At 73.5% G+C, this 55,896-nt stretch carries 50 protein-coding genes and 1 pseudogene (1 of these 51 only partly in view); 15 read left to right on the top strand and 36 right to left on the bottom strand.

All coding sequences use genetic code 11. The annotated features are described in order from the left end of the window. From secD to ruvC, 5 genes are all read right to left on the bottom strand, one after another. Positions 1-1,508 carry the 5' portion of a protein translocase subunit SecD gene (gene secD, locus EV384_RS15975; RefSeq protein WP_207232337.1) on the bottom strand. Its footprint begins 442 nt before the window's first position, so only the first 1,508 of its 1,950 coding nucleotides appear in the window; its start codon is at positions 1,506-1,508; its stop codon lies beyond the left edge, outside the window. A gap of 220 nt (positions 1,509-1,728) precedes the next feature. Further along, a complete protein-coding gene (gene yajC, locus EV384_RS15970; RefSeq protein ID WP_423202899.1) occupies positions 1,729-2,022 on the bottom strand; it encodes a preprotein translocase subunit YajC in 294 nt (97 codons plus the stop codon). Positions 2,023-2,215: 193 nt separating this feature from the next. Then, positions 2,216-3,280, bottom strand: coding sequence for a Holliday junction branch migration DNA helicase RuvB (gene ruvB, locus EV384_RS15965; protein WP_130334245.1), 1,065 nt, complete (start codon positions 3,278-3,280; stop codon positions 2,216-2,218). A 58-nt stretch (positions 3,281-3,338) separates the two neighbouring features. After that, on the bottom strand, positions 3,339-3,941 hold the full coding sequence (gene ruvA / locus EV384_RS15960) for a Holliday junction branch migration protein RuvA (RefSeq protein ID WP_130334243.1): 603 nt from the start codon (positions 3,939-3,941) through the stop codon (positions 3,339-3,341). Further along, entirely contained in the window at positions 3,938-4,465 is a 528-nt protein-coding gene (gene ruvC, locus EV384_RS15955; protein ID WP_130334241.1) for a crossover junction endodeoxyribonuclease RuvC, read from the bottom strand. Before ruvC ends, ruvA begins: the two co-directional genes overlap by 4 nt. Positions 4,466-4,639: 174 nt before the next feature. Between ruvC and EV384_RS15950 the strand changes: the two genes are divergently transcribed. Next, positions 4,640-5,422, top strand: a complete 783-nt coding sequence (locus tag EV384_RS15950; RefSeq protein WP_130334239.1) for a 3-hydroxybutyrate dehydrogenase — start codon at positions 4,640-4,642, stop codon at positions 5,420-5,422. Positions 5,423-5,436: 14 nt separating this feature from the next. Beyond that, the gene (locus EV384_RS15945) at positions 5,437-7,356 is read left to right on the top strand and encodes a helix-turn-helix domain-containing protein (protein ID WP_130334237.1); all 1,920 of its coding nucleotides are present in this window, start codon (positions 5,437-5,439) and stop codon (positions 7,354-7,356) included. 93 nt (positions 7,357-7,449) lie between these two features. Here EV384_RS15945 and EV384_RS15940 read toward each other — a convergent pair whose 3' ends face one another. From EV384_RS15940 to EV384_RS15930, 3 genes are all read right to left on the bottom strand, one after another. Continuing rightward, positions 7,450-8,058 carry a TetR/AcrR family transcriptional regulator gene (locus EV384_RS15940; protein WP_130334235.1) on the bottom strand — a complete coding sequence of 203 codons (609 nt, stop codon included), beginning with the start codon at positions 8,056-8,058 and terminating at the stop codon, positions 7,450-7,452. An 11-nt stretch (positions 8,059-8,069) separates the two neighbouring features. Continuing rightward, complete coding sequence (locus tag EV384_RS15935) at positions 8,070-9,638, bottom strand: MFS transporter (RefSeq protein ID WP_130334233.1); 1,569 nt, start codon at positions 9,636-9,638, stop codon at positions 8,070-8,072. Positions 9,639-9,759: 121 nt separating this feature from the next. Then, positions 9,760-10,821, bottom strand: a complete 1,062-nt coding sequence (locus EV384_RS15930) for an FAD-dependent monooxygenase (protein WP_130334231.1) — start codon at positions 10,819-10,821, stop codon at positions 9,760-9,762. Between the two features lie 55 nt (positions 10,822-10,876). On the opposite strand from EV384_RS15930, the gene EV384_RS15925 reads away from it, so the two are divergent. Continuing rightward, positions 10,877-11,434 carry a TetR/AcrR family transcriptional regulator gene (locus tag EV384_RS15925; RefSeq protein WP_130334229.1) on the top strand — a complete coding sequence of 186 codons (558 nt, stop codon included), beginning with the start codon at positions 10,877-10,879 and terminating at the stop codon, positions 11,432-11,434. Between the two features lie 127 nt (positions 11,435-11,561). Here EV384_RS15925 and EV384_RS15920 read toward each other — a convergent pair whose 3' ends face one another. From EV384_RS15920 to EV384_RS15895, 6 genes are all read right to left on the bottom strand, one after another. Beyond that, the gene (locus tag EV384_RS15920; RefSeq protein WP_130334227.1) at positions 11,562-12,578 is read right to left on the bottom strand and encodes a branched-chain amino acid ABC transporter permease; all 1,017 of its coding nucleotides are present in this window, start codon (positions 12,576-12,578) and stop codon (positions 11,562-11,564) included. Then, positions 12,575-13,456, bottom strand: coding sequence for a branched-chain amino acid ABC transporter permease (locus EV384_RS15915; protein ID WP_130334225.1), 882 nt, complete (start codon positions 13,454-13,456; stop codon positions 12,575-12,577). The genes EV384_RS15920 and EV384_RS15915 overlap by 4 nt, the downstream gene beginning before the upstream one ends. A gap of 7 nt (positions 13,457-13,463) precedes the next feature. Next, positions 13,464-14,720: an ABC transporter substrate-binding protein gene (locus EV384_RS15910; RefSeq protein ID WP_130334224.1), complete on the bottom strand. Its 1,257-nt coding sequence runs from the start codon at positions 14,718-14,720 to the stop codon at positions 13,464-13,466. Between the two features lie 45 nt (positions 14,721-14,765). Continuing rightward, positions 14,766-15,458 (bottom strand): ABC transporter ATP-binding protein, encoded by a 693-nt coding sequence (locus EV384_RS15905; RefSeq protein ID WP_130334222.1) that lies wholly within the window; start codon positions 15,456-15,458, stop codon positions 14,766-14,768. After that, entirely contained in the window at positions 15,445-16,206 is a 762-nt protein-coding gene (locus EV384_RS15900; RefSeq protein ID WP_130334220.1) for an ABC transporter ATP-binding protein, read from the bottom strand. Before EV384_RS15900 ends, EV384_RS15905 begins: the two co-directional genes overlap by 14 nt. A 337-nt stretch (positions 16,207-16,543) precedes the next feature. Then, positions 16,544-17,743 (bottom strand): FAD-dependent monooxygenase, encoded by a 1,200-nt coding sequence (locus tag EV384_RS15895; protein WP_130334218.1) that lies wholly within the window; start codon positions 17,741-17,743, stop codon positions 16,544-16,546. 189 nt (positions 17,744-17,932) lie between these two features. Here EV384_RS15895 and EV384_RS15890 point away from each other — a divergent pair, with 189 nt between their 5' ends. Continuing rightward, positions 17,933-18,880, top strand: a complete 948-nt coding sequence (locus EV384_RS15890) for a TetR/AcrR family transcriptional regulator C-terminal domain-containing protein (protein WP_130334216.1) — start codon at positions 17,933-17,935, stop codon at positions 18,878-18,880. On the opposite strand, the gene EV384_RS15885 is transcribed toward EV384_RS15890, so the two are convergent. Genes EV384_RS15885 through EV384_RS15875 form a run of 3 tightly spaced genes read right to left on the bottom strand, consistent with a single transcriptional unit; the run spans position 18,864 to position 22,090 of the window. Then, on the bottom strand, positions 18,864-19,940 hold the full coding sequence (locus EV384_RS15885; RefSeq protein WP_207232336.1) for an alcohol dehydrogenase catalytic domain-containing protein: 1,077 nt from the start codon (positions 19,938-19,940) through the stop codon (positions 18,864-18,866). The genes EV384_RS15890 and EV384_RS15885 overlap by 17 nt on opposite strands. Further along, on the bottom strand, positions 19,937-21,379 hold the full coding sequence (locus EV384_RS15880; RefSeq protein WP_130334214.1) for an aldehyde dehydrogenase family protein: 1,443 nt from the start codon (positions 21,377-21,379) through the stop codon (positions 19,937-19,939). The genes EV384_RS15885 and EV384_RS15880 overlap by 4 nt, the downstream gene beginning before the upstream one ends. Before the next feature lie 45 nt (positions 21,380-21,424). After that, the gene (locus tag EV384_RS15875) at positions 21,425-22,090 is read right to left on the bottom strand and encodes a TetR/AcrR family transcriptional regulator (RefSeq protein ID WP_130334212.1); all 666 of its coding nucleotides are present in this window, start codon (positions 22,088-22,090) and stop codon (positions 21,425-21,427) included. A 169-nt stretch (positions 22,091-22,259) separates the two neighbouring features. Here EV384_RS15875 and EV384_RS15870 point away from each other — a divergent pair, with 169 nt between their 5' ends. Then, positions 22,260-23,432: an acyl-CoA dehydrogenase family protein gene (locus tag EV384_RS15870; protein WP_130334210.1), complete on the top strand. Its 1,173-nt coding sequence runs from the start codon at positions 22,260-22,262 to the stop codon at positions 23,430-23,432. 39 nt (positions 23,433-23,471) lie between these two features. On the opposite strand, the gene EV384_RS15865 is transcribed toward EV384_RS15870, so the two are convergent. Next, positions 23,472-24,509, bottom strand: a complete 1,038-nt coding sequence (locus EV384_RS15865) for an aminotransferase class V-fold PLP-dependent enzyme (protein WP_130334208.1) — start codon at positions 24,507-24,509, stop codon at positions 23,472-23,474. 272 nt (positions 24,510-24,781) lie between these two features. On the opposite strand from EV384_RS15865, the gene EV384_RS15860 reads away from it, so the two are divergent. Next, a complete protein-coding gene (locus tag EV384_RS15860; protein WP_130334206.1) occupies positions 24,782-25,123 on the top strand; it encodes an NIPSNAP family protein in 342 nt (113 codons plus the stop codon). A 114-nt stretch (positions 25,124-25,237) separates the two neighbouring features. Here the strand turns inward: EV384_RS15860 and EV384_RS15855 are convergent, their stop codons facing one another. Then, a complete protein-coding gene (locus tag EV384_RS15855; protein WP_130334204.1) occupies positions 25,238-26,632 on the bottom strand; it encodes a cation:dicarboxylate symporter family transporter in 1,395 nt (464 codons plus the stop codon). A gap of 138 nt (positions 26,633-26,770) precedes the next feature. Here EV384_RS15855 and EV384_RS15850 point away from each other — a divergent pair, with 138 nt between their 5' ends. Beyond that, positions 26,771-28,357, top strand: a complete 1,587-nt coding sequence (locus EV384_RS15850) for an ATP-binding protein (protein WP_130334202.1) — start codon at positions 26,771-26,773, stop codon at positions 28,355-28,357. Continuing rightward, positions 28,354-29,037 carry a response regulator gene (locus EV384_RS15845; protein ID WP_130334200.1) on the top strand — a complete coding sequence of 228 codons (684 nt, stop codon included), beginning with the start codon at positions 28,354-28,356 and terminating at the stop codon, positions 29,035-29,037. The genes EV384_RS15850 and EV384_RS15845 overlap by 4 nt, the downstream gene beginning before the upstream one ends. Positions 29,038-29,095: 58 nt before the next feature. Here EV384_RS15845 and EV384_RS15840 read toward each other — a convergent pair whose 3' ends face one another. Next, the gene (locus EV384_RS15840; RefSeq protein ID WP_130334198.1) at positions 29,096-30,274 is read right to left on the bottom strand and encodes a YncE family protein; all 1,179 of its coding nucleotides are present in this window, start codon (positions 30,272-30,274) and stop codon (positions 29,096-29,098) included. Positions 30,275-30,343: 69 nt separating this feature from the next. Beyond that, entirely contained in the window at positions 30,344-33,877 is a 3,534-nt protein-coding gene (gene dnaE / locus EV384_RS15835) for a DNA polymerase III subunit alpha (protein ID WP_130334196.1), read from the bottom strand. 235 nt (positions 33,878-34,112) lie between these two features. On the opposite strand from dnaE, the gene EV384_RS15830 reads away from it, so the two are divergent. Next, positions 34,113-34,685, top strand: a complete 573-nt coding sequence (locus tag EV384_RS15830) for an RNA polymerase sigma factor (protein WP_130334194.1) — start codon at positions 34,113-34,115, stop codon at positions 34,683-34,685. On the opposite strand, the gene EV384_RS15825 is transcribed toward EV384_RS15830, so the two are convergent. From EV384_RS15825 to pgsA, 7 genes are all read right to left on the bottom strand, one after another. After that, on the bottom strand, positions 34,588-35,340 hold the full coding sequence (locus EV384_RS15825; protein ID WP_130334192.1) for a YebC/PmpR family DNA-binding transcriptional regulator: 753 nt from the start codon (positions 35,338-35,340) through the stop codon (positions 34,588-34,590). The genes EV384_RS15830 and EV384_RS15825 overlap by 98 nt on opposite strands. A 216-nt stretch (positions 35,341-35,556) precedes the next feature. Next, on the bottom strand, positions 35,557-36,162 hold the full coding sequence (pdxT, locus tag EV384_RS15820; protein ID WP_130334190.1) for a pyridoxal 5'-phosphate synthase glutaminase subunit PdxT: 606 nt from the start codon (positions 36,160-36,162) through the stop codon (positions 35,557-35,559). Positions 36,163-36,167: 5 nt separating this feature from the next. Then, positions 36,168-37,085, bottom strand: coding sequence for a pyridoxal 5'-phosphate synthase lyase subunit PdxS (pdxS, locus tag EV384_RS15815; protein WP_130334188.1), 918 nt, complete (start codon positions 37,083-37,085; stop codon positions 36,168-36,170). Positions 37,086-37,237: 152 nt separating this feature from the next. Beyond that, a complete protein-coding gene (locus EV384_RS15810) occupies positions 37,238-37,741 on the bottom strand; it encodes a hypothetical protein (protein ID WP_130334186.1) in 504 nt (167 codons plus the stop codon). Positions 37,742-37,822: 81 nt separating this feature from the next. Continuing rightward, complete coding sequence (locus EV384_RS15805; protein ID WP_130334185.1) at positions 37,823-38,983, bottom strand: glycosyltransferase family 4 protein; 1,161 nt, start codon at positions 38,981-38,983, stop codon at positions 37,823-37,825. A gap of 13 nt (positions 38,984-38,996) precedes the next feature. Beyond that, positions 38,997-39,935 carry a phosphatidylinositol mannoside acyltransferase gene (locus EV384_RS15800; protein ID WP_130334183.1) on the bottom strand — a complete coding sequence of 313 codons (939 nt, stop codon included), beginning with the start codon at positions 39,933-39,935 and terminating at the stop codon, positions 38,997-38,999. Then, positions 39,932-40,552: a phosphatidylinositol phosphate synthase gene (pgsA, locus tag EV384_RS15795; protein ID WP_130334181.1), complete on the bottom strand. Its 621-nt coding sequence runs from the start codon at positions 40,550-40,552 to the stop codon at positions 39,932-39,934. Before pgsA ends, EV384_RS15800 begins: the two co-directional genes overlap by 4 nt. A 252-nt stretch (positions 40,553-40,804) precedes the next feature. Between pgsA and EV384_RS15790 the strand changes: the two genes are divergently transcribed. Further along, a complete protein-coding gene (locus tag EV384_RS15790; protein ID WP_130334179.1) occupies positions 40,805-42,967 on the top strand; it encodes an elongation factor G-like protein EF-G2 in 2,163 nt (720 codons plus the stop codon). Positions 42,968-43,030: 63 nt separating this feature from the next. On the opposite strand, the gene EV384_RS15785 is transcribed toward EV384_RS15790, so the two are convergent. Beyond that, entirely contained in the window at positions 43,031-43,258 is a 228-nt protein-coding gene (locus EV384_RS15785; RefSeq protein ID WP_242624082.1) for a Rossmann-fold NAD(P)-binding domain-containing protein, read from the bottom strand. On the opposite strand from EV384_RS15785, the pseudogene EV384_RS15780 reads away from it, so the two are divergent. Further along, positions 43,197-43,445, top strand: a pseudogene (locus EV384_RS15780) (MmyB family transcriptional regulator); the annotation flags it as partial. The gene EV384_RS15785 and the pseudogene EV384_RS15780 sit on opposite strands and share 62 nt — an antisense overlap. A 49-nt stretch (positions 43,446-43,494) precedes the next feature. On the opposite strand, the gene EV384_RS15775 reads toward EV384_RS15780, so the two are convergent. From EV384_RS15775 to thrS, 4 genes are all read right to left on the bottom strand, one after another. Beyond that, positions 43,495-44,553 (bottom strand): aldo/keto reductase, encoded by a 1,059-nt coding sequence (locus EV384_RS15775; protein WP_130334177.1) that lies wholly within the window; start codon positions 44,551-44,553, stop codon positions 43,495-43,497. A 125-nt stretch (positions 44,554-44,678) separates the two neighbouring features. Then, positions 44,679-45,311, bottom strand: coding sequence for a CG0192-related protein (locus tag EV384_RS15770; RefSeq protein ID WP_130334175.1), 633 nt, complete (start codon positions 45,309-45,311; stop codon positions 44,679-44,681). 56 nt (positions 45,312-45,367) lie between these two features. Further along, a complete protein-coding gene (locus tag EV384_RS15765) occupies positions 45,368-45,925 on the bottom strand; it encodes an HIT family protein (RefSeq protein WP_242624081.1) in 558 nt (185 codons plus the stop codon). Between the two features lie 141 nt (positions 45,926-46,066). After that, entirely contained in the window at positions 46,067-48,073 is a 2,007-nt protein-coding gene (thrS, locus tag EV384_RS15760) for a threonine--tRNA ligase (RefSeq protein ID WP_130334173.1), read from the bottom strand. Between the two features lie 216 nt (positions 48,074-48,289). Here thrS and EV384_RS15755 point away from each other — a divergent pair, with 216 nt between their 5' ends. Further along, a complete protein-coding gene (locus EV384_RS15755) occupies positions 48,290-49,228 on the top strand; it encodes a DUF1775 domain-containing protein (protein ID WP_130334171.1) in 939 nt (312 codons plus the stop codon). 177 nt (positions 49,229-49,405) lie between these two features. Here the strand turns inward: EV384_RS15755 and EV384_RS15750 are convergent, their stop codons facing one another. After that, the gene (locus tag EV384_RS15750) at positions 49,406-50,323 is read right to left on the bottom strand and encodes an ADP-ribosylglycohydrolase family protein (RefSeq protein ID WP_130334169.1); all 918 of its coding nucleotides are present in this window, start codon (positions 50,321-50,323) and stop codon (positions 49,406-49,408) included. Positions 50,324-50,396: 73 nt separating this feature from the next. On the opposite strand from EV384_RS15750, the gene EV384_RS15745 reads away from it, so the two are divergent. Beyond that, positions 50,397-51,086 (top strand): response regulator transcription factor, encoded by a 690-nt coding sequence (locus EV384_RS15745; protein WP_130334167.1) that lies wholly within the window; start codon positions 50,397-50,399, stop codon positions 51,084-51,086. Positions 51,087-51,115: 29 nt separating this feature from the next. Continuing rightward, on the top strand, positions 51,116-52,507 hold the full coding sequence (locus tag EV384_RS15740; protein ID WP_130334165.1) for a HAMP domain-containing sensor histidine kinase: 1,392 nt from the start codon (positions 51,116-51,118) through the stop codon (positions 52,505-52,507). 486 nt (positions 52,508-52,993) lie between these two features. Here the strand turns inward: EV384_RS15740 and EV384_RS15735 are convergent, their stop codons facing one another. Together EV384_RS15735 and EV384_RS15730 are read right to left on the bottom strand one after the other, a co-directional pair. Continuing rightward, on the bottom strand, positions 52,994-54,019 hold the full coding sequence (locus EV384_RS15735) for an adenosine deaminase (protein ID WP_130334163.1): 1,026 nt from the start codon (positions 54,017-54,019) through the stop codon (positions 52,994-52,996). Beyond that, a complete protein-coding gene (locus EV384_RS15730) occupies positions 54,016-54,810 on the bottom strand; it encodes a trans-aconitate 2-methyltransferase (protein ID WP_130334161.1) in 795 nt (264 codons plus the stop codon). The genes EV384_RS15735 and EV384_RS15730 overlap by 4 nt, the downstream gene beginning before the upstream one ends. 85 nt (positions 54,811-54,895) lie before the next feature. Between EV384_RS15730 and EV384_RS15725 the strand changes: the two genes are divergently transcribed. Then, positions 54,896-55,879, top strand: a complete 984-nt coding sequence (locus tag EV384_RS15725; protein ID WP_130334159.1) for an aldo/keto reductase — start codon at positions 54,896-54,898, stop codon at positions 55,877-55,879. The last annotated feature ends 17 nt before the right edge of the window (positions 55,880-55,896 follow it).

Raw genomic sequence — 55,896 nt, 5'->3', positions numbered from 1 at the left:
AGCACCACCAGCGAGCCGAAGACCAGCAGCGCCGAGAGCACCAGGCTCAGGAAGATCACCGAACCGAGCAGCCGGTAGTAGAAGAACGAGTAGATGATGACCAGCAGCATGCCGATGCCGGCGGCGAGCAGACCGGCCCGCAGCTGGCTGTCGCCGAGCGTGGCGGTGACGTTCTGCTGCTCCTGCGGCACGAAGGTCACCGGCAGCGCGCCGTAGCGCAGCTGGCTGGCGAGCGCGTTCGCGGCCTTGTTGTCGAAGTTGCCGGTGATCTGGGAGTCACCGGTCAGCACGCCCTGGATCTCCGGCGAGGAGACGATCTGGTTGTCCAGGACGACGGCGACCCGGCACTTGCCGTCCTGACCGATCGCGGTCTGGTCGCAGGCCTGGCCCTCGTTGTTGAACGCCTCGCGGGTCAGGTTGGTCCAGTGTTCCTGGCCCTTGCCGGTGAACTGGAGGCTGACCACCCAGGAGCTGGTCTGGTCGAGCTGAGCGGAGGCGTCCTTGACGTCGGTGCCGACCACCTTGGCCACGTCGAGCAGGTACTTCCCGCCGGTCTCGCAGGCGACGGCCTGCTGCTTCTCGTCCTTGATCGACGCCGGCGGCCGCTTGTCGAGCTGGGCGCAGGTGATGGTCGGGACGTTGAACTGCATGTCCACCGGCAGCACCGCGATCTCCTGCGGGGAGAGCGCGCCGAACGGCTTGAGCTTCTCGGCCAGCGCCGGGTCGGCGGAGACGTCGGCCGGAGCCTTCAGGCCGCTGGCGGCGGCCCAGGCGGGCGGCCCGACCTTCTGCTCGACGGCCTTGCGCTGCTGCTCGACGCTCTGCGGCACCGGCTCGGCGGTGGCGCTCGGCGACGGCGCGGCGGCGCTCGGCGAGGCCGACGGGGTCGGCGCGGCGGCGCTGGCGCTCGGCGTCGGGGCCATGCCGCCCTGCCCGCCGGCGCTCGGCGAGGCGGTGGCCTTCGCGCCGCTGGCCGACGGCTTCGGGGCGGCGCTGCCGGACGGCTTCGGGGCGGCGCTGCCGGACGGCTTCGGCGTCGCGCTGCCGGACGGGGCCGGGGTCGCGCTGGCGCTCGGGGCCGGGGCCGGGGCGACGGTCGCGCCGCTGCCGTCGGTCGCCTTGAGCACCTTGCGGAAGCGCAGCTCGGCGGCGCTGCCGACGTCGGTCAGGTCCCGGTTCTCACCGGGCAGGGAGATGACGATGTTGCGGTTGCCCTCGGTGACCACCTCGGCCTCGGCCACGCCGTACGCGTTGACCCGGTTCTCGATGATCTGGCGCGCCTCTTCGAGGTTGGCGGCCGTCGGTGGCTTGCCGTCCACGCTGTTGGTGGCCTCGAGCGTCAGCCGGGTGCCGCCGATCAGGTCCAGGCCGAGCCGCGGCTCCAGCCGGTCCTTCCAGCCACCACTGGCGCCGCCCGAGAAGAACACCAAAAGATAGAGGACGACGAAGACGAGCCCGAGAACGGCGAGCTGCCGTCCGGGGCGCATCTGTCCCTGAGGTGGTGCCACGGCTGTCCTGTCTCCCTGTACGGTCGCGTCGCCGGCGCAGCGGCGACGAAAGTCGGACCGGAGGTGTCCGGCCGACTGCTCTGGCGGGTCGACGCCGCCGACCGACACGCCTCCGGGTCACGACGCGGCGGCGTCGGGGGGAGTTCCGCGTGTCGGCGTCGGGCGCCGACCCAACTATCCACTTGTCGGGATGAATCCGCTGCCCCTTCGGGGCGGTCGGTCACTCCTTGACGGCGTCGGCTTCCTCGGCCACCGGCTCGGTCTCCTCGGGGCGCTCGGCCCGGGTGACCACGCGGGCGATGGCCGGGCGGGCGTACCGGGTCTGCACGCCCGGGGCGACCTCGAGCAGGACGGTGTCGTCGTCCACCTCGGTCACCGTGCCGTAGAGACCGCCGATGGTGACCACCTCGTCGCCCGCGGAGAGAGCGGACTGCATCTGCTCGGCCTCGCGCCGGCGCTTCTGCTGGGGGCGGATCATCATGAAGTACATGACGCCGAAGAGCAGAGCGATCATGAGGATCGGCGTCAGACCGCCCGCTCCCCCGCCACTCGCTGCTGCGTTAAGCACGGTTGTCGACCTTCCCATTGGCCTCCGACCGGCACGAGGGGCGCCGGAGCGGAGGCGGAATCTCACGTCCTGTACAGACCGCGGCGAAGTCTAATCCCTGCACCTGAGAAGACCGAATGCGGCACAGATCACGTTCGGATCACGGCTGTTCGGGCTGTGCGGAGAACAGATCGGGCACGGTAGGGGCATCCGTGCCAAATGTACCATTCGGCGGTGTACGCCCCAGATGCCGCCAGGCGGCCTCCGTCGCGACCCGGCCCCGCGGGGTACGCGCCAGCAGGCCCGCCCGGACCAGGAACGGCTCGCAGACCTCCTCGACGGTGTCCGGCTGCTCCCCCACCGCGACCGCGAGGGTGGAGAGCCCGACCGGGCCGCCCCGGAACGAGTCGACCAGCGCGGTCAGCACCGCCCGGTCCAGCCGGTCCAGGCCCAGCGCGTCGACGTCGTACACGGTCAGGGCGGCCCGCGCGGTCTCCAGGTTGACCACGCCGTCGGCCCGGACCTCGGCGAAGTCCCGCACCCGGCGCAGCAGCCGGTTGGCGATCCGGGGGGTGCCCCGGGACCGGCCGGCGATCTCGGCCGCGCCCTCCTCGGTGATCGGCACGCCGAGGATCCGCGCGGAACGGTGCAGCAGCGTCTCCAGGTCGGCCGGGGCGTAGAAGTCGAGGTGGGCGACGAAGCCGAAGCGGTCCCGCATCGGCCCGGTGAGCAGGCCGGACCGGGTGGTCGCGCCGACCAGGGTGAACGGCTCGACGTCGAGCGGGATGGCGGTGGCTCCCGGGCCCTTGCCGACCACCACGTCGACCCGGAAGTCCTCCATCGCGCTGTAGAGCAGCTCCTCGGCCGGCTTGGCGATCCGGTGGATCTCGTCGATGAAGAGCACGTCGCCCTCGGCGAGGCTGGTCAGGATGGCCGCCAGGTCGCCGGAGCGCTCGATCGCCGGGCCGCTGGTCACCCGGATGCCGGCGCCCAGCTCGGCGGCGACGATGTTGGCCAGACTGGTCTTACCGAGGCCCGGAGGCCCGGACAGCAGGATGTGATCCGGCGGGGAGCCGCGCCGCATCGCGCCCTGCAGCAGCAGGTCGAGCTGGTCCCGGACCCTGTCCTGCGCGATGAACTCGGAGAGGCGCTTCGGCCGGACGCTGGCCTCCGCGTCGAGTTCGGCGTCGCTGACGTACGCCGAGACCAGGTTCTCCCCCGTCATGAGCTTTCCTTCATTCGCGACTGCGGGGCTCGCAGAGCCGGCTCACTCCTCGCGCTCATCACCGCGTCCGGCCCAGGAGGCGGATGGCCTGCTTGAGCAGGACCGGCACCGGCGGGGTCTCCCCGTCGACGGTCTCGGCGACCACGGCCACCGCCTGCTCGGCCTGGGCGGTCGACCAGCCGAGCCCGACCAGCGCCTGGCGGACCTGCTCGGGCCAGGCGCCGCCGGTCACCCCGGCCGCGCCGTCGACACCGACCGGCACCGGGCCGATCCGGTCCCGCAGCTCGAGGACCAGCCGCTCGGCGCCCTTCTTGCCGATGCCCGGCACCCGGGTCAGCGCGGCGGTGTCGGCGTTGGCGATGGCCTTGCGCACCGCGTCCGGGGTGTGCACGGCGAGCACCGCCTGGGCCAACCGGGGGCCGACCCCGCTGGCGGTCTGGAGCAGCTCGAAGAGCTGCTTGGCGTCGTCGTCGGCGAAGCCGTACAGGGTGAGCGAATCCTCCCGGACGACCAGGCTGGTGGCGAGCCGGGCCGGCTGGCCGACCCGCAGCTCGGCGAGGGTGCCGGGGGCGCACTGCACCGCCAGGCCGATCCCGCCGACCTCCACCACCGCGTGGTCGGGGCCGGTCGCGGTCACCGTGCCGCGCACGCTGGCGATCATCGTGCTCCTCCTCGTCGGGCCCGCTCGGCCGCGGCGGCCAGCTTGGACCGGGTGCCGCCGCGCCACACGTGGCAGATGGCCAGGGCCAGGGCGTCGGCGGCGTCGGCCGGCTTCGGCGGCTCGGCCAGCCGCAGCAGCCGGGTCACCATGGCGGTCATCTGCGCCTTGTCGGCCTGACCGGAACCGGTCACCGCCGCCTTGACCTCGCTCGGCGTGTACGTCTGCACGGGCAGCCCGGCTCGCGCCCCGGCGAGCACGGCGATCCCGCTGGCCTGGGCGGTGCCCATCACCGTACGGACGTTGTGCTGGCTGAACACCCGCTCGACGGCGACCGCGTCCGGCCGGTGCTCGGCCACCAGGTCGGTCAGCGACCGGTCCAGGTGCAGCAGGCGCAGCGGCAGCTCGTCGGCCGGGTCGGTGTAGACGACGTAGTAGGCGACCAGCGTGCAGGGCCGGCCCGGCACCCCCTCGACCACGCCGACCCCGCACCGGGTCAGCCCCGGGTCGACGCCGAGCACGCGCACGCCGCCTCCTCCCCAGCCGTCAGCAGTACGTGTGTTCGACACCCTACTGGTCCCCCCGGACGGACCCCCGGGCGGACACGCCGGGCGGCGCCGGCCGCGACACATACTCCGGGACCGGAGTATGTGTCGCCGCCCCATGTGCCGCCGGCCACACAGCTCGTAACTTCTTGCGCCATGACGGCAGAACCCGTGGCGGTCCCCCACGTCGTACGCGTCGACCTCTCCGGTCGTAGCGCACTGGTGACCGGTGGTGGCAGCGGCATCGGCCGGGCCTGCGCGCTGCGTCTGGCGGCGGCCGGGGCGAGCGTGCTGGTGGTGGACCGGAACGTGGAGGCGGCGAAGGCGGTGGCCGCCGAGGCGGGCGGCCGGGCCGAGGGGATCGACCTGGCCGACCCCGCCGCGGTGGACCGGCTCGACGCCGACGTGGACATCGTGGTGAACAACGCCGGCCTCCAGCACGTGGCGCCGGTGCAGGACTTCCCCACCGACCGCTTCGCCTACATCCACCGGGTGATGGTGGAGGCGCCGTTCCGGATCATCCGGCGGGCCCTGCCGCACATGTACGCCCAGGGCTGGGGGCGGATCGTCAACATCTCCTCCGTCCACGGGCTGCGCGCCTCGCCCTACAAGTCGGCGTACGTGTCGGCGAAGCACGCCCTCGAAGGGCTGTCGAAGGTGGTCGCGCTGGAGGGCGCGGCGCACGGCGTGACCGCCAACTGCATCAACCCCGCGTACGTCCGGACCCCGCTGGTGGAGAGCCAGATCGCCGACCAGGCGGCCGCCCACGGCATCGGCGAGGACGAGGTGGTCGAGAAGATCATGCTGGCCCGGGCGGCGATCAAGCGGCTGATCGAGCCCGAGGAGGTGGCGGAGCTGATGGCGTACCTCTGCGCCCCGCCGGCCGACTTCATCACCGGCGCCTCGATCGCCCTCGACGGGGGCTGGACGGCCAACTAGTGGCCTCGCGCACAATGTCGCTCATGTCGTCGCCGGTCGAGTTCCTGGAACTGCTGGCCCGGGAGGCCGCCGCGGTCGAGTTCGAGGGACCGCTGGTGGCCGCCCGGGCCGCCGGCCTGCCCGCCGAGCGGCTCGCCGAGCTGGAGCAGGCGAAGGTGGTGGCGCTGCGGGTCCGGGCGCTGCTGGAGCGCCGGCGCCGCCGGGAGATCGAGCTCTCCGGCCTGTACGACACGGCGAGCGACCTGGCCGGGCTGCGCGACCTGGACGACGTGCTGCGGGCGATCGTGCACCGGGCGCGGATCCTGCTCGGCACCGACGTGGCGTACATGACGCTCAACGACGACGAGCGCGGCGACACGTACATGCGGGTCACCGACGGCTCGATCTCGGCGCGCTTCCAGCGGCTGCGGCTGGAGATGGGCGATGGCCTGGGCGGCCTGGTGGCGCAGACCGGCACCCCGTACGTCACCTCCAACTACCAGGAGGACGACCGCTTCAAGCACACCGGGGAGATCGACGGCGGGGTCGGCGAGGAGGGCCTGGTCGCCATCCTCGGCGTGCCGCTGCGGCTCGGCTCCAGCGTGATCGGCGTGCTCTACGCGGCCAACCGGTCGGCCCGGCCGTTCGCCCGGGAGGAGGTGTCGCTGCTGGTGTCGCTCGCCGCGCACGCGGCGGTGGCGATCGACACCGCCCGGCTGCTCGCGGAGACCCGCTCGGCGCTGGCGGAGCTGTCGTCGGCGAACAGCACCATCCGGGCGCACAGCAGCTCGGTGGAGCGGGCCGCCGCGGCCCACGACCGGATGACCGCGCTGGTGCTGCGCGGCGGCGGGGTGGAGGACGTGGCGGCTGCGGTGACCGACGTGCTGGACGGGGCGCTGCTGGCGCTGGACGCCGAGGGCCGCCAGCTCGCCCGGGTCGGGCAGATCGACGAACCGGACCGGGCGGACATGGTGGAGGCGGTGGCCGCGTCGCGTACCGAGGGGCGCAGCGTGCGCCGGGGGCCGCTCTGGTACGCCGCGGTGGTGGCCGGCGCGGAGAACCTGGGCGCGCTGGTGCTGCGCCCCGACGGCGAGCTGGTCGACGCGGACCAGCGGATCCTGGAGCGCGCCGCGCTGGTCACCGCGCTGCTGCTGCTGTTCCGCCGGACCGTCGCCGAGGCGGAGGGGCGGGTCCGGGGCGAGCTGCTCGACGACCTGATCGCCCGGCCGCTGCGGGACGCCGACGCGCTGCGCAGCCGCGCCCGCCGGCTCGGGGTGGACCTGGACGCGCCGCACGTGCTGGTGGCAATCGGCGACGACGCGATCGCCGCGACCGGCTCGGCTCGGCAGCGGGTGCTCTCCTGGGCCACCACGTACGCCTCGACCCGGGGTGGGCTGGCGGCGGCGCGCGACGGCCGGGTGGTGCTGATGCTGCCCGGGCGGGACGCCGGCAGCAGCGCCCGGGCGGTGGCCCGGGACCTGTCCCGGGTGACGGGGCGCCCGGTGACCGCCGGGGCCAGCGGCCCGTCGGCCGGTCCGGCGTCGCTGGCCACCACCTTCGCCGAGGCGGAGCGCTGCCTCACCGCGCTGGGCGCGCTGGGCCGCTCCGGGCAGGGCGCGAGCACTGCGGAGCTGGGCTTCGTCGGGCTGCTGCTCGGCGCGGTCGGCGACTCCGGAGACCGGGACGTGGCCCGGTTCCTCACCACCACGGTGGGGCCGGTGGTCGACTACGACGCCCGGCGGGGCACCGCGCTGGTGAAGACCCTGGAGGCGTACTTCGGGGTGGGCGGCAGCCTGGCCCGCGCGGCGGAGCTGCTGCACGTGCACGTCAACACGGTGACCCAGCGGTTGGAGCGGGTCGGGCAGCTGCTCGGCGCGGACTGGCAGAAGCCGGAGCGGGCCCTCGAGGTGCAGCTGGCGCTGCGCCTGCACCGCCTGCGCACGCCCACCGGCTGACCCGGCGGGACCCGGCCGCCGGATCGCCGACTGGCGGCATCCGAGTCCTTCGGATACCCCCACGTCGGCGACCTGGAGTGGATGGGGCCGGGCTCAGCGGGGGCGGATGCCGTCGAGGACGGCGTCGACGATCCGCTCGGGGAGGATCCGGTCGTCGAGCTCGGGGTGCCAGCGCAGCATCCGCTGGATCAGCATCGGCCCGGTGAGCAGCGCCATGGTCAGCTCGATGTCGAGGTCGGGCCGCAGTTCGCCGCTGGCGACGCCGCGCCGGAGCACCTCGCGCATCAGCTTCCGCCGGGGCTCGATGATGTTCTGGTAGAGCTGGAAGTGGTCCGGGCTGCGGTTCACCTCGGGCACCAGGCAGGGCATGATCTTGGCGGCCCGGGGGTCGATGTTGTGCCCGACCGCGCCGACCAGCAGCACCAGGTCGTCCCGGACGGAGTGGCCGGCCGGCTGCGGCTGGATGCCCTTGAGCCGGCGCAGCGCGTCGATCAGCAGGGCGTCCTTGCCCGACCAGCGCCGGTAGATGGTGGCCTTGCCGACCCCGGCGCGGGCGGCGATCGCCTCGATGGAGAGCGTCTCGATGCTGCTGCCCTCGGCGAGCAGGTCGAGGGTGGCCTCGATGATGGCTTCGTCCGCGCGGACGCTCCGCGGTCGCCCGGGCGACCGCGGAGCATCGGCGGTGGAGGTCATGTCAGACATTGTCGCCCAACCTAGGCGGTCCCGGCCAACTCCGGCTCGACGGCCGGTCGAGCCTCGGTCGGGCCGGCCGCCGGGCGACCCGGCATCCAGCGCAGCGCGATCAGGATGCCGAGCGCGGCCACCACGGCGGAGAGCCCGGCCGCCCAGTGCATCGCCGCGACGAACGAGTCGTTGGCCGCCGCGATCAGCTTCGGCGCCGCCGGCCCGAGCTGGGCCGCCGCCGCGTACGCGCCGGAGATGGACTCGTCGGCCGCGTCCCGGGCCGGGCCGGGCAGGCCGGCGACCGCCGAGGCGATGTCCTCCCGGTAGACCGCGGAGAGCACCGAACCGAGCACCGCGACCCCGAGCGCGCCGGCGACCTGCCGGACGGTGTTGCTGACCGCCGAGCCGACGCCGGCCTTCTCCCGCGGCAGCGCCGACATGATCGATTCGGTGGCCGGCGGCATGATGTTCGCCATGCCGGTGCCCTGGAGGAAGGTCAGGACCAGGACCACCCAGATCGGCGTGACCTCGTCGACGAAGACGAACGCGCCGAGCGCCACCGCGGTCAGCACGAGACCGACCACCGCGACCGCCCGACCGCCGAAGCGGCGGACCATCGCCGCGCTGCGCGGCGCGAAGAAGAGCTGCGCGGCGGCGAAGGGCAGGAAGAGCAGACCGGTCTCCAGCGGGCTGTAGCCCCGCACCAGCTGCAGGTAGAACGCGTTGAAGAACATTACGCCCATGGCGGCGAAGAAGACCAGGCCGACCAGCGCCACCGGGGCGGCGAAGCGGGGCACCCGGAAGAGCCGGACGTCCAGCGACGGGTGTTCGCTGCGCAGCTCGTGGCGGATGAACCAGCCCAGCACGGCCAGGCCACCGAGGATCGAGACCCAGACCAGCGGCCGGTCGAAGCCGTGCTCGCCGCCGTCGATGATGCCGTAGGTGAGCGCGACCAGGCCGACCACCGAGAGCAGCACGCCGAGCAGGTCGACCCGGCCCGGGTTGGGGTCGCGCGACTCGGGCACCAGGACGGCGACCAGCACCACGCCGATCGCCACCACCGGCACGTTGATCAGGAAGACCGAGCCCCACCAGTAGTGCTCCAGCAGGGCGCCGCCGAGGATCGGGCCGATCGCCACGGCGAGGCCGACCGCGCCGGCCCAGATGCCGATCGCCCGGCCACGCTCGCGCGGGTCGAAGACGTTGGAGATGATCGAGAGGGTGACCGGCATGATGGCCGCGCCGCCGACCCCCATCAGGGCGCGGGCGCCGATCAGCTGCGCCGGGCTCTGCGCGTACGCCGACAGCAGCGAGGCGAGGCCGAAGATGATCAGGCCGGCCACGAGGAAGCGCTTGCGGCCGGCGCGGTCGCCGAGCACCCCGAAGGTGAAGAGCAGGCCGGCGAAGACCAGCGTGTAGGAGTTGATCGACCACTCCAGCTCGCCCTGGCTGGCCCCGAGGCCGTGCACCGGGTCGGCGAGGGTGCGCAGCGCGACGTTGAGGATGGTGTTGTCGAGGACGACGACGAGGAGGCTGATCACCAGCACCCCGAGGATCGCCCACCTCCTCGGATGTCCGGTGTTCTCGTGCGGTTGCATGTCCGGTTCTCCCCCCGGCTTTCCCCGCGTCGAAATACGAAACGGGGCAGACTCGTAACGATGCCGAGCCTAGGTGAAGAGGTTTCGATACGGAACCGGATCGTATCGTTTGTGTCCCAGCTCACCCGGGCGGGCCGGCGGCCAGCGCCAGCCGCAGCAGCGCGTCCCGCGCCGGCAGCAGGCGCCGGGCCTGCGACAACCGCCCCGCCCACCGGGCCGTCGCGGCGATCCGCCGGGTGGGGCCGCGGCGCCGGCGGTCGTAGGCCAGGAGCGCCGCCGGCACGTCGTCGGTGGCGCGCAGGCACTCGGCCAGCGCCACCGCGTCGATCAACGCCTGGCAGGCGCCCTGCCCCAGGTCGGGCGTCATCGCGTGGGCGGCGTCGCCGAGCAGCGCCACCCGCCCGGCCACGTACGAGGGCAGCGGCGTCAGGTCGCACACCTCGTGCCGGAGGACGCCCTCCGCGGTGAGCGCGGCCAGCAGCCGCGGGATCGGCTCGTGCCAGTCGCCGAAGAGCCGGCGCAGCTCGGCCCGATCGTCGGCGGGCGGCGGGTGCCCCTCGGGGAGGGCGACGGCCGCGTACCAGTTGGTCCGGCCCGGCCCCTCCGGGGTGACGCCGAACTTGCGCCCGCGTCCCCAGGTCTCGCCGCCGGTCGCCACCTCGACGTCGGCCACCCCGCGCCAGGCCACCGTGCCCGTGCGGCGAAGCGGGTACCGGTCGCCGTACAGCCCGGCCCGGACCACGCTGCCGATCCCGTCGGCGCCGACCACCAGGTCGTACGCCTCGGCGAGGGTGGCCGGGTCGTCGACCGGCGCGCCGAACCGGACCGTGCCCGTCGGCAGCGCCCCGGCGAGGACGCCGAGCAGCACCGGCCGGGTCACCAGGTGCACCGGCTCGCCGTGCCGGCGTTCCAGCCGGCCGACGTCGATGGTGGCGATCCGGGAGCCGTCCGGGCGGCGGATCACCCCGTCGTCCTGCCGGCGCCCTCGCCTGCGGACCTGCTCCCCCACCCCGAGCGCGTCGAGGGCCCGCAGCGCCGCCGGCCAGATGCCCAGCCCGGTGCCGGTCTCCGGCAGGCCGGCGGCCCGCTCCAGGACGGTCACCTCCCAGCCGGCCGCCCGCAGGCCGATCGCCGTCGCCAGCCCGCCGATTCCGCCACCAACCACCGCCGCGCGCGTCCCCATGACCGCACCGTACTACAGCTGTAGTCGCCGCGACTACACCTGTAGTGTGAACGGCGTGACGGATCGGCGACAGCAGCTCCTCGACGCGGCGATCCGGGTGCTCGGCACCCGGGGGCTACGCCAGCTCACCCACCGGGCGGTGGACGCCGAGGCCGGCCTGCCGGAGGGCTCGACGTCCAATCAGTTCCGCACCCGTGACGCGCTGGTCGCCGGTGTCTTCGGGCGCCTCGTGGAGGTGGAGACGGCGGCCTGGGGCCGGCTCGCCGGGCAGCTCCCGCCGGGCGACGTGGACGCGTTCGTCGCGGTGCTCGGCGGGCTGATCCGGGAGCTCACCACCGGGGGGCGGGCGATCGTGCTGGCCCGGCACGCGCTCTTCATCGAGGCGGCCGTCCACCCCGAGCTGCGCCGGGAGATCGGCGCCGGGCGGGAGCGGTTGGCCCGGTGGGGGATGCCGCTGGTCGCCGCGCTCGGGTCGCCCGACCCGCCGGCCCACTTCCGGATGCTGCTCAGCCTCGTCGACGGGCTGCTGGGCAACCAGCTGGCGTACCCGGAGGAGGACTTCGACCCGGAGACGGCGATCTCGGCCCTGCTCCGCGGCCTGCTGCCGCGCTGACCCCGCGACCACGCCAGGCGGCCTCGGCCGGCATGGGATCCGTCAGCACCAGACGTACCCCCGGGTAGACGTTCACTACCAGGGGGTTCGTCGGGACGGCGGCGTCCGGATGCGCCGTCGGGAGAAGTTATCCGCGCCGGGCTGCTCTCCAGCGCCTGGCCAGGGCGGCGACCGTGCCCCAGATCCCGCGCCGGAACAGCAGCACGACGAGGACGAAGATGCCGCCGGTGACCAGGCCGATGGCCTCGAATCCGGAGAACGACAGCCAGTCCTCCAGCCGGACCACGATCGCCGCGCCGAGCACCCCGCCCCAGAGGGTCCCGATGCCGCCGAGCACCACCACGATCACCGCTTTGCCGGAGGTGGTCCAGTGCAGCACGTCGAGGGAGACGAAGCGGTGGCTGACGGCGAAGAGCCCGCCGCCCAGCCCGGCGATGAAGCCGGAGAGGACGAACGCGGTCAGCTTGTACCGGTGCACCGGGTAGCCGAGCGCCCGGGCACGGGCCGGGTTGTCGCGGATGCCGACCAGCACCCGGCCGAACGGCGAGTGCACGATCCGCCAGGCGGCGGCCAGCCCGAGCAGCACGATCGGCAGGATCGCGTAGTAGAAGTAGTAGTCGTCGGTGAGGTCCAACCCGAAGAACTCCCGGGGCACGCCCTGCAGCCCGTTCTCGCCCCGGGTCACCGAGCGCCACTCGTTGGCCACGTAGTAGACCAGCTGCGCGAAGGCCAGGGTGACCATCGCGAAGTAGATCCCGGTGCGCTTGACCGCCAGGTAGCCGATCGGCACGGCGAGCAGCGCCGCGGCGAGCGCGCCGGCCAGCACGGCCGCCGGGAACGGCAGGCCGGCGTGGATCGCCACCAGGCCGGTCACGTACGCGGAGGTGCCCCAGAACGCGGCGTGCCCGAAGGACATCAGCCCGGTGAAGCCGAGCAGCAGGTCCACCGAGACGGCGAAGAGCGCCCAGCAGAGGATGTCCACCGCCACCGCCGGGTAGAGGCCGTTGGGCAGCCAGAACGCCACCAGCAGGCCGGCGGCGAGCAGCGCGTACCGGACCCAGCCCGGGGCGCGGGCGACGGCGACCAGGCCGGACGGTGGGACCGGCCGGGCCGCATCGGCGGGGGTGTCGACGGCGCTGGTCATGCCGGTGCCTCCTCACGGCCGAACAGGCCGGCCGGGCGCCAGAGCAGCACCACGGCCATCACCACGAAGACGACGGTCTGGGACACGATCGGGAACTCCGACAGGTACGCCTCGCCCCAGGCCTGGACCAGGCCGATGCCGAAGCCGGCGGCGACCGAGCCGAAGATCGAGCCGAGGCCGCCGATCACCACCACCGCGAAGACCACGATGATCAGGTCGGCGCCCATCAGCGGGTTCACCGCCCGCATCGGCGCGGCGAGCACGCCGGCCAACCCGGCCAGGCCGATGCCGAAGCCGAAGACCGGGGTGACCCACCGCCCCACGTCGATGCCGAAGGCCCGGGTCAGCTCGGGCCGCTCGGTGGCTGCCCGGACCACCATGCCGATCCGGGTCCGCCCCAGCACCCACCACACCGCGACGCAGAGCAGCAGGGTGAAGCCGAGGATGAAGACCCGGTACGTCGGGAACTCGAAGAGCCCGAAGTCCACCGAACCGCTCAGCGCGGACGGCGTGGCGTACGGGCTGGACTGGATGCCGTACCGGGACTTCACCAGGTCCTGCAGGATCAGCGTCACGCCGAAGGTGAGCAGGAAGTTGTAGAGCGGGTCGAGCCGGGTCAGCCGGTGGATCACCGCCCGCTCCAGCGCCATGCCGAGCACGGCGAGGGCCACCGGCATGATCACCAGGGCCGCCCAGAACGGCACGCCCGCCTCGGTGAGCAGGACGTACGCCCCGAACGCGCCGAGCATGTAGAAGGCGCCGTGGGCGAAGTTCACCACCCGGAGCATGCCGAAGATGACCGCGAGCCCGAGGGCGAGCAGGGCGTAGAACGCCCCGCTCACCAACCCGTTGAACGTGTTCTGCGCAAAGCCGGACATCAGCCCGTCACATCTTGCAGTCGGCCGAGGGGGCGCGGAACGCCTCGGCGGCCGGGATGGTCTTGAGGATCTTGACGTAGTCCCAGGGCTCGGTCACCTCGGCCTGCGGCTTCACCTGGGCCAGGTACGCGTCGTGGATGACCCGGTGGTCCTCGGCGCGGATCTTGCCGTTACGCAGGAAGACGTCGTTGACCTCCTTGCCCTCCAGGCCCTTGACCACGGTGTCGGCGTCGTCGGTGCCGGCGGCCTGCACCGCCTCCAGGTACTGCATGGCGGCCGAGTAGTTGGCCGCGTGGGCGAAGGACGGCCGGGTGCCGGTCTCCTTCTGGAACCGGTCGGCGAACTCCCGGTTCTGCTGGTCGAAGTTCCAGTACCAGGCGTCGGTGTAGGTGGTGCCGGCCAGGGCCGCCGGGGTCAGCGAGTGGATGTCGGTGATGAACATCAGGCCCACGGCCAGCCCGATGCCCTTGTCCCGGAGCTTGAACTCGTTGTACTGCTTCACCACGTTGACCAGCTCCGCGCCGGCCTGCATGGTGCCGAGCACCTGCGGCTTCGGGTTGAGGGTGGGCGCCTTGAGCAGGAACGACGAGTAGTCCCCGGTGGTGTTCGGGAACGGCGCCCCGTCCTTGCCGACCACCTGCCCGCCGGCCTGGGCGATCGCCGCGGAGAAGCTCTTCTCCATGTCCTGGCCGAACGCGTAGTTCGGGTAGAGGATGTACCAGTTCTTGCCGACCTGCTCGGTGGTGGTCTTCCCGGTGCCGTTGGCCAGCATGTACGTGTCGTACGCGTAGTGGAACGTGTACTTGTTGCAGCTCTTGCCGGTCAGTTCGGTGGTCGCCGCGCCGATGTTGAAGTAGAGCTTCTTCTTCTCCTTCGCCACGTCGGCGACCTTGAGGGCGGCCGAGGAGGTCGGCACGTCGAGGATGATGTCGGCGCCCTTACGGTCGTACATCTCGGCGGCCTTGCTGTTGGCCACGTCCGGCTTGTTCTGGTGGTCGGCCGTCTCCACGGTGATGTCCTTGGTGACCGCCTTGTCGCCGTACTTCGCCTTGAAGTCGGCGATGGCCAGCTCCACGGCCTTGACCGAGTTCTTGCCGGACAGCTCCGAGTAGGCCCCGGACTGGTCGTTGAGGACCCCCAGCACGATCTTGTCGCCGGTCAGCTTCTGGTCGCCGCCGGACTGCGGACCACCGCCGCCACAGCCGGCGACCAGCAGCACCGCCGCCGAGGCGGCGGCCACACCCACGCTCCTACGCATGTCCATCCCTTTCGTACCGCGCGGTCCGCGCGGGTCAGCCGTCGAAATAATTCAGATTCCGAGGTACGCGAGCAGCTCGCGCTCCCGCGAGCGCACCTCGGAGTTGTCCATCGCCTCCGCGATGCGCCCCTCGGCCAGCAGGTAGTGCCGGTCGGCGACGCCGGTGGCGAAGTGCAGGTTCTGCTCGACCAGCAGCACGGTCACCCCGTGCTGCTTGGCCTCCCGCAGCAGGTCGCCGACCTGCTGCACGAGCAGTGGGGAGAGCCCTTCGGTGGGCTCGTCGCAGAGCAGCAGCCGGGCGCCCATCCGCAGCACCCGGGCCAGGGCGAGCATCTGCTGCTCGCCGCCGGAGAGCATGGTGGCCGCCGAGTCGCGGCGGGCGTACAGGGCGGGGAACGCCTCGTAGACCCGTTCGAGGGGCCACGGGTCCGGGCCGACCCGGGGCGGCAGCGTCAGGTTCTCGGTGACGGTGAGGGTGGCGTACGCGCCGCGGTCGTCGGGGACCCAGCCGAGCCCGAGCCGCGCCCGCTTGTACGCCGGCAGCTTCGTCAGGTCCCGGCCGTCCAGGCTGACGGTGCCGCGCTGCCCTGGGTGCAGGCCCATCACGCAGCGCAGCAGGGTGGACTTGCCGGCGCCGTTGCGGCCGACCAGGGTGACCACCTCGCCGGCGGCGACCTCCAGGCTCACCTCCCGCAGCACCTGCGCCTCGCCGTAGAACGCGGAGAGGTTCTCAATGCGCAGCATCAGCGGCTCCCAGGTAGGCGGTGATGACCCGCTCGTCGGCGCGGACCTGCTCGTACGGCCCCTCGACCAGGACCTTGCCGGCCTGGAGCACGGTGACGGTGTCGGCGAGCCGCCCGACGACGCTCATGTTGTGCTCGACCATCACCACGGTCCGGCCCTTCCGGACCTTCGCGATCAGGTCGACGGTGCGGTCGACGTCCTCCAGCCCCATCCCGGCGGTGGGCTCGTCGAGCAGCAGCACCTTCGGGTCGAGGGCGAGGGCGATGGCCAGCTCGAGGGCCCGCTTGCGCCCGTACGCCAGCGCCTCGGCGGGGGCCTCGGCCAGTTCGGCGAGGCCGACCATGGCCAGCAGCTCGTCGGCGCGCTCCCGGTAGCGGTCCATCAGCTTCGCCGAGCGCCAGAACCGCCAGCCCAGCCCGCTCGACGACTGCAACGCCAGCTCGACGTGCTCGCGGGCGCCGAGCTGCGGGAAGAGGCTGGTGATCTGGAACGAGCGGGCCACGCCGAGCCGGGCGACCCGCTCCGGGGGCAGGCCGGTGACGTCCCGGCCGGCCAGCTCGATCCGCCCGGCGGTCGGCGGCAGGAACCCGGTGAGCAGGTTGAACAGCGTGGTCTTGCCGGCGCCGTTCGGACCCACCAGGGCGTGCACGGTCTCCGGTGCCACGTCGAGGTCGACGCCGTCGACCGCCCGGAAGCCCCGGAAGTCGCGGGTCAGCCCGCGGGCCGACAGGAGCGCTTGCCCGGCCATCGCCACATCCTCCGCAGGTGTCCGGCGACGACCGGGTCGGTGACCGCGGTCACAGGGCCGTCGCGTGGAGGAAACCTACGGTGCACCGGCCGAGTCGAGCCATGTCGGTCCCCCACACATTCCCGCCGGTCGACGCGGGGTCGGCGGACATGTCCGTCACCGCACGGCCGGTCGGGACGGATCGACGGTGGCGAGTGGGCGGGTCGGGCGAGCGCTCCCATGTGGCCCGGCCACCTGACTGCGCGGGGGGCGGTACGGTGCGTGAACGCCGGCCGTCGCTGCTCCTGACCGCCGCACGCGGGGTCGGCCGGACACCCCGGTCGACCCCACCCGGGCTTCACCCGGTCACCGCGTACTCCGGCAGGGGCAGGCCGTCGGCCTGGCTGAAGAAGAGCCGGGTGGTGAGCCGGCGCAGCGGGCGGGAGGTCATCGCCCGCATCGACGCGTCCCGCAGCCGGATCGCCGCGCGGCTGGCCGGCAGGAAGCCCGAGATCCCGCCGCCGGGCACCTCCTGGCCGCGCCGGACGTGCGTCCGCAGCACCTCCTCGTACCGGCGGTACGCGACCGTGTGGTCGCCCCCGGCGGCGGCCAGCTCGCCGGCGAGCACGTACGCGCCGACCAGGGAGAGGCTGGTGCCCTGCCCGGTCAGCGGGGACGGGCACCAGGCCGCGTCGCCGAGCAGCGCCACCCGGCCGGCGCTCCACCGGTCCGCCCGCACCTGCCCGTACAGGTCGAAGTAGAAGTCCGGGGCGTCGGCCATGACGGCCAGCAGTTCCCGGGTCCGCCAGCCGACGTCGGCGAAGCGCTCGGCGAGCAGGCGCCGCTGGCCGGCGACGTCCCGCCGGTCCAGCCCCAGCGGCGGGGAGACGAAGCTGAACAGCGCGCTGGTCCGGCCGTGCCGGGTCGGGCGGGTCCCCACCACCCGGCCACCGGGGGCGTTGTGCATCAGGAACCAGCCGTCGTCGTCCGGGTACGGCGTGCCGAAGTACGCCAGGTACGCCCCGAGCGGCCGGACGTACGCCGACTCCGGCCCGAACGCCAGCGCCCGGGTCCGGGAGTGCATCCCGTCGGCGCCCACCACCAGGTCGACGGTGCGCGGGGCGGCGCGTTCGAAGGTGACCCGCACCCCGTCGCCGGTCTCGGTCAACGTCTCGATCGAGTCGTCGAAGAGGTACTCCACCCCGTCGCGGGTCTCCTCGTACAGCAGCCGGGCCAGGTCGCCCCGCTCGATCTCGATCTCCGCGACGATGCCCTCACCGGCGAAGGCGTGCACCGGCATCCGCCAGGTCACCTCGCCGCGGGCTGACACGTAGGCCATCCCGTGCTCCGCGACGCACTCGGCGCGGACCCGCGCGGTCAGCCCCATCCGGTCGACCACCTCGCGGGCGGTCCCCCGGACGTCGACCGCCTGCCCGCCGGGGCGCGGGCCGGGGGCCCGCTCCACCACCGTCGGGCGGAAGCCGTACCGGCGCAGCCAGAAGGCGAGGGCGGGGCCGGCGATGCCGGCGCCGGAGATGAGCACGGTCCTGTCGTCCACCTGGGCGCTCCCAACGATCGTGCGTACACCGTCAGTCCGGCGGCGCCGGACCCGGTCGGAGGGGGTGCCTCCGCGCGGTGAACGGTAGGTTCCGCCGCGGCGCCCGCGCTCGCCGCGAACTAGTACGCTGCCCCGGCAGGCGGGTTCCGCCGCCGGTCGTACTAGTACACTCCGCCCGGAGGTGTCGCCATGCCCCGCGCAGCGCCCGGCTCGGAGCCGCCGTACCGGCGGATCGCCGCGGAGCTCCGCCGCCGGATCGACCTCGGGGAGCTGCGGCCCGGGGACCCGGTGCCCTCGGCCCGGCGGATCACCCGCGAGCACGGGGTCGCCATCGCCACCGCCACCAAGGTGCTCGCCCTGCTCCGCGCCGAGGGGCTGGTGCTGACCCGACCGGGGGCGGGCACCGTCGTCGCTCCCGGCCGCACCGGGACGCCCGGGACGCGGCGCGCCACCGACCGGCCGGAGCCGGAGCTGACCCGGGACCGGGTGATCCGTACCGCGATCGTGCTCGCCGACGCGGGCGGCCTGGCCGCGGTCTCCATGCGGCAGGTCGCCGCCGAGCTGGGGGTCGCCACCATGTCGCTCTACCGGCACGTGCGCGGCCGGGACGAGCTGGTCCTGGCGATGGCCGACGCCACGCTGGCGGACGCGCCGCTGCCCGCCGTCCGGCCGGCCGGGTGGCGGGCCCGCCTGGAGCTGCTCGCCCGCGCGCAGTGGGCGATCTACCGGCGGCATCCCTGGCTGCCGCACGTCATCTCGATCTCCCGGCCGCAGCCGATGCCGCGCGGCATGACGCACACCGAGTGGGCGCTGCGCGCGACCGCCGACCTGGGTCTCGACCGGCACCTGCGCTGGCATCTCGCCCTCACCCTGATGGCGTACGTCCGGGGCATGGGCACCAACCTGGAGGCGCGGGCCCGCTCGGAGCAGGACACCGGCCTCACCGACGACGAGTGGGTGGAGCGCCACGGGACCGAGTTCCAGCGGATGATGGCCGACGGTCGCTACCCCACCATGGCGGGGCTCTTCGCCGAGGGGGACGTGGACCTGGACCTGGACAGCGTCTTCGCGTTCGGTCTGCGGAGCCTGCTGGACGGCTACGCCACCCTGATCGAGGGGATCACCCGGGGAAGATGACCACCCAGCGGGCCCCCTCGCCGCGGGCCAGCCGGTCGAACGCGGCCGGCGCCTCGTCCAGTCCGACGGTGCCGCTGACCAGCGGGCGCAGGTCCAGCGTGCCGTCGCCGAGCGACCGGGCCAGCTCGGGCACCTCGCGGTCCGGGTCGGAGGAGCCGTACACCGAGGAGCGCAGCGTCCGCGCGGAGTGGAAGATGTCCAGCGCGGCGAGGCTGACCAGGTCGTCCTTCGCGCCCATGCCGACCACGGTGACCGCTCCCCCACGCCGGGTGATCCGCCAGGCCGCCCGGATGGTGGCGGACCTGCCGACGCACTCGAATGCGTGGTCGACGCCCCGGCCCTCGGTGCGGGTGCGCACCTCCTTTGACAGCTGGTCGTCGGAGCGGAGGAAGTCGGTGGCGCCGGCGGCCAGGGCCAGCTCGCGCTTGGCCTCGGCGACGTCGACCGCGAGGATCGGCGTCGCGCCGGCGGCCCGGGCGGCGGTGAGCACGGCGAGCCCGACCCCGCCGAGGCCGATCACCGCGACCGACTCGCCCGCGGCCACCCGGGCGGTGTTGCGGACCGCGCCGGTGCCGGTCAGCACCGCGCAGCCGAGCAGCGCGGCCTGCTCGGGCGGGAGCCCGGCGGGGACCGCGACGGCGGCGTGCTCCGGCACCACCACCTCCTCGGCGAGGGCGCCCAGCCCGAGGGTGACGTGCAGCGGGTCGCCGTCGGCGGTCTCGCCGCGGGCCACCGCCGGGGCGGTGTTGGCGGCGCAGAGCCACGGCTCGCCGTGGCGGCAGAACCAGCAGTCCCGACAGGCGGGCGCCCAGTTGAGCACCACCGGGGTGCCGACCGGCAACCGGACCCCGGGCCCGGCCTCGGCGACCACGCCGGCCGCCTCGTGCCCGAGCACCAGCGGGTACGCGGGCGCCAGCGTGCCGTCCACCATGGACAGGTCGGAGTGGCAGATGCCGGCGGCCCGGATCCGGACGCGCAGCTCGCCGGGGCCGGGCGCGGGGAGGCGTACCTCCTCGACGCGCAGCGGCGCGCCGGGGCCACGGGCCACCAGGGCCCTCATCGCTGGATCGCCTTGATCTCGCGGAACTCGTCGACGCCGTACGCGCCCAGCTCCCGGCCGAGGCCGGACTGCCGGTAGCCGCCGAAGGGGGCGAGCGGGTTGAACGCGCCACCGTTGACGTCGACCTGTCCGGTGCGCAGCCGCCGGGCGACCGCGAGCGCCGCCTCCTCGTCGGCGGACCAGACCGCGCCGGCCAGCCCGTAGCGGGAGTTGTTGGCGATGGCGACCGCCTCGTCGGTGTCGGCGAACGGGATCACGGCGAGGACCGGGCCGAAGACCTCCTCCTGGGCGAGCGCGCTGTCCGGGTGCACGTCGGCGAGGACGGTCGGCGCGACGAAGTGGCCGCGGGGCGGGAGCGGGGCGTCCGGGCCGCCGGCGACGAGCCGTGCCCCGTCGGCGAGGGCCCGGTCGACGTGCCCGCGGACCCGCTCGGCCTGGGCGGCGGAGACCAGCGGGCCCAACCGGGTCGCCGGGTCGAACGGATCCCCCAGCCGGTACCCCCCGACGGCCGCCGCGAGCAGGTCGAGCGCCTGGTCGTAGCGGTCGCGGTGGACCAGCATCCGGGTCCAGGCGGTGCAGGTCTGCCCGGAGTTGAGGAAGGCGTTGCCGACCCCGACCTTCACGGCGGTGGCCAGGTCCGCGTCGGCGAGGATCAGGTTGGCCGACTTGCCGCCGAGCTCCAGGGCGACCCGGGCGATCCGGTCGGCGGCGAGGTGGGCGATCCGGCGGCCGGTGGCGGTGGAGCCGGTGAACGAGACCAGGTCCACGTCCGGGTGCGCGGCGAGGGCCTCGCCCACCACCGGGCCGGTGCCCGGGACCAGGTTGACCACTCCGGGCGGCAGCCCGGCCTCGGTGACCGCGTCGAAGAGCAGGTACGCCGTCAGCGGGGTCAGCTCGCTGGGCTTGAGCACCACCGTGCAGCCGGCCGCCAGGGCCGGGGCGACCTTGGCGACGACCTGGTGCAGCGGGTAGTTCCACGGGGTGATCGCGCCGACCACGCCGACCGGTTCGCGGACCACCAGCGAGTTCCCGACGGTCTCCTCGGCGGGCGGACGGGCGGCGAGCTCGACCATGCTGCGGAGCACGGTCAGCGGCAGGCCGGTCTGCACCCGGGCGGCGAGCTTGAGCGGGGTGCCCAGCTCCCACGCGACGGTCCGGGCGATCTCGTCGGCGCGCGCGGCGAGCGCGGCGTGCAGCCGGTCCAGGTGGGCGGCCCGCTCGACGGGGGCGGTGGCCGCCCAGCCGGGGAAGGCGGCCCGGGCGGCGGCCACGGCCCGGTCGACGTCGGCCGGGGTGCCGGCGGGGACCTGTCCGACGGTGTCGCCGGTGGCCGGGTTCTCGACGGGGATGGTGTCGCGCCCGGTGGGCTCGACCCACTCGCCGGCGACGTGCAGGTGGTGACGGACCAGGAGGGCGGGCGGCGCGGCGGCGAGATCCATGTCGTCCTTCGCGGGGGCGGGAAACTAGCGCTGGGAGTCTGGACGCTACTCCGAACGGCCGGTCGGCTCCAGCGGAGCGAGCGGCCCGACGGTCCGCTCGTACTCGGCGGCCAGCCCGTGCAGCAGCGCGTCGAGGCCGAGGGCGAAGGCGCCCTCGTCGACGCTGCGCTGGCGCCCGGCGAGCCGGTGCGCCTGGGTCAGGTGCGGGTAGTGCGCGGCGTACAGCGCCGGGTCCTCGACGAAGCCCCGGGCGAAGGAGCCGAGCGCCGAACCGGCGACGAAGTAGCGCAGCGCCGCCCCGATGTGGGTGGCGCGGGCGGGCGGCCAGCCGGCCCGGACCAGGCCGCCGTAGACCGCGTCGGCCATGGCGAGCGCGGCCGGCCGCCGGCCGGGCCCCTGGGCCAGGTACGGCACGACGTTCGGGTGCGCGGCGAGCGCCTCCCGGTACGACCAGGCCCACCGGCGCAGCGCCTCCCGCCAGTCGAGCCGGGCGAAGAAGCCGGTGTCCACGGTGGCGGTGACGCTGTCCGCCACCGCGTCGAGGATGGCGTCCTTGGTCGCGAAGTGGTTGTAGAGCGACGGTCCCTGGACGCCGAGTGCGGCGGCCAACCGCCGGGTGGAGACGGCGCCGAGTCCGTCGGCGTCGATCAGCGCGAGCGCCGTGGCCACGATCCGGTCCCGGGTGAGCAGAGCCTGTCGGGGTCGGGGCACTGTCTCTCCCTCGTGGGCCTGGCCGGTTCGCCGGCGGTCGCCGTGACCCTAGCCGCGCCGCCCGGGGCGGCCCGTCCTCCGTCGGGTGGAACGTGGGGTCTGGACGGACTAAAACTTACACCGCTAGTTTGAGGGCGACCCATCGCCGCGCCAACGCAGGGGGACCACCGTGGACTTCTCACTCACCGACGAGGAACGGGCGGTGCGGGACACCGTCCGGTCGTTCATCACCCGCGAGGTGATGCCGCTGGAGCAGGAGGTGCTCCGCCGCGAGCGCACCCACCAGCCCGGCCTCGACCGCTCGGAGCTGCGGGAACTCCAGCTCAAGGCGAAGAAGTTCGGCTTCTGGGGGCTGGCCACCCCGGAGGAGTACGGCGGGATGGACCTGCCCGCGGTCATGCAGTCGCTGATCTGGACCGAGCTGGGCCGCACCTTCGTGCCGTTCCGCTTCGGCGGCGAGGCGGACAACATCCTGTTCCACGCCACCGAGGAGCAGAAGCGGGAGTTCCTCATCCCCACCATCGAGGGGGAGCGGATCTCCTGCTTCGCGATCACCGAGCCGGGCGCCGGCTCCGACGCGGCCAACATCCGGCTGTCGGCCCGCCGCGACGGCGACGACTGGATCCTCGACGGCGAGAAGACGTTCATCACCAACGGCAACGATGCCGACTTCGCGATCGTGGTGGCGGTGACCGACCGGGAGAAGGGCGCCCGCAACGGCGGCGCCACCGCGTTCCTGGTGGACCGGGCGATGGGCTGGCGGTCGGAGTTCATCCAGACCATGGGCGAGGGCGGGCCGGCGTCGCTGATCTTCGAGGGCGTCCGGGTGCCGCACCGCAACATCCTCGGCGAGGTCGGTCAGGGCTTCACGCTGGGCATGGAGTGGATCGGCAAGGGGCGCTACACCATCCCCTCGCACGCCATCGGCATCGCCGAGCGGGTCCTGCAGATGGCGATCGACCAGGCCAACACCCGGGAGACCTTCGGCGCGAAGATCGGCACCAACCAGGCCATCCAGTGGATGATCGCCGACTCGGAGACCGAGCTGGAGGCGGCCCGCTGGCTGGTGCTGCGCTCCGCCTGGACGGTGGACCAGGGCCTGGACCCGCGGCACGCCTCGTCGATGGGCAAGCTCTACGGCGCCGGCATGGTCAACCGGGTGGTGGACCGGGCGCTGCAGATCCACGGCGGCATGGGCTACACCCGGGAGCTGCCGATCGAGCGCTGGTACCGGCAGGTGCGGCTGTACCGGATCTTCGAGGGCACCGACGAGATGCAGCGGCTGATCATCTCCCGTGACCTGCTGCGCGGGTACACGAAGATCGGCGGCCACCTGGCCTGAGTGGGTGCTCCCGCCCGGTCCCGGGGCGGGAGCGCCCGCTCAACTCGTCAGCGCGTCGAGCGCCAGGTCGACGTCGTCCTCGGTGCAGTAGAGGTGGAACGCGGCGCGGACCCGGCCGGCGCGGACCGCCGCGCGCACCCCGGCCCGCGCCAGCTTCTCCTCCGCCCCGGGCACCTCGACGGTCACGATCGCGCTCTCGCCCGGCGGCTGGCCCAGCCCGGCGAGGAACCGGTTGGCCAGGGCGACATCGTGGTCGCGGACCGCGGGCAGCCCGATCTCGCCGAGCAGCTCAAGCGCGGGCGCGGCGCCCACGTAGGAGAACCACGCCGGGGAGATGTCGAAGCGCCGGGCGTCCTCGGCCAGTCGCAGCGGCGGACCGTAGTAGGAGGCGTGCGGGTCGGCGCCCGCGTACCAGCCGGCGGCGTCGGGACGCAGCCGGTCGCGCAGCGCCGGGGCGAGGTAGGCGAAGGCGGCGCCGCGCGGCGCCATCAGCCACTTGTACGCCGCGACCGCCACCACGTCGGCCCGGCCCGCGTCGAAGGGCAGCCAGCCGCAGGCCTGCGTGGCGTCCACCGCGACGAGGGCGCCGTGCGCGCGGGCCGCGGCGACGATCTCGTCGTACGGGGCGACCGCGCCGTCGGCCGACTGCACCAGGCTGAACGCGACCAGGTCGGTGTCGGCGTCGATCGCGTCGACCAGGCCGGCCAGCGGGACCGTGCGTACCGTGACGCCCCGCCGCTCCTGCACCAGCCAGGGAAAGAGGTTCGAGGTGAACTCGACCTCCGGGACCACCACCGTGGCCCCCGCCGGCAGCGCGGCCGCCACCGGGGCGAGCAGCTGCGACGCGGTGCTGCCGATCGCCACGTCCGCCGCCGCCACCCCGACCAGGGCGGCGAAGGCGACCCGGGACCGGTCGACCGACCCGCCCCACCCCTCCCAGGAGATCCGCCCCACCCGCCAGTCGGCCAGCGCCTCCTGCAGCGCCGTCCAGGCCGGCTCGGGCGGCAGCCCGTAGCTGGCGGTGTTGAGCCAGCCCGGCTCCGGCTGCCACAGCTTCTGCGCCTCTTCCAGCTCCATGGGGCCGACGTTAGCCAGGCCGGTCGCCGGCCGGAACGGCCAATTGACACCCCGCGGCCCGCGCCCGAGCGGTCCGACCGGTCCCGCGGGTGACCCTGGGCCGGAGTAGACAGCATCGACCCTGAAACCGGGTCCAGCACCCCGAACATCGCGGCCGAGCTGAAGCTGCCGGCCGACGCGGTGGAGGACCTCGACACCATCGGCGTTGAACGGTGGCGGCCCCGGGGGCACGGCGGTTAGCGTCAGCCTGTCATCCACTTCGGAGGCCGCCGATGATTCTCGAGATCCGCACCTACCGTCTCAAGCCCGGCACCATCGACGAGTTCGTCCGGGTGATGCGGGAGGAGGCGGCCCCGCTGCTCGGCCGCTTCGGCATCCGAGTGGCGGCCGCCGGGGCCTCGCTCGTCCGTGAGGACGGCCACGAGGAGGCGTACCTGATCCGGGCCTTCCCCTCCCTCGCGGTCCGCGACGAGCAGGAGGAGGCGTTCTACGGCAGTGACGCCTGGCGGGACGGCCCGCGCGACGCGATCCTGTCGCGGATCGAGAGCTACCACACCGTGGTGCTGGAGACCGCCGACCAGGCGGCTGAGGTGCTCGGGCCACGCCCCTCCTGATCCTCGAGCGCGGGCGGTCCGGCGTCACCCCGATGCGGGAGATGCCGCATCCGGAGGCGCACCGGAATACTCCGGCGCGCCCCCGGGCGGCACGGCCGTCCTCGACCGGCCCGGTCAGGCCGGCGCCCCCGCCAGCGTCGACTGCCGCGGGCCCGACTCGTCGTCGGCAGGCCGGGCCTCGGCCGGCTCCTCCTCGTCGAGCATGGTCGCCTCGTCGAACGGGCGCCGGCCGCCGAGCACCGCCAGCGCCTGCTCCCGGTCGAACTCGCCGGTCCAGGTGCCGACCAGCACGGTGGCGACCGCGTTGCCGGCAAAGTTGGTCAGCGCCCGGGCCTCGGACATGAACCGGTCGATGCCGACGATCAGCCCGACACCGTCGACCAGGTCCGGTCGGTGCGACTGCAGCCCACCGGCCAGGGTGGCCAGGCCGGCGCCGGTGACCCCGGCCGCGCCCTTCGAGGCGATGACCATGAACGCCAGCAGGCCGATCTGCTCGCCGATCGCCATCGGCTTGCCCAGCGCGTCGGCGATGAACAGCGACGCCATGGTCAGGTAGATCGCCGTGCCGTCCAGGTTGAACGAGTACCCGGTCGGCACCGTGATGCCGACGACCGACCTGCCGACCCCGACGTGCTCCATCTTGGCGATCAGCCGGGGCAGCGCCGACTCCGACGACGAGGTCGACAGGATCAGCAGGAACTCCCGGCCGAGGTAAGCGAAGAGCTTGAAGATCGAGATGCGGGCCACGAACCAGAGCAGCGCGCCGAGCACCACGAAGACGAAGACCACGCAGGTGGCGTAGAAGCCGAACATGACCTGCGCCAGACTCTTCAACGCGTCCACGCCGGTCGCGCCGACCAGCGCGGCGATCGCCCCGAACGCGCCGATCGGGGCGACCCACATGATCATCGCCAGCACTTTGAAGACGAGGCGTTGGAGCAGGCCCACCGCCCGCAACACGGGCTCGCCGCGCGTGCCGAGGGCCTGCACGGCGAAGCCGAACAGGAGCGCGACCAGCAGCGTCTGGAGCACCTCCCCCTCGGTCAGGGCAGAGAAGAGAGTGGTCGGAATGATCCCGAGCAGGAAGTCGACCGTCCCGGCGCTCTCGCCGCCGGCCGCGGCCTTGCCCGCACCGGCCACGTCGGGGCCCAGGTCCAGGCCGGCACCGGGGTGGATGAGGTTGCCGACCACCAGGCCGATGGCCAGCGCGACGGTGGACATGACCAGGAAGTAGCCGAGGGCGAGGCCGCCAACCTTGCCGACCTTGGCCGCCTGCCGGACGGATCCGACGCCGAGAACGATCGTGCAGAAGATGACCGGTCCGATCATCATCTTGATCAGGTTGACGAAGCCGGTGCCGAGGGGCTTCAGCTCCTTGCCGACCTCGGGGGCGGCGAGGCCGACCACGATGCCGGCGACGACGGCCAGGATGACCGCCAGGTAGAGGTACCGGGTCCGGTCCCGGCGGGCGGGCCGGGCGGCCAGGGGGGTTGGTGTGGTGGTGTCCATGCCCACAATGTGAAGCGCGTCTCAACACAGGGCAGCCTTGCGTTCATTCTGTTCACCCGCGTGACTCGCGGCCGAAATCGGGACCTGACCGGTGCGCCACACTTGCGGGCGGAAGCCGAGCGGTACGAGGAGGTGACCGTGGCCCGACGCCAATGGAGCATCGCGGGGCAGCTGTTCGCGCTCCAGGCCGTGGTGGTGACGCTGCTCGTCCTCGCGGGGGCGGGGGGCGCGGTCTGGCTCGCCCGCGCCGACTCCCGGCAGGCGGCGGAGGAGGAGGTGCTCGCCGTGGCGCAGACCGTGGCCCGCTCCCCCGACGTTCGCGCCGCCCTGACCTCCGCCGACCCGGCGGCCGCCCTCCAGCCGTACGCGGAGTCGACCCGGGTGGCGACCGGCACGAATTTCGTGGTCGTGATGGCCCCGGACCGACGGCGGTACTCCCACCCCAACCCCACGCTGATCGGGCGGCCGTTCATCGGGGACATCGGCCCCGCCCTGGCCGGCGAGCCGTTCACCACCACCAACGTCGGCACGCTCGGCGAATCGGTGCGCGCGGTGGTCCCGGTGTACGACGACGACCGTCGGATCATCGGCCTGGTCTCGGTCGGGATCACCACGCAGGCGATCAACCGCAAGCTGCTCGCCCAGCTGCCGGTGCTGCTCGGCGCCGCCGCGCCCGCGCTCGCCCTCGCCGCCACCGGCTCCTGGCTGCTCAGCCGCCGGCTCCGCCGGCAGACGCACGGCCTCGGCCCGGCCCAGATGACCAGGATGTACGAGTACTACGACGCGGTCCTGCACTCGGTGCGGGAGGGGCTGGTGGTGCTGACCACCGACCGCCGGGTGGCACTGGTCAACGACGAGGGCCGCCGGCTGCTCGGGCTCGACGAGGACGCCGCGGTGACCGACCGGCCGGTGGACGGAATCGACCTGCCACCCGCGGTGGCGGAGCTGTTGACCGCCGGGCGGGACGCGCACGACGAGCCCGTGCTGGCGGGCGACCGGGTGCTCGTGGCCAACCAGCGGACCACCCGCTTCGAGGGGACCGCGCTCGGCACCGTACTGACCCTGCGCGACCAGACCGAGCTGCGTAACCTGGCCAGCGAGCTGGACTCGGTACGCGCGCTGACCGAGGCGCTGCAGGCCCAGACCCACGAGTCGGCGAACCGGCTGCATACCGTGCTGACCCTGGTGGAGCTGGGCCGCACCGACGAGGCGGTCCGGCTCGCCACCCGGGACCTGGCGCTGGCCCAACAGCTGACCGACCGGGTGGTCGGCGCGGTGACCGAACCGGCGCTGGCCGCCCTGCTGCTCGGCAAGTCGGCGCGGGCCGGGGAGCGCGGCGTGGACCTGGTGATCGAGCCCGACTGCCGGCTCGACGACAGCCCGCTGCCCACCGCCGACCTGCTCACTGTCGTCGGCAACCTGGTCGACAACGCCCTGGAGGCGGTGGCCGGCACCGAACCGCCGCGCCGGGTACGGGTCTTCGTCGGCACCGTCGACGACGAGATCGTCGTCCGGGTCGGCGACAACGGCCCAGGGCTGGAGCCCGAGCGGGTGACCGACGCGTTCCGGCGCGGCTGGTCGACCAAGAGCGCCGGACGAGGCCTGGGCCTGGCGCTGGTCGGGCAGGTGATCCGCCGGCACGGTGGCCGGTCCGACGTCGGCCGGTCCGAAGACGGCGGCACCCTGTTCACCGTCCGGCTGCCGATCCCGGACGGTCGGTCATGACCGACATCCGGGTGCTGGTGGTGGAGGACGAGCCGCTGCTGGCGGAGGCGCACAAGGCCTACACCGAACGGGTACCCGGCTTCGTGGTAGTCGGGGTGGCGCACACCGCGCAGGCGGCGATGGCGGCGCTGCGGCACCGGGCGGGCGCGGACGTCGACCTGGTGCTGCTCGACTTCCGGCTGCCCGACCTGCACGGCCTGGAGGTCTGCCGGGCCCTGCGGGCGGCGGGCAGCAGCGTCGACGTGCTCGCGGTGACGTCGGCACGGGATCTGGCGGTGGTCCGCACCGCCGTCTCCCTCGGGGTGACCCACTACCTGCTCAAGCCGTTCACCTTCGCCGCCTTCCGCGACAAGCTGGAGCGGTACGCCGACTACCGGCGCCAGGCGCTCGCCGAGGGTGAGGTCGCCGCCCAGCACGAGGTGGACCGGATGTTCGCCACCCTGCGCGGCGCCGCGCGGCACACCCTGCCCAAGGGACTGGACGAGCAGACCCTGCACCGGGTGCTGGCCGTCCTCTCCCCGGGGGCGGGCCGGTCCGCGACCGAGGTGAGCCAGCAGACCGGCATCTCGCGGGTGACCGCCCGCCGCTATCTGGAATACCTGGTGACCGCCGAACGCGCGGTACGCACCCCCCGCTACGGCACGCCCGGCCGCCCTGAGGTCGAGTACCAGCCGTTGTGACGGCGCGCTGTCGCGGGACGCGGCCGCCACGGAGGGACCGGTCGGGACGGGCCCTGTCCTACCGGATGTTTCCGGTGTGCCCGAGAGAATAGCGACCGGGCTGCGGCCAGACGGCCAGGCCGTGGGGGCCTCGGCCGACGGGGATGCGGGCGAGCAGCTTGCCGGTCTCCGTGCTCAACACGTACACCTCGTCGTGGTAGCGCCCGGAGAGCCAGAGCTGCTTGCCGTCGGCTGAGAGGCCGCCCATGTCCGGGCTGCCGCCGGGGATCCGCCAGGTGGTGGTGGGCTTCAGGCGGGCCAGGTCGAGTACGGTCACACTGCCCTCGTCGCGGTTGGTGACGTAGGCCAGTCTGGCGTCGCGGCTGAAGTAGATGCCGTGTGCGCCCCGCCCGGTGCGGATGAATCCGGTCTGCCGGGTGGCCTGGCCGTCGAAGACGTACACCCCGTTGGCGTGCATGTCCGCGACCAGGAAATGCTGCCCGTCCGGAGTGAGCCGGGTGTCCTGAGGCATGCCGTCGGCCGCCTCGGTGAGCCGGAAGTCGCGGAGCTTGCGGAGGCTGGTGGTGTCCAGTACCAGCATCCGGTTGGCGAACTCGCAACTGAACAACATGGTTCGGCCGTCGGCGGAGTAGTCCATGTGGTTGATGCCACCGCACTCGGGGAACCGGACGGATCTCACCCGCCGCCACGTGGCCGCGTCGTAGAAGTCCAGGCGCTGGTACGCCTCGGCGACCACGATCGCCTGCTTGCCGTCCGGGGTGAAGTAGAGGTTGTACACGTCCTCGAGCTTCATGAACCTGCCCGGCTTGCCGGTCCGGGCGTCGATCGGGACCAGCCCGCCCCGGGGGACCTCGCTGGAGGCCACGTAGAGCGTGCGCAGGTCGTAGGAGGGGACCACGTGTTGCGGCTCCGGCCCGCCGGCGAACCGCCCCACCACCTGGTAGGTCGCGGGGTCGATCAGCCAGACGTCGTTGCTCTTGGTGTTCGGCACGTAGACCATCGGCCGGTCGCCGCGTACCTGCCCGGTGAGCCGGCCGGGGGCGGCCGCCGCGTAGACGTTCCCGGCGGTCGGGTACGTCGGCATGCCCGCCACCAGTGGCCCGAAGGCCGCAGCTGACGGGGCGACGGTCGACCGGCCGGTCAGGGCCTCCCTGGTGGGCTCCCGGCTGGTGCAGGCCACGAACCCGCCCAGCAGGAACAGGATCGGGACGGCGGCCAGCAGTCGTCTGCGGGGCATCCGCCCAAGATAACGGACAAATAAGACAGAAGCGGTGAATAAACGTCAACTCACCCGTCGGGGCCGGGTTCAGCTGACGTTGGTGGGGCCGAGAACGCTCTTCAGGTCACCCATCAGCGCGGTGGTGGCCGCCACCCGGAACGGTCCGAGCCGCAGCGTCGTCACCTTGCCGCCGTTGAGCAGCTTGACGTGCACCTCGGTGTCGCCCGGGTGCAGCACCAGGGTCTCCTTGAGCCGCTCCACCAGCGGCGGCGTGCACCGGTGCACCGGGATGGTGAGGGTGACCGGCTTGTTCGCCGGGTTGCTGCTGACGTCCGGCATGGACATGTCCATCGCCATGATCCGCGGCGTCTCGTCGCGGCGGTCCACCCGCCCCTTGACCACCACGATCGCGTCCTCGGCGATGTACTGCCCGATCACCTCATAGGTGTTGGGGAAGAAGAGCGCCTCCACCCCGCCGGCCAGGTCCTCCAGGGTGGCCGAGGCCCAGGCCCGGCCCTGCTTGGTGACCCGGCGCTGCACGCCGGAGAGGATGCCGGCAAGGGTGACCACCGCCCCGTCGGGCACCCCGCCCTCCTCGGCGAGCGCGGCGATCGTGGTGTCCGCCGCCGCGCCGAGGACGTGCTCCAGGCCGAAGAGCGGGTGGTCGGAGACGTACAGGCCGAGCATCTCCCGCTCGAAGGCCAGCTTGTCCCGCTTGTCCCACTCGCCCTCGCCGATGGTCGGCATGACCGTGGTGCTGCCGCCGGTGTCCGCCTCGCCGAAGCCGGCGCCGAAGAGGTCGTACTGGCCGACCGCCTCCTTGCGCTTGACGTCGGCGTACGCGTCGATGGCGTCGGCGTGCACGGCGAGCAGGCCCTTGCGCGGGTGGCCGAGCGAGTCGAAGGCGCCGGCCTTGATCAGCGATTCGATGGTCTTCTTGTTGCAGACGACCGCGTCCACCTTGGACAGGAAGTCGTAGAAGTCGGCGTACTCGCCCTTCTCCTCGCGGCACCGCATGATCGAGGCGACCACGTTCGCGCCGACGTTGCGCACCGCGGCCAGGCCGAAGCGGATGTCCTTGCCGACCGGGGTGAACGGCCCGGCGGAGGTGTTCACGTCCGGCGGCAGCACCTGGATGCGCATCCGGCGGCACTCGGAGAGATAGAGCGCCATCTTGTCCTTGTCGTCACCGACGGAGGTGAGCAGCCCGGCCATGTACTCGGCCGGGTAGTGGGCCTTGAGGTACGCGGTCCAGTACGAGACCAGCCCGTAGGCGGCGGAGTGCGCCTTGTTGAAGGCGTAGCCGGCGAACGGGACCAGGACGTCCCACACCGCCTGGATCGCCTCGTCGGAGTAGCCGCGCTCCCGGCAGCCGTCCCGGAACGGGATGAACTCCTTGTCGAGGATCTCCTTCTTCTTCTTGCCCATCGCCCGGCGCAGCAGGTCGGCCTGGCCGAGGGTGTAACCGGCGAGGATCTGCGCGGCGCGCTGCACCTGCTCCTGATAGACGATCAGGCCGTAGGTGGGGGCGAGGATCTCCCGCAGCGGCTCCTCGAGCTCCGGGTGGATCGGGGTGATCTCCTGCTGGCCGTTCTTGCGCAGCGCGTAGTTGGTGTGCGAGTCGACGCCCATCGGGCCGGGCCGGTAGAGCGCCAGGACGGCGGAGATGTCCTCGAAGTTGTCCGGCTTCATCAGCCGCAGCAGCGAGCGCATCGGCCCGCCGTCGAGCTGGAACACGCCGAGGGTGTCGCCCCGGGCCAGCAGCTCGTAGGCGGCCTTGTCGTCCAGCGGCAGGGACAGCAGGTCCAGCTGCTTGCCGTGGTTGAGCTCGATGTTCTTGACCGCGTCGTCGATGATGGTCAGGTTCCGCAGGCCGAGGAAGTCCATCTTCAACAGCCCGAGCGACTCGCACGTCGGGTAGTCGAACTGGGTGATGATCGCCCCGTCGGCGTCCCGGCGCATCAGCGGGATGTGCTCGATGATCGGCTCGGCGGACATGATGACGCCGGCGGCGTGCACACCCGTCTGCCGGATCAGCCCCTCGATGCCCTTGGCGGTGTCGATCACCTTGCGCACGTCCGGGTCCGACTCGTAGAGGCCACGGATCTCGCCGGCCTCGGCGTACCGGGGGTGCTTCGGGTCGAAGATGCCGGTGAGCGGGATGTCCTTGCCCATCACCGCCGGGGGCATCGCCTTGGTGATCCGGTCGCCCACCGCGTACGGGAAACCGAGCACCCGGGCCGAGTCCTTGATCGCGGCCTTCGCCTTGATCGTGCCGAAGGTCGCGATCTGGGCGACCTTGTCCTCGCCCCACTTGTCGGTGACGTACCTGATCACCTCGCCGCGCCGACGCTCGTCGAAGTCGATGTCGACATCCGGCATCGAGACGCGCTCGGGGTTGAGGAACCGCTCGAAGATCAGGCCGTGCGGGATCGGGTCCAGGTCGGTGATGCCCAGGGCGTACGCGACGAGCGAGCCGGCGGCCGAGCCACGGCCCGGACCGACGGCGATGCCCTGGCTCTTCGCCCACTGGATGAAGTCGGCGACCACGAGGAAGTACGACGGGAAGCCCATCTGGTTGATGACGCCCAGCTCGTACTCGGCCTGGACCAGGTGCCCCTCGGGGATGCCGCCCGGGTAGCGGCGGGCCAGCCCGGCGAAGGTCTCCTTGCGGAACCAGGACTCCTCGGTCTCCCCCTCCGGGACCGGGAAGCGCGGCATCAGGTTGTGGAACTCGAACATCCCGGTCGGGTCGACCTTCTCCGCGACCAGCAGGGTGTTGCGGCAGCCCTGCTGCCACAGCTCCGAGGAGTCGACCGCGCGCATCTGCTCGGCCGACTTGATGAAGTAGCCGCCGCCCTCGAAGCGGAACCGGTTCGGGTCGTCGATGTTGCTGCCGGTCTGCACGCAGAGCAGGACGTCGTGCGCGGTGGACTGGGCCTCGTGGGTGTAGTGCGAGTCGTTGGTGACCACCGGCGGGATGTCGAGCTTGCGGGCGATCTCGGTGAGCCCGTCGCGGACCCGGCGCTCGATGTCGAGGCCGTGGTCCATGATCTCCAGGAAGTAGTTCTCCCTGCCGAAGATGTCCTGGTAGCTGGCGGCGACCTTGAGGGCCTCGTCGAACTGGCCCAGCCGCAGCCGGGTCTGCACCGCGCCCGAGGGGCAGCCGGTGGTGGCCATGATGCCCTCGGCGTGCTCGGCGATCAGCTCCATGTCCATCCGGGGCCACTTGACGTAGTGGCCCTCCATGGAGGCGCGCGAGTTCAGCGTGAACAGGTTCTTCAGGCCGGTGGCGTTCCGCGCCCACATGGTCTTGTGGGTGATCGCGCCGTTACCGGAAACGTCGTCGCTCTTCTGCTCCGGCCGGCCCCACTTGACCCGCGCCTTGTGGAAGCGCGACTCCGGCGCCACGTACGCCTCGACGCCCAGGATCGGGGTGATCCCGGCGGCCATGGCCTGCTTGTAGAAGTCGTTCGCGCCGTGCATGTTGCCGTGGTCGGTGATGGCCACCGCCGGCATGCCGAGCCGGTTCGCCTCGGCGAAGAGGTCCTTGAGCCGGGCCGCCCCGTCGAGCATCGAGTACTCAGTGTGCACGTGCAGATGCGCGAACGAATCGCCCATGCGTGGCGCCCCCCGGGTCGGCTTCGTGGGTGGTGAGAAGTCGGTCGGCCCACCCTATCCCCGCCCTCGAAGGCACCTCCAGCAGCCGCGCGGACAGATCACCGTCGGGTGGCGTGGATCTCCCGCGCCGACCCTGGGCGGGGCGGCGAGTCGGCTGCCGGACTCGGCCGGGCCGGGGCCGCGCAACCGGTCGTAGCCTGGACGGCAAGCACATCGGCGAGCACGGGAGGGCGTCATGCCCCTCGCGGACGGTATCGACGATCTGGCCGGGTCGGCCTCGCTGGGCGACCGGGCGGCGCTCGACGCCCTGCTGGTGGCCGTCCGCCCGGAAGTGCTGCGCCTCTGCGCCCGCCTGCTGCCGAACCGGGAGGACGCCGAGGAGGCGTGCCAGGACACGCTGCTCGCGCTGGCCCGGGGCATCACCGGTTTCGAGGCCCGGTCCTCGTTCCACACCTGGCTCTACCGGCTGGCCGCCAACAGAACGCGGCGGCGGGCGGCGACGCTGCGGCGTGGCGCAGCGCCGCGCCGAAGCCGGAGTACGACCTGGACGCCGCAGGCTACCGCCGGGTGCGGGAAGGTCCCCACCGGACGCTGTGGAGCTGATGCCGTCAACGAATCAGCCGGTCGCGCCGGGCGATTCGTCTGCGACATCAGCTCCACAGGTCCCGCAGCGGACCCTCGGTCGGCGGGCCGGGGCCCGCCGCGCCGGGTCAGGCGTCGACGGCCGCCATCACGTCGTCGGGGACGTCGAAGTTCGCGTAGACGTTCTGCACGTCGTCGCAGTCCTCCAGCACGTCGATCAGCTTGAAGACCTTGCGCGCGCCCTCCTCGTCCAGCGGCACGTTCATGCTGGGGATGAGGGAGGACTCGGCCGACTCGTACTCGATGCCGGCGTCCTGCAGGGCGGTGCGGACCGGGATCAGGTCGGTCGGCTCGGAGACCACCTCGTACGCCTCACCGAGGTCGTTGACCTCCTCGGCGCCGGCGTCGAGGACCGCCATCATCACGTCGTCCTCGGTCGTGCCGGCCTTGGGGACGATCACCACGCCCTTGCGGGAGAACATGTACGACACCGAGCCGGCGTCGGCGAGCGAGCCGCCGTTGCGGGTCAGCGCGGTCCGTACCTCGGTGGCGGCGCGGTTGCGGTTGTCGGTGAGGCACTCGATGAGCATCGCCACGCCGTTCGGGCCGTAGCCCTCGTACATGATCGTCTGCCAGTCGGCGCCGCCGGCCTCCAGGCCGGAGCCCCGCTTGACCGCGCGGTCGATGTTGTCGTTCGGTACCGAGTTCTTCTTGGCCTTCTGGATGGCGTCGTAGAGCGTCGGGTTGCCGGCGGGGTCGCCGCCGCCGGTCCGGGCCGCGACCTCGACGTTCTTGATCAGCTTGGCGAACATCTTGCCGCGCTTGGCGTCGATGACGGCCTTCTTGTGCTTGGTGGTCGCCCACTTTGAGTGGCCGGACATCTCATACCTCCGTCTGTTGACTCACGCCTGCGTCGACTGTCCGCGCCAGCTCCACCGCCTGGACCGGCGCCGGTCAGGTGGAGGGCTGCGGCGGGCGGTGAGCCCTGCCGAACCGCGGCAATCCTACCGAGGTCGCACCCGGCGGTGTCACACACGCACCGGCCGGGCGTGGAGCGGGCCTCCCTCCCGACGGGAGGGAGGCCCGGGTCGGACGCCTCAGGCGGCGCGGACCAGCTCCACGAAGTAGCGGTGCAGCCGCAGGTCACCGGTGAGTTCCGGGTGGAACGAGGTGGCCACCAGGTTGCCCTGCCGGACCGCGACGATCCGGTCGGCGGCCGGCCCGTCGGTGACCCGGCCCAGCACCTCGACGCCCTCGCCGACCCGCTCGACCCAGGGGGCCCGGATGAAGACGGCGTGGAACGGCTCGCCCTCGACCCCGGTGATCGCCACCGGCGCCTCGAACGAGTCGACCTGCCGGCCGAAGGCGTTGCGCCGCACCGTCATCTCGATGCCGGCGAAGCCGCGCTGGTCGGGCCGGCCGTCCAGGACCTCGGTGGCCAGCATGATCATGCCGGCGCAGGACCCGTAGACCGGCATGCCGCCGGCGATCCGCTTGTCGATCGGCTCACGCATCTCGAAGATGTCGGCGAGCTTGCTGATGGTGGTGGACTCGCCCCCGGGGATGACCAGCCCGTCGACCGCGTCCAGCTCCGCCGGACGGCGGACCGGGCGGGCGTCCGCGCCCGCGCCGGCCAGGGCCGCGACGTGCTCGCGCACGTCCCCCTGCAGCGCGAGGACACCGATCTTCGGCTGGTCACCCATCGGCGTCACCAACCGCGCTCGGCCAGGCGGTGCGGCTGCGGGATCTCGTCGACGTTGATGCCGACCATCGCCTCGCCCAGGCCGCGGGAGACCTTGGCCAGCACGTCCGGGTCGTCGTGGAAGGTGGTCGCCTTGACGATCGCGGCCGCGCGCTGGGCCGGGTTGCCCGACTTGAAGATGCCGGAGCCGACGAAGACACCCTCGGCGCCGAGCTGCATCATCATGGCGGCGTCGGCCGGGGTGGCGATGCCGCCCGCGGTGAACAGCACCACCGGCAGCTTGCCGGTCTGGGCGATCTCCTTGACCAGCTCGTACGGCGCCTGCAGCTCCTTGGCGGCGACGAAGAGCTCGTCCTCCGGCAGCGACTGCAGCCGACGGATCTCCTGGCGGATCTTGCGCATGTGGGTGGTGGCGTTGGAGACGTCACCGGTGCCGGCCTCACCCTTGGAGCGGATCATCGCCGCGCCCTCGGTGATCCGCCGCAGCGCCTCGCCCAGGTTGGTCGCACCGCAGACGAAGGGGACGGTGTAGGCCCACTTGTCGATGTGGTTGGCGTAGTCCGCCGGGGTCAGCACCTCGGACTCGTCGATGTAGTCGACGCCGAGCGACTGGAGGATCTGCGCCTCGACAAAGTGGCCGATGCGGACCTTGGCCATCACCGGGATGGAGACGGCCTCGATGATGCCGTCGATCATGTCCGGGTCGCTCATCCGGGAGACGCCGCCCTGCGCGCGGATGTCCGCGGGCACGCGCTCCAGCGCCATGACGGCGACCGCGCCGGCGTCCTCGGCGATCTTGGCCTGCTCGGGGGTGACCACGTCCATGATCACGCCGCCCTTGAGCATCTCGGCCATGCCCCGCTTGACGCGGGCGGTGCCGACGACGGGCGTGGCGTTGGCGTTCGGGGAGGTGGATTCGGGCACGGGTCATCGCTCCTTGGGCGTGCTCAGGGGGTGGCTGCAGAAATGCTACGACGGCGTCAACGCCGGTCCGACAGCCAATCAGACCCACGGTGGCCTGCTCTGTGGCCCGCATCACCCCTGACCAGGGCCGCTGAGCGCGGCCGGCGGCCCGGTCAGCCGGTGGTGACGTCCGCCGGGACGGCCAGGGTGGGGTCGTCGACGTCGAAGTAGCGCGGCCACTGGTGCCGGCGTCCCATCCGTAACAGGCGTACCAGCGGACGGCTGCGGGCCGACCGCGCGTCCCGGACCAGGTCGGTGTGCACCTGCCGGGCCAGCGCCAGCCGCCGACTGGCCGCGATCACCGCCTCACAGGCCCGGTCGGCCGGGTCCAGCTGGACCCCGCGCAACTGCCGGGTGAGGTCGTTCTCGGCCGCCTCCCGCTCCTCGGGCGGGGCGTCCAGGGCGATCCGGGCCGCCGCGTACAGCTCCACGCCGTACCGCTGCTCGGCCAGGACCGCCGCGGCCGCCGCGCGGCGCAGCAGGTGCGCGTCGAGCGCCCGGGCAGCCGACTCCGCGCGGGCCTGCAGCCGCTCGACCCGGCCGGCCGTCCAGATCAGGTACGCCCCGACGAGCCCGACGACCAGGACCGCGCCCACCACCCACCACATGCCCGGCATCGTAGTGCTGCTCCGTTCCCGCCCGGTTCGGCGCGGCTGTCGCCGACGCGCTCGTCACATCGGCCCCAGCGGCCCCGCCGCTCAGCCCATCCCCACCCATTCCTGGTCGATGACCCGACCGTCGGTGGCTTCGATCGCCGCTGCGTATACCTCCAGAACGCGGCGGGCAACCACGGGCCAGTCGAAATTCGCCACCACCTGGTCGCCGCAGGCGGTCAGCGCGGCCCGCTGGTCGGCGTCGTCGAGCAGCGCGGCGAGCGCCGTATGCAGCGCGGCTGGGTCGCCGGTCGGGAAGAGCCGGCCGGCCCGCCCGCCGTCGAGCACCCGGCGGAACGCGTCCAGGTCGCTGGCGACCACCGTGGTGCCGGCGGCGAGGGCCTCGGTGAGGATCATCCCGAAGGATTCCCCGCCGGTGTTCGGTGCGACGTAGAGGTGCACGCTGCGCAGCATGCGTGCCTTGTCCGCCTCGGAGACCAGGCCGAGGAAGGTGACCCGGTCGCGCAGCGCGGCGGGGAACTGGTCGTACAGGTCGTCCGGGTCGCCCGGGCCGGCGACCAGCAGCCGCAGCCCGGGCCGGTGCGGGGCGAGCGCGACGAACGCGTCCCGGAGGATCGGGAAGCCCTTGCGGGGCTCGGTGAACCGCCCCAGGAAGCCGAGCGTGCCGCCGGTGCCCGGCCCGCACTCCCCCGGCCAGCCGGGCAGCGGCGCGACCCCGGCGAACTTGGCCACGGTCACCCCGTTCGGGATCTCCACCGCGCCGCCGTCCATGTGCTCGACCTGCACCTTGCGGGCGAGGGCGCTGACCGCGATCCGGGCGGTGAGCCGCTCCAGCAGGATCTGCAGCACGCCCTGCGCGGCGGAGAGCACCCGGGACCGGGTCATCGCGGTGTGGAAGGTGGCCACCACCGGGCCGCGGGCGCAGAGCACGGCGAGCATGGAGAGGCTGGGCGTCAGCGGCTCGTGCACGTGCAGCACGTCGAAGTCGCCCCGGGTGATCCAGCGCCGCACCCGGGCGGTGGAGACCGGCCCGAACGCGATCCGGGCCACCGAGCCGTTGTACGGCAGCGGCACCGCCCGCCCCGCCGACACCACGTACGGCGGCAGCGACGAGTCCTCGTCGGCCGGGGCGAGCACGCTCACCTCGTTCCCCAGCCCGATCAACGCCTCGGCAAGGTCCATGACGTGGTTCTGCACCCCGCCGGGGACGTCGAAGGAGTACGGGCACACGATGCCGATCCGCATTGCGCCCGCTCCCTCAGCTTGTCCGGGTGGCGGCCGACGGCTGCGCCGCGGTCCCGCCGTCGGTCGCCGTGCGCTGGTCCAGCCACATCCGCTGCAACATGTGCCAGTCTTCAGGATGGCGGGCGATGCCCGCCGCGAGACCGTCGGCAATGCGTTGGGTCAGCGTCCGGACCCGCTGGTCCAGCGGCCCGCTGTCCGGATCGGGCAGCTCCAACGGCCCCTCGAGGGCGGCGCACGCGGTGTCCGGCTCGTACCAGAGGGAAGCGACGTAGAGCGGCGCCCCGGTGCGCAGCGCGAGCAGGGCCGGCCCGGCCGGCATCCGGGTCCGGCCGCCGAAGAACTCGACCTCGATGCCCCGGGCGGAGAGGTCCCGGTCGGCCAGCAGCGGCACCACCGCCCCCGCCCGCAGCCGGTCCACCAGCACGTCGAACGCCGGCCGCTCGCCGCCGTGGGTGGGCAGGATCTCCATGCCCAGGCCCTGCCGGAAGGCGAGGAACCGCTCGTAGACGCCCTCCGGCCTGAGCCGCTCTGCGACGGTGGTGATCGGCCAGCCGGTGGCCGCGACCCAGGCGCCGGCGGCGTCCCAGTTGCCGGCGTGCGGCAGCGCCACCACCGCTCCGCGGCCGGCCGCCACGTCGGCGGCGAGCTTCTCCTGCCCGTCAAGGCGGAACCCGGCGAGGATCTGCCGGCGGTTCAGCGCGGGCAGCCGGAAGGCCTCCATCCAGTACCGGGCGTACGACCGCAGACCGCGCCGGACCAGCGCGTCCAGCTCGGCCTCGGGCAGGTCGGGGCCGACCACCCGGCGCAGGTTGGCGCGGAGTCGGGCCGTACCGCCGCCGCCCTTGCGGTGGGCGCTGTCTGCGCCCACCCGGAAGGCCGCGGCCACCACGGGCCGGGGCAGCGCGCGGACCAGGCGCCAGCCGGCGACGTAGCCGAGCTCGGTGAGGTTCACTCCCGGCCGACCAGCTGGGCCTGCCGGTACACGTGGGCCATCCGCTGCCCCACCGTGAAGATGGAGACGGCGGCCAGCAGCCAGAGCGCGATCTCCAGGGCCAGCGGCACGCCGAGGCCGGTGAGCAGGCCGCCCACCCCGACGATCAGCAGCCGCTCGGTGCGCTCGGCGACGCCCACGTTGGCAGTCATGCCGAGCCCCTCGGCCCGGGCCTTGACGTAGGAGACCAGCCCGCCGGCGGCCAGGCAGATCAGCGCCGCGGCCGTCCCGGCGTGGTCGCCCTGGGTGGCCAACCAGTACGCGACCGCGCCGAAGACGGCGCTGTCGGCGATCCGGTCCATGCTCGAATCAAGGAACGCGCCGAACCGGGTGGAGCCGCCGCTCATCCGGGCCATCGTCCCATCGAGCAGATCGGTGAGCGCGAAAACCGTGACGATCAGGGCACCGGCGACCAGGTGCCCGCGGGCGCCGAAGCCGAGCGCGCCGACGAGCACGCCGAGGGTGCCGGTCACGGTGACCGCATTGGGGGACACGCCCGCGCGGAGCAGGCCGCGCGCAACCGGCTCCACGACGCGGGTCATCCCCGCGCGGGCCGTCACTTGGAAGATCTTCGCCATGGCGGTCCCACGATAACGGCCGGCAGCGGTCCGCGATACGGCCGGTCGTGCCGACCCGCGGGAGGGAGGCTTGTGCGGGGTGGGCAACAGGTGTGAGATCGGAAGCGGGAGGTGAGCCAGCTCACCGACCCGCCCGTTGATTACCCGTCGTCCAAAAGACCACCGGAGGATATCGCCGCGGCACCCGCCCGGGCCCGCTTCCCCGTCGCGCGCGGCGGTCGCCACCACCACGGCTGAGGGAGGTGCGCCGCGATGGCGCAGAAAAATCAGGAGAAGGGTGTCACCGGCGGCGCGCCGGTGGTGACCGAACCCGACAGGGTTCGCAACGTGGTGCTCGTGGGGCACTCCGGCGCGGGCAAGACCACCCTGGTCGAGGCGCTGCTCGCGGCGAGCGGCACGATCGGCCGGGCCGGCAACGTCACCGACGGCACCACGGTCTGCGACCACGACCCCGCGGCGGTACGCCAGCAGCGCTCGGTGAGCCTGGCCTGCGCCCCGCTGCTGCACAACGACGTCAAGGTCAACCTCCTCGACACCCCCGGGTACGGGGACTTCGTCGGCGAGCTGCGCGCCGGCCTGCGCGCCGCCGACGCGGCCCTCTTCGTGGTCTCCGCGGTGGACGGGATGGACACCGCCACCGCCGCGCTCTGGGAGGAGTGCGCCGCCGTCGACATGCCGCGCGCCGTCGCGGTGACCCGGCTGGACCACCCGCGCGCCGACTTCGACGAGGCGGTGGCGCTCTGCCAGCGGGTCTTCGGCGACAACGTGCTCCCGCTCCACCTGACGATGCTCGGCGACGACGGCGTGTCCGTGGTCGGCCTGCTCGGGCTGATCACCCGGCGGGTCTTCGACTACACCGCCGGGTTGCCGGCGGCGGTGCGCGAGCCCGACCCGGAGCACCTGCCGGCGATCGTGGAGTCCCGCAACGAGCTGATCGAGGGGATCATCGCCGAGAGCGAGGACGAGACCCTGATGGACCGCTACCTCGGCGGCGAGGAGATCGACACCGAGGTGCTCATCGCCGACCTGGAGAAGGCGGTCGCCCGGGGTCACTTCTACCCGGTGGTGCCGGTCTGCGCGCAGACCGGCGTCGGGCTGGACGTGCTGCTCGACGGGCTCGTCTCGGCGTTCCCCTCCCCGCTGGAGCACGACCTGCCGGCGGTCACCGGAGTGGACGGCTCGCCCCGGTCGCCGCTGACCTGCGCCCCGGACGGGCCGCTGGTCGCCGAGGTGGTCAAGACCACCGTCGACCGGCACGTCGGGCGGGTCTCCCTGGTCCGGGTCTTCTCCGGCACGCTCCGCCCCGACCAGGTGGTGCACGTCTCCGGGCACGGGATGGCCGAGCGCGGCCACCCGGACCACGACGCCGACGAGCGGGTCGGGCACATCTACAGCCCGCTCGGCGCGACGCTGCGCGAGGTGCCGCTCTGCGTCGCCGGTGACATCTGCGCGCTCACCAAGTCGGGCAGCGCGGAGACCGGCGACACCATCTCCGCCAAGGAGGAGCCGCTGCTCATCGCGCCCTGGGAGATGCCCGAGCCGCTGCTGCCGGTGGCGATCGTGGCGAAGAGCCGGGCCGACGAGGACGCCCTGGCCCGCAACCTGGGCCGGCTGGTCGCCGGCGACCCGACCCTGCGCCTGGACCGCAACGCGGAGACCCACCAGCTGGTGCTCTGGTGCATGGGCGAGGCGCACGCCGACGTGGTGCTCGACCGGCTGCGCAGCGGCGGCGTCGAGCTGGAGACCGAGCCGGTGCGGGTGGCGCTGCGCGAGACGCTGACCGTCGCCGCCAAGGGGCACGGCCGGCACGTCAAGCAGTCCGGCGGGCACGGCCAGTACGCCGTCTGCGACATCGAGGTGGAGCCGCTGCCCCGGGGCGCCGGCTTCGAGTTCGTCGACAAGGTGGTCGGCGGGGCCGTCCCGCACAACTACATCCCGTCCGTGGAGAAGGGCGTCCGGGGGCAGATGGAGCGCGGCCTGGTCGCCGGCTACCCGGTGGTGGACCTGCGGGTGACCCTCTTCGACGGCAAGGCGCACAGCGTCGACTCCTCCGACGCCGCGTTCCAGACCGCCGGCGCCCTGGCGCTGCGGGACGCCGCGGAGAAGGGGCAGCCGGCGCTGCTGGAGCCGGTTGACGAGGTGACCATCCGGGTGCCCGATTCGTCGGTCGGCGCGGTGATGGGCGACCTCTCGGGCCGGCGGGGCCGGGTGCTCGGCACCGAGCCGGACCCGGACGCCGAGGGCCGCACCCTGGTCCGTGCCGAGGTCCCGGCGACGGAGCTGCTCCGGTACGCCGTCGAGCTGCGCTCGATGACCGCCGGCGCCGGCACCTTCCGCCGCGAGTTCGTCCGCTACGACCCGATGCCCGCCCATCTGGCCGACCAGGCCCGCAAGGAACACGGCACCCACCCCTGACCCGCCCCTCCCCGCGGCGCTCCGTCCGGCCGAAGGTTGCGGATGGTCGGGACGCCCCTCCCCTCACCAGGGGAGGGGGCCGTCGACGTCGAAGTAGCCTCCGGTCGGGCCGTCGGGGCCCACCTGCGCCATCCGGACGATGACCTCGGCGCCCTCCTCGACGGTCTGCGTGCCCGTGTGCCGGTTCAGGTCCGTCGCGGTGTAACCGGGCTCCACCGCGTTGATCCGCATGTTCGGGAACGCCTTCGCGTACTGCACAGCCCTGGCCAGGGCCCTGCGGCTGGTGGGCACCGAGCGCGCACACCTGTTCCGGTTGGCCGGGCTGGCGCCGCCGGGCCCGGAGACGGTGCCCGCGTACGTCACCCCGAACGTCCAGCGGGTGCTGGACAGACTGACCGGGACACCCGTCGCGGTCTACGACGCGTCCTGGACGCTGCTCATCGCCAACCCGCCGTACGCGGCGTTGATGGGCGATCCGTCCGGATGGCGTGGCACCCCCCTTCCGCGGTCCGTGACCGTTCCTGCGGTCAGGGGCGGGCGGCGGGGACGGGGGGCAGCGGCCAGTGGGGGCGGTCGGCGTCGCGGAGGGCGGCGGTACGGAGCGCGGCGAGCTGGCGTTCGACCTCGGCGAAGTGGTCGGGGGTCAGGGGGCCCCGGTGCAGGGCGGCGGCGTTCTCCTCCACCTGGGCGACGGTGCGCGCCCCGGGGATCGGCACGGCGCGACCGCTGCGGGCCCAGATCCAGCCCAGCGCCCCCTGCGTGAGGGTCCGGCCGTCGGCGGTCAGCGCGCCCCGGACCGCGGCCACCCGGCGCAGCCACTCCGGCGCCGGCCGGCCGCTGCGAAACCACTCCAGCCAGCTCGGGGCGGTGCCCCGCACGTCGTCGCGGGGCAGCATCGAGTCGGTGGTGTACTTGCCGGTCAGCAGCCCCATCCCGAGCGGCCCGCGGGCCACGCTGGCCAGGTCGTGCTTGTCGCAGACCGTCAGCATGGCCGGCGCGTCCCGCAGCACCGACAGGCCGTGCTGCACGGCGGTGGCGCCCCGGGCGACCTGGGCGAAGGCCGCCGCCCGGTCGGGCCGGTCGGTGCTCCAGCCGTACGCCCGGACCAGTCCGTCGGCGACCAGCGCCTCCAGCGTGTCGATCAGCGCCTCGACCCGGGGCACCGGCAGGTCGCCGAGGTGCAGCTGGTAGAGGTCGATCCGGTCGGTGTCCAGCCGACGCAGCGAGTCGGTCACCGCGCGCCGCAGGTACGCGGGCGAGGCGTCCTCCCCGGTGGCCTGCCGGGTCGTCTCGTCGAAGGTGTAGCCCCACTTGGTGGCGATCACCGCCTCGTCGCGGCGGCCCGCCAGGGCCCGCCCGAGGATCCGCTCGCCGTGCCCCGCCCCGTACGTGTCGGCGGTGTCGAAGAGGGTCACCCCGAGGTCCAGCGCGCGGCGGACCGCCCGGACCGACTCCTCGTCGTCCACCGCGCCCCAACCGAGCGGGCGGGCGCCCTCGGCCCACGGTCCGCCGATCGCCCAGCACCCCATGCCGAGCGCGCTGACCTCGATGCCGCTGCGGCCCAAGGTCCGCGTGATCACTGCCATCGACGCATCCTGTCACCTCGAGCGCGCTGGAGGGCAAGAAGCTCACCCGTCGTGCACGCTCGACCACATGCGACGGCGGGCCGTGGACGTCGGCGGCGTTCCGCCCCCGCCGGCCCGGGCCGGGTTCAGCGAGGCGTGGCGTAGGCCAGCGGCAGCGGGGTGGGCTGGCCGGGCCAGGTGCCGGAGAGCGTGGCGCCGGGGCGTCCGTCGCCCGCACCGGGTCGGCGGACGACGGCCAACTCCACGGTGTCCGTCCCGATGACCGCCGGATCGCCGTCCACCACCCGGCGCGGGGCGCCCACGGCGGGGACGTCCACGTCGCCGGCGGCGCTGCTGGTGATGGCCATGCTCGGCGCGCGGACCTGGCGCTCGCCGTCGACCTCGAAGAACTCCTCCGCCTGGCCGGTCCCGCCGAGGATGGCGGCGGCCAGCGCCGCGGCGTAGACCGGGTCCCCGCAGGCGTCGTAGACCCAGCGCGGGCCGAGCACCGAGTGGTGGGTGGTGCCGACCAGCCATCCGTCGGCGCCATCCAGCGGCGCCCCGCGGTAGGTCAGCGGCACCTGGTGGATTGGCCCGTCACCGGCGCGGACGAGCATCGTCTCGATCCCGACCGCGCCGGCCGGGTCGTCGAAGCGGAATCCCGCCACCCGGACGACGTCGGTGCCCGCCGGCCCGTGGAACCAGGGCCGGCCGGGCAGCCACGCCGCCAGGAGTTCGAGCTTGGTGGGGCGCAGTTCCGCCCGGTGCAGCAGAGCCATGCGGCGCATCGTACCGAGGCGCCGCCGCGCCGGGGGGCCGGGATTCGTGCCCCCGGTCAGGCCGTCGGCCAGGCCTTGGCGAGCAGGTCGCGGGTGTCGGCGAGCAACTGCGGCAGGACCTTCGTCCGGCCGATCACCGGCATGAAGTTGGCGTCGCCGCCCCAGCGCGGCACCACGTGCTGGTGCAGGTGCGCGGCGATGCCGGCGCCGGCCACCCCACCCTGGTTCATCCCCAGGTTGAAGCCGTGCGCGTTGGAGACCTGCCGGACCACCCGCATGGCGTCCTTGGTGAAGGTCGCCAGCTCGGCGGTCTCCGGCGCGTCCAGCTCGGTGTAGTCGGCCACGTGCCGGTACGGGCAGACCAGCAGGTGCCCCGGGTTGTACGGGTAGAGGTTGAGCACCGCGTAGACGTGCTCGCCCCGGGCGACGACCAGGCTCTCGTCCGGCGGTAGCCCGGGGGCCAGGCAGAACGGGCAGCCGGTGGGCTTCTCGTAGCCGCCCTCGGGCCGGTCCTCGCCCGAGATGTAGGTCATCCGGTGCGGCGTCCAGAGCCGTTCCAGCCCGTCCGCCAGACCGTCGGTGCCGTTGTCGAAATGCCGCGCCGCCCCAGTCACACCGCCGATCCTACGGTCACCGCAGCGGGTCCCACCCGTGCGCACCGGCCGGCCGGCGCGGGGCTGCGCCGAACGGCGGTGTCCCTGGTCCGGGACACCGCCGTTCGCGGCGAACGGAGTCGACCGGCGACGCGGAGGGCGTCAGCTCTCGGCGGACGGCCCCGAGTTGCTCCGGGAGCTGACCACGTCGAGGACGTGGGCGACCGCCTCGGCCATCGGCACGCCGTTGCGCTGCGAGCCGTCCCGGTAGCGGAAGGAGACCGTGCCGGCGGCCACGTCGTCGTCGCCGGCGATCACCATGAACGGGATCTTCTGCTGCTGCGCGGTGCGGATCTTCTTCTGCATCCGGTCGTCACCGGCGTCCACCTGGGCCCGGATCCCCTCGGCGCGCAGCGCCGCGACGAAGCCGTGCAGGTAGTCGGTGTGGTCCTCGCGGATCGGGATGCCGACCACCTGCACCGGGGCCAGCCAGGCCGGGAATGCGCCCGCGTAGTGCTCGGTGAGGACGCCGAAGAAGCGCTCGATCGAGCCGAAGAGCGCCCGGTGGATCATCACCGGCCGCTGCCGGGTGCCGTCCGCCGCCTGGTACTCCAGGCCGAACCGCTCGGGCTGGTTGAAGTCGACCTGGATGGTGGACATCTGCCAGGTCCGGCCGATGGCGTCCTTGGCCTGCACGGAGATCTTCGGGCCGTAGAAGGCCGCGCCGCCGGGGTCCGGCACCAGGTCCAGGCCGGAGGCCTCGGCCGCGGTGCGCAGCGCCTGGGTGGCCTCCTCCCAGTCCTCGTCCGACCCGATGAACTTCGGCGAGGCGTCCCGGGTGGAGAGCTCCAGGTAGAAGTCGTCCAGGCCGTAGTCGCGCAGCAGGTCCAGCACGAAGGTGAGCAGCGTGGAGAGCTCGCCGGGCATCTGCTCGCGGGTGCAGTAGATGTGCGAGTCGTCCTGGGTCAGGCCGCGGACCCGGGTGAGGCCGTGCACCACGCCCGACTTCTCGTACCGGTAGACCGTGCCGAACTCGAACAGCCGCAGCGGCAGCTCCCGGTAGGACCGCCCGCGCGCCCTGAAGATCAGGTTGTGCATCGGGCAGTTCATCGCCTTGAGGTAGTAGTCCGCGCCCTCCAGCTGCATGGGCGGGAACATCGTGTCGGCGTAGTAGGGCAGGTGACCGGAGGTCTCGAAGAGCTGTGCCTTGGTGATGTGCGGGGTGTTGACGAACTCGTACCCGGCGGCCTCGTGCCGGCGGCGGGAGTAGTTCTCCATCTCCCGACGGATGATGCCGCCCTTGGGGTGGAAGACCGCCAGGCCGGAGCCGATCTCGTCGGGGAAGCTGAACAGGTCGAGGTCCGCGCCGAGCTTGCGGTGGTCGCGCCGCGCGGCCTCCTCCAGAAGCTTCAGGTACGCCTTCAGCTCGTCCCGGGTCGGCCAGGCGGTGCCGTAGACCCGCTGGAGCTGCGGGTTCTTCTCCGACCCCCGCCAGTAGGCGGCGGCCGAGCGCATCAGCTTGAACGCGCCGATCAGCCGGGTGTTCGGCAGGTGCGGACCCCGGCAGAGGTCCGACCAGCAGACCTTCTCCTCGTTCGCGGCGAGGTTGTCGTAGATGGTCAGCTCGCCGCCGCCCACCTCCATCACCTCGGAGGAGTCCAGCCCCTCGCCCTTGACGTCGATCAGCTCCAGCTTGAACGGCTCGGCGGCGAGCTCGGTCTTCGCCTCGTCGAGGTTCTTGAAGCGTCGCCGGCGGAACCGCTGGCCGGACTTGATGATCTCCTGCATCCGCTTCTCGAGCTTGGCCAGGTCGTCGGGCTGGAACGGCTTGTCGACCTGGAAGTCGTAGTAGAAGCCGTTCTCGATCGGCGGGCCGATGCCGAGCTTCGCCTCGGGGAAGACGTCCTGCACCGCCTGGGCGAGCACGTGCGCGGTGGAGTGGCGCAGCACGTTGAGCCCGTCCGGGGTGTCGATGCCCACCGGCTCGACGGTGGTCTCCTCGGCCGGCTTCCAGTCCAGGTCGCGCAGCACGCCCTCCGGGTCGCGGACCACGACGATCGCCTTCGGGCCCGTGGTGGGCAGCCCGGCCGCGGCCACCGCGTCGGCCGCCGTCGTCCCGGCGGCGACGACGACGGGGTCGGCCACGACGGGGGTACGGGGTGCGGACACGGTGACTCCTGTCGTCGATGCTGATCGGATGTGCCGGTTACCGGCTCCTGCGATGCTATCGGTCGCCATTTCGGCACCGTCGGCGACGCCACCGGCGTCCCGGGCCGCGGTCCCCGCTCCGAGTCCGCCGACCGTTGAACCTTTCCGCCCTCCCGGCCGAACTACCCGGTGTGGCCGGATCCGGTGCCGGCCGCGTGGAGACGGATGGGGATGACCATGACGATGACCCGTCGCGACCGGGTCCGCGGGACCCTGCTGCCGGCCGCCGCGGCGGCCGGGGTGCTGCTGGGCTGGGCCGGCCCGGCGCAGGCCGCCGAGGTGTCCATCACCACCGCCCCGGCGCAGGTCCACCAGGGCGACGCCGTCGAGGTGACCTTCGCGGTGCCCGAGGAGCGGTCCGGGACGCGGACCGAGCGGATCGAGATCAGGATGCCCGGCGACGCGCCCGTCGGGGAGGTGTACCCGATGTCGGTGCCCGGCTGGGCGCCCCGGATCACGACCCGCACCCTCGACCAGCCGGTGGCCGGCATCCACGCCCCGGGGGTGGACACGGTGACCGACTCGGTGACGTGGATCCGGGTGCCCGGCGCGGCGGCCGGACCCGCCCGGCTCGCCCTCGGCATGGGCCCGATGCCGGCGACCGACCGGCTGGCCTTCCAGGTCGTGCAGACGTACGCGGACGGCACGGTGGTCCGGTGGGCGGACTCGGCGGGTGGTGCGCGCCCGGCCCCGACCCTCGCGCTGCTGCCGGCGGCGCCCGGTGCGGCCACGGGCGGCCACCCCGGCCACGGCGGGACCACCGCCGAAGGGCCGGCCGACCCGGCCGCTCGGGCCGACGCCGCGGGTGCGGCCGGTCCGGCGCCGGCCGCCGACGGTCAGGACGCCCCGAGCGCCGACCTGCTGCTCGGCGGCGGGCTGCTCGCCGGGCTGGCCGGCGGCGCGGCGATCGGCTGGCTGTTCAGCCGGCGGCGACGCGGGGAGATGGCCCTGGCCCCGGAGCAGGCCGACGCCGCCGGGCACGAGGACCCGGACGACGGCGCGGCTGACCCGGACCGGAGCCCGACGGACCCGGGACGGCCGGCCCGGGGCGACGGAGCCGAACCCGTGCTCTCCTCCGCCGGCGCAGCGCCGGTGGAACCGACGGCCGCCCGCTGAGGGACCACCGCACCCGGGACCCGTGCATGAGCCGAGCCCCCGTGCGCGGGGGTCGCCCCCGTTCGCGGCGCGGACGGGTCGCGGGCCGCGCTGCAGCAGAGCAAAGGGTGTGACCAGGTCCTCGGGGGCGGGCCGCCGGAGCAGCCGAGGACGCACCGGACGGGGCACTCTGCGGGGTCAGCCCAACCAGTCGGGCAGCGGCTCGCGGGCGGCGAGCCAGCCGTCCGGCACGCCGCCGGGGGTGCCGACGCCGGTGTGCGCGGCGACCATCCCGCCGACGATCGCCGACGTGGTGTCGACGTCCCCGCCGGCCTCGACGCAGACCCGGATCGCCGTCGGGTAGTCGTCGAGGTGGGTGGCGGCCACCCAGAGGGTGAAGGGAACCGTGTCCTGGGCGGTCACCCGGGAGCCGTTGCCGAGCGCGTCCGCGGCCTCCGCCGCCGACCGGTCCAGCAGGGTGGCCGCCCGGCGTACGCCCCGGTGCACCTCCCCGGCCGGGTCGAGGGTCGCGGCGACCGCGCCGATCAGCCGGGCCGGGTCGGGCCGGTCGCCGTTCAGGCGGGCCTGGGCGGCGAGCGAGGCGGCGACGGCCACCGCGACGGCCCCGGCGATCCCCTCCGGGTGGGCGTGGGTCACCTCGGCCGAGGCCCGGGCCTGGTCGGCGGCGCGGCGGGTCGAGTCGGCGTACCACGCGCCGAGCGGGCCGACCCGCATCGCGGCCCCGTTGCCGCAGGAACCCTGCCCGTCGAACGCGGACGCGGCCGCCACCGGCCACGGCGTCCCGGCGCGGACCAGTTCCAGCAGCTCCACCGCGCCCGCGCCGTAACGACGGGTCGGGTCGTAGCGGTCGGCGAACGAGCTGGCCAGCGCGTCCCGGTCGATCCGCCCATGCCCGGCCAGCACGGTAACCACCGAGCAGGCCATCTCGGTGTCGTCGCTCCACCCCCACGGGCCAGGCGGAAGCTCGTCCCGCCACGCCGCCACGCCGCGGCCCGGCACGAAGAACTGCGAACCGAGGGCGTCGCCGACGGAGAGGCCGGCGAGGGCGTCCCGGGCGAGCGCCAGCCGGGTGTCGGGGAAGAGAGTGAACGTCATCGTCGTCCCAGCTTGCCCGGTTGGCGGGAGTGCCGCAACGCGATCAACTTGCCACGCCAAGTACCGTCTTGACGTGGCCACCGTGCTCCTGGTCGAAGACGATCACGTCGTACGCGGCGCGATGCTGCGGTCCCTCACCGACCGGGGGCACGCCGTGCACGCCGTCGGTACGGCCCTGGACGCGCTGCGCCGGGTCGCCGCCGAGACCCCCGACCTGGTCGTGCTCGACCTCGGCCTGCCCGACCTGGACGGCTCCGACGCGCTGCGGATGCTGCGCGGCATCACCGACGTGCCGATCATCATCGCCACCGCCCGCGACGACGAGCAGTCGGTGGTCCGGCTGCTGCGGGCGGGGGCCGACGACTACATGGTCAAGCCGTTCACCGGCGCGCACCTGGACGCCCGGATCACCACCGTGCTGCGCCGCGCCGGCCGGGCCAGCCGCACGGTGCAGCCGGCCGTGCACACCGTCGGCGGCCTGCGGGTGGACGTGGGCGAGCGCAGCGCCCTGCTCGACGGGGAGCCACTGGCGCTGACCCGCAAGGAATTCGACCTGCTGGCGTATCTCGCCGCACGTCCCGGCCGGGTAGTGTCCCGGCGGGAACTCTTGGAGGAGGTATGGCGGCAGCCATCGGTCGGCGAGGACCAGACCATCGACGTTCATCTGTACTGGCTGCGCCGCAAGATGGGCGAGTCCGCGGCGAAGCCGCGCTTCCTGCGCACCGTGCGGGGGGTCGGCTTCCGGCTGGTGGCGCCGGACTGAGGTCGTCGCTGGCCTGGCTCACGGCCGGCATGTGCAGCCTCGTCGCGCTCGCCTTCCTCATCCCGCTCGGGTTCAACCTCGGCGACCAGGCGCGCGCGGAGAAGCTGGCGGACGCCGCCCGGCGCAGCGCTCTGGTCACCGGCGCCCTCGCCGTCAGCACCGACCCGGCGATCGTCCGGCGGGCCGTGGCGGCCAGCGGTGACGACCCGGCGACCCGGCCGGTCGTACACGGGCTGGGTGGGGACGAGTCCGCGGGCCGCGCCGACGCCGCGGCGCTGGCCCGGGCCGGCGCCGAGCGCCGCTCGCTGGTCACCGACGTGCCCGGCGGAGTGCTCCGGCTCGACCCGGTGGTACTCGGCGACAAGGTCGCCGTGGTGGAGGTCTTCGTCCCCGACCAGGTGCTCGACGAGGGCTCCGGCGCCCGCTGGCTGCTGCTGCTGGCGGTGGCCGTCGCGCTGGTGGGCGCCGCGGTCATCGTGGTCGACCGGGTCGCCGCCCGCGCGGTCGACTCGACCGGCGAGCTGGTCAAGGCGGCCCTGGCGATCGGCGACGGCGACCTCGGCGTACGCGTCGAGCCGAGCGGCCCGCGGGAGCTGGCCGAGGCCGGGCACGCGTTCAACCGGATGGCCGACCAGCTGGTGGCGCTCCGCGCCGACGAGCGGGAACTCGTCGCCGACCTCTCCCACCGGCTGCGCACCCCGCTGACCGTGCTGCGCCTGGACGCCGAGGCGCTGGAGTCCGACGACACCAGCATCGGCACGTTCAGCGAGGCGGAACTGGACCGCCGGCGGGGCATCCGGCGGATCCGCCAGGCCATCGTCACCCTCGAGGGTGAGGTCGACCAGCTGATCAAGACCACCCGCAAGGCGGTCACCCAGGAGACCGGCCCGGCGATGTGCGACGTCAGCGAGGTGGTCCGGGACCGGATGGTCTTCTGGGCGGCCCTCGCCGGCGACCAGAACCGCCCGCACCAGGTCAGCGGGGCGCAGCTGCGCATTCCCGCGCCGGTGCCCCGGGCCGAGCTGGCCGCCGCCCTCGACGCGGTGATCGGCAACGTCTTCCGCTACACCCCGCAGGGCACCGCCTTCGAGGTGGCCGTCAGCCGGCGCGACGGGTACGTGGCGATCCGGATCGACGACGCCGGCCCGGGCATCGCCAACCCCGACCGCGCGCTGCGCCGCGGCACCAGTGACCAGGGCTCGACCGGGCTGGGACTGGACATCGCCAAGCGGGTGGCGTTGCAGGCCAACGGCTCGGTGAGCATCGACCGGGCGCGGCTCGGCGGCGCCAGCGTGGTGATGCTGCTGGCCGACCCGGAGGCGACGCCCCGGCAGGTCAACCGGTTCGGGCTGGTCGGCCGGATGGCCCGGGAGGGGCGGGAGCAGAAGACCGCCGGGCGCCGCTGGCCCCGGCCGCGCTGACCCGCGCCGACTGTGCGCCGGCGCAAGTCTTCCTTAGATCCGGGTTAACGACGGCGTCCGGACCACCGGGGACTGACAGGATCAGGGACGAACCCATCAGTTCAGTTCCGTCGGCCGGAACGCCCCGTAACACCCACCGGCCGCGGAGCCGTGCGCGCGGCGGGAGTTCGGTCCCCCCACACCTCGCTCCCGCCGCGCGCCACTCCCCCGTCGAGCCGCACCCCGGGCGTGAGGTGACCGTGATGACGCCGACCGTCAGCCGCCTGCTCCGCTGGGCCGCCGTGATCGGGGTGGGTATCGCCCTCCCGCTCGCCGCCTGGCCGGACCCGGTGCTCGCGTACGGTTCGCCGCGGCCACCGCTCGCCCCGCCGCCGGCCGGGATCCTGGTGACCACCACGCTCGGCGGGGTGGTCGGGCTCGGCCTCGTCCTCGCCGGGCGGCGCCGGCCGCTGCGGGTGTCCCGGCGGCCGGCCCCGTCCCGACCGCTCAGCGTGTCGCCGCCAGCAAATAGGCGTCGATCTCGCCGCTGATCCGCGCCTTCTCCCCGGGCTCCAGGAACGAGGCGGTCACCGCGGCGCGGGCCAGCCCGGCCAGCCCCTGCGGGCCGGCGCCGAGCAGCCGGGCGGCGACGGCGTACTCGTCGCTGAGGGTGGTGCCGAACATCGGCGGGTCGTCGGAGTTGATCGTGACCAGCAGCCCCGCCTCGACGAGCTGTGGCAGCGGGTGCTCCTCGATGGTGGCCACCGCCCGGGTCCGCACGTTGGAGGTGGGGCAGACCTCCAGGGCGATCTGCCGCTCGGCGAGGTGGCTGAGCAGTTGCGGGTCGAGCGCGGCGGAGATGCCGTGCCCGATCCGCTCCGCGCCCAGCTCGCGCAGCGCGTCCCAGACCGTCTCCGGGCCGGTGGTCTCCCCGGCGTGCGGCACCGAGCGCAGGCCGGCCGCCCGGGCCTGGTCGAAGTACGGCTTGAACTGCGGTCGCGGCACCCCGATCTCCGGGCCGCCCAGGCCGAAGCTGATCAGCCCGTCCGGCCGCTCCTCCAGGGCGATCCGCAGGGTCTCCTCGGCGGCGGGCAGGCCGGCCTCGCCGGGGATGTCGAAGCACCAGCGCAGCGCGATGCCGAAGTCGGCCTCGGCCCGCTTGCGGGCGTCCTCGATGGCCTCGCAGAACGCCGGGGCGGGGATGCCCCGGTGCACGTGCGAGTACGGGGTGACGGTCAGCTCGGCGTACCGGACCTGCTGGCGGGCCAGCTCCCGGGCCACCTCGTGGGTGAGGATCCAGACGTCCTCCGGGTCGCGGATCAGGTCGACGACGCTCAGGTAGACCTCGATGAAGTGGGCGAAGTCGCGGAACGCGAAGTAGTCGGCGAGGGCGTCCGGGTCCGCCGGGACGGGGCTGCGCCCCTCGTGCCGGGCGGCCAGCTCGGCGACGATCCGGGGCGAGGCGGAGCCGACGTGGTGCACGTGCAGCTCCACCTTGGGCAGTCCGGCGATGAAGGTGGACAGGTCGGTCACGGGTTCTCCTCTGCGTGGGCGCCGGTGCGGGCCACCACGAAGATCCGGCGGAACGGGAAGTACACCTGACCCTGCCGTACCGGGTACGCCTCGGTGAGGCGTACCCCCAGCGCGGCGCGGAAGTCGGCCCACCCGGCGGCGTCCAGCGCGGCCCGGACCGGGCGGAGCGCCGTCCCCTCCATCCAGGTCAGCACCGGGTGGTCCGCGTCGGCGGGGGCCGGGAGCAGGTGCACGTAGGTAGTCTCCCAGGCGTCGACGGCGCAGCCGGCGTCGACCAGCAGGGCGGCGTAGTCGACCGGGTCGCCGACCGGCGTCTCGCGCAGCAGCGGGGCCAGCTCGGCCCGCCAGCGGTCCCGCCCGGCGACCTCGCGCAGCGCCCGGTGCGACGGGGCGTCGAAGTTCCCCGGCACCTGCACCGCCAGCCAGGCCCCGGCGGGCAGCTCGCGGGCCCAGCGGGTGAGCAGCTCCCGGTGGCCGGGCACCCACTGGAGGACCGCGTTGGAGACGACCACGTCGACGTCCGCCCCGGGCCGCCAGTCGCGGACGTCGCCGACGGCGAAGCTGACCGGCACGCCCAGCGTGGCGGCCCGGTCGATCATCTCCAGGGAGGAGTCCAGGCCGACGATCCGGCTGCGCGGCCAGCGCTCGGCGAGGGTGGCGGTGAGGGTGCCGGGTCCGCAGCCGAGGTCGACGACGGCCCGCGGCTGACCCGCCGGGATCCGGGCCACCAGGTCGTGGAACGGCCGGGACCGCTCGTCGCCGTACCGCAGGTAGGTGGTCGGGTCCCACATCACAGCCTCCAAACCGTACGTACGTTTTGTTGGAACCCTACGGCCCGACGCGCGCCTCGGCAAGGGGATCACTAGGCTCGTCGGGATGGAACAGCGCAGCTTCGACCGGCTCGGCCGGCACGTCGGCATCGTCGGACTCGGCGCCTGGCAGCTCGGCGGCGACTGGGGCCAGGTCAGCGAGGACGACGCGATGCTCGTGCTGGCCGCCGCCGTGGACGCCGGCGTCACGTTCCTGGACACCGCGGACGTGTACGGCGACGGGCGCAGCGAGCAGCTCATCGGCCGGTTCCTGCGGGAGCGCCCCGGGCACGGGCTGACCGTCGCCACCAAGATGGGCCGCCGGGTGGAGCAGACGCCGCGGGCGCACACCCTGGACAACTTCCGGGCCTGGACCGACCGGTCCCGGGCCAACCTCGGCGTGGACACCCTGGACCTGGTCCAGCTGCACTGCCCGCCCACCGCGGTCTTCGCCGACGACCGGGTCTTCGACGCCCTGGACACCCTGGTCGCCGAGAAGCGGATCGCCGGGTACGGGGTCAGCGTGGAGACCTGCGAGCAGGCGCTCACCGCCATCGCCCGGCCGGGCGTGGCCAGCGTGCAGATCATCCTCAACGCGGTCCGGCACAAGCCCCTGGAGCGGGTGCTGCCCGCCGCCGCGGCGGCCGGGGTCGGCATCATCGCCCGGGTGCCGCTCGCCAGCGGCCTGCTCTCCGGACGGTACGACGAGCACACCACGTTCCCCGCCGACGACCACCGCAGCTACAACCGGCACGGCGAGTCCTTCGACGTCGGGGAGACCTTCTCCGGGGTGGACTACGACCTCGGCCTGGCCGCCGTGCGCCGGCTCGCCCCGCTGGTCGGCGAGGACCGGACGATGGCCCAGTTCGCGCTGCGCTGGATCCTCGACCAGCCCGGCGTCACCGTGGTCATCCCCGGCGCCCGCAACGCCGAGCAGGCCCGGCGCAACACCGCCGCGGCCGACCTGTCGCCGCTGACCGACGCGGAACTGGCCGCCGTGCGGCAGACGTACGACGAGCTGATCCGGCCGCAGGTGCACGACCGGTGGTGACCGGCGCGGCGCCGACG

Source organism: Micromonospora kangleipakensis, from assembly GCF_004217615.1.
GTDB lineage: Bacteria > Actinomycetota > Actinomycetes > Mycobacteriales > Micromonosporaceae > Micromonospora > Micromonospora kangleipakensis.
The sequence above is the reverse complement of the archived record's forward strand: the minus strand, read 5'-3'. Positions and strand labels throughout refer to the sequence as shown.

What these genes read in the sequence shown, in the direction of transcription:
- yajC (WP_423202899.1), bottom strand. Translation starts at nt 2,022, where the DNA reads ATGATCGCTCTGCTCTTCGGCGTCATGTACTTCATGATGATCCGCCCC.
- ruvB (WP_130334245.1), bottom strand. Translation starts at nt 3,280, where the DNA reads ATGACGGGGGAGAACCTGGTCTCGGCGTACGTCAGCGACGCCGAACTC.
- ruvA (WP_130334243.1), bottom strand. Translation starts at nt 3,941, where the DNA reads ATGATCGCCAGCGTGCGCGGCACGGTGACCGCGACCGGCCCCGACCAC.
- EV384_RS15950 (WP_130334239.1), top strand. Translation starts at nt 4,640, where the DNA reads ATGACGGCAGAACCCGTGGCGGTCCCCCACGTCGTACGCGTCGACCTC.
- EV384_RS15945 (WP_130334237.1), top strand. Translation starts at nt 5,437, where the DNA reads ATGTCGCTCATGTCGTCGCCGGTCGAGTTCCTGGAACTGCTGGCCCGG.
- EV384_RS15940 (WP_130334235.1), bottom strand. Translation starts at nt 8,058, where the DNA reads ATGTCTGACATGACCTCCACCGCCGATGCTCCGCGGTCGCCCGGGCGA.
- EV384_RS15935 (WP_130334233.1), bottom strand. Translation starts at nt 9,638, where the DNA reads ATGCAACCGCACGAGAACACCGGACATCCGAGGAGGTGGGCGATCCTC.
- EV384_RS15930 (WP_130334231.1), bottom strand. Translation starts at nt 10,821, where the DNA reads ATGGGGACGCGCGCGGCGGTGGTTGGTGGCGGAATCGGCGGGCTGGCG.
- EV384_RS15920 (WP_130334227.1), bottom strand. Translation starts at nt 12,578, where the DNA reads ATGACCAGCGCCGTCGACACCCCCGCCGATGCGGCCCGGCCGGTCCCA.
- EV384_RS15915 (WP_130334225.1), bottom strand. Translation starts at nt 13,456, where the DNA reads ATGTCCGGCTTTGCGCAGAACACGTTCAACGGGTTGGTGAGCGGGGCG.
- EV384_RS15910 (WP_130334224.1), bottom strand. Translation starts at nt 14,720, where the DNA reads ATGGACATGCGTAGGAGCGTGGGTGTGGCCGCCGCCTCGGCGGCGGTG.
- EV384_RS15905 (WP_130334222.1), bottom strand. Translation starts at nt 15,458, where the DNA reads ATGCTGCGCATTGAGAACCTCTCCGCGTTCTACGGCGAGGCGCAGGTG.
- EV384_RS15900 (WP_130334220.1), bottom strand. Translation starts at nt 16,206, where the DNA reads ATGGCCGGGCAAGCGCTCCTGTCGGCCCGCGGGCTGACCCGCGACTTC.
- EV384_RS15890 (WP_130334216.1), top strand. Translation starts at nt 17,933, where the DNA reads ATGCCCCGCGCAGCGCCCGGCTCGGAGCCGCCGTACCGGCGGATCGCC.
- EV384_RS15885 (WP_207232336.1), bottom strand. Translation starts at nt 19,940, where the DNA reads ATGAGGGCCCTGGTGGCCCGTGGCCCCGGCGCGCCGCTGCGCGTCGAG.
- EV384_RS15880 (WP_130334214.1), bottom strand. Translation starts at nt 21,379, where the DNA reads ATGGATCTCGCCGCCGCGCCGCCCGCCCTCCTGGTCCGTCACCACCTG.
- EV384_RS15865 (WP_130334208.1), bottom strand. Translation starts at nt 24,509, where the DNA reads ATGGAGCTGGAAGAGGCGCAGAAGCTGTGGCAGCCGGAGCCGGGCTGG.
- EV384_RS15860 (WP_130334206.1), top strand. Translation starts at nt 24,782, where the DNA reads ATGATTCTCGAGATCCGCACCTACCGTCTCAAGCCCGGCACCATCGAC.
- EV384_RS15855 (WP_130334204.1), bottom strand. Translation starts at nt 26,632, where the DNA reads ATGGACACCACCACACCAACCCCCCTGGCCGCCCGGCCCGCCCGCCGG.
- EV384_RS15845 (WP_130334200.1), top strand. Translation starts at nt 28,354, where the DNA reads ATGACCGACATCCGGGTGCTGGTGGTGGAGGACGAGCCGCTGCTGGCG.
- EV384_RS15840 (WP_130334198.1), bottom strand. Translation starts at nt 30,274, where the DNA reads ATGCCCCGCAGACGACTGCTGGCCGCCGTCCCGATCCTGTTCCTGCTG.
- dnaE (WP_130334196.1), bottom strand. Translation starts at nt 33,877, where the DNA reads ATGGGCGATTCGTTCGCGCATCTGCACGTGCACACTGAGTACTCGATG.
- EV384_RS15830 (WP_130334194.1), top strand. Translation starts at nt 34,113, where the DNA reads ATGCCCCTCGCGGACGGTATCGACGATCTGGCCGGGTCGGCCTCGCTG.
- EV384_RS15825 (WP_130334192.1), bottom strand. Translation starts at nt 35,340, where the DNA reads ATGTCCGGCCACTCAAAGTGGGCGACCACCAAGCACAAGAAGGCCGTC.
- pdxT (WP_130334190.1), bottom strand. Translation starts at nt 36,162, where the DNA reads ATGGGTGACCAGCCGAAGATCGGTGTCCTCGCGCTGCAGGGGGACGTG.
- EV384_RS15810 (WP_130334186.1), bottom strand. Translation starts at nt 37,741, where the DNA reads ATGCCGGGCATGTGGTGGGTGGTGGGCGCGGTCCTGGTCGTCGGGCTC.
- EV384_RS15805 (WP_130334185.1), bottom strand. Translation starts at nt 38,983, where the DNA reads ATGCGGATCGGCATCGTGTGCCCGTACTCCTTCGACGTCCCCGGCGGG.
- pgsA (WP_130334181.1), bottom strand. Translation starts at nt 40,552, where the DNA reads ATGGCGAAGATCTTCCAAGTGACGGCCCGCGCGGGGATGACCCGCGTC.
- EV384_RS15790 (WP_130334179.1), top strand. Translation starts at nt 40,805, where the DNA reads ATGGCGCAGAAAAATCAGGAGAAGGGTGTCACCGGCGGCGCGCCGGTG.
- EV384_RS15775 (WP_130334177.1), bottom strand. Translation starts at nt 44,553, where the DNA reads ATGGCAGTGATCACGCGGACCTTGGGCCGCAGCGGCATCGAGGTCAGC.
- EV384_RS15770 (WP_130334175.1), bottom strand. Translation starts at nt 45,311, where the DNA reads ATGGCTCTGCTGCACCGGGCGGAACTGCGCCCCACCAAGCTCGAACTC.
- EV384_RS15755 (WP_130334171.1), top strand. Translation starts at nt 48,290, where the DNA reads ATGACGATGACCCGTCGCGACCGGGTCCGCGGGACCCTGCTGCCGGCC.
- EV384_RS15750 (WP_130334169.1), bottom strand. Translation starts at nt 50,323, where the DNA reads ATGACGTTCACTCTCTTCCCCGACACCCGGCTGGCGCTCGCCCGGGAC.
- EV384_RS15740 (WP_130334165.1), top strand. Translation starts at nt 51,116, where the DNA reads ATGTGCAGCCTCGTCGCGCTCGCCTTCCTCATCCCGCTCGGGTTCAAC.
- EV384_RS15730 (WP_130334161.1), bottom strand. Translation starts at nt 54,810, where the DNA reads ATGTGGGACCCGACCACCTACCTGCGGTACGGCGACGAGCGGTCCCGG.
- EV384_RS15725 (WP_130334159.1), top strand. Translation starts at nt 54,896, where the DNA reads ATGGAACAGCGCAGCTTCGACCGGCTCGGCCGGCACGTCGGCATCGTC.